The 56,819-nt window shown below is 71.7% G+C and carries 49 protein-coding genes and 2 pseudogenes (2 of these 51 cut by a window edge); 25 read left to right on the top strand and 26 right to left on the bottom strand.

Going from position 1 to position 56,819, the window contains the following annotated elements; all coding sequences use genetic code 11:
* Positions 1-514: the 5' portion of an ABC transporter ATP-binding protein gene (locus ACWGJ5_RS11160; RefSeq protein WP_453309451.1), read on the bottom strand. Its footprint begins 185 nt before the window's first position; the window shows 514 of its 699 coding nt (coding positions 1-514); the start codon lies at positions 512-514; its stop codon lies off the left edge, out of view.
* Positions 515-549: 35 nt separating this feature from the next.
* A pseudogene (locus ACWGJ5_RS11165) lies at positions 550-2,001 on the bottom strand (ABC transporter permease).
* A 200-nt stretch (positions 2,002-2,201) separates the two neighbouring features.
* On the opposite strand from ACWGJ5_RS11165, the gene ACWGJ5_RS11170 reads away from it, so the two are divergent.
* A complete protein-coding gene (locus ACWGJ5_RS11170) occupies positions 2,202-3,440 on the top strand; it encodes a D-alanyl-D-alanine carboxypeptidase family protein (RefSeq protein WP_453309452.1) in 1,239 nt (412 codons plus the stop codon).
* Between the two features lie 220 nt (positions 3,441-3,660).
* Here the strand turns inward: ACWGJ5_RS11170 and ACWGJ5_RS11175 are convergent, their stop codons facing one another.
* Complete coding sequence (locus ACWGJ5_RS11175; protein ID WP_453309453.1) at positions 3,661-4,419, bottom strand: SDR family oxidoreductase; 759 nt, start codon at positions 4,417-4,419, stop codon at positions 3,661-3,663.
* A 477-nt stretch (positions 4,420-4,896) separates the two neighbouring features.
* Here ACWGJ5_RS11175 and ACWGJ5_RS11180 point away from each other — a divergent pair, with 477 nt between their 5' ends.
* The 5 genes from ACWGJ5_RS11180 (at position 4,897) to ACWGJ5_RS11200 (ending at position 9,878) form a co-directional block, all read left to right on the top strand.
* Entirely contained in the window at positions 4,897-6,201 is a 1,305-nt protein-coding gene (locus ACWGJ5_RS11180) for a multidrug effflux MFS transporter (protein ID WP_453309454.1), read from the top strand.
* Entirely contained in the window at positions 6,159-7,322 is a 1,164-nt protein-coding gene (locus tag ACWGJ5_RS11185) for a serine hydrolase domain-containing protein (protein WP_453309455.1), read from the top strand. The genes ACWGJ5_RS11180 and ACWGJ5_RS11185 overlap by 43 nt, the downstream gene beginning before the upstream one ends.
* Before the next feature lie 105 nt (positions 7,323-7,427).
* A complete protein-coding gene (locus tag ACWGJ5_RS11190; RefSeq protein WP_453309456.1) occupies positions 7,428-8,435 on the top strand; it encodes a small ribosomal subunit Rsm22 family protein in 1,008 nt (335 codons plus the stop codon).
* 26 nt (positions 8,436-8,461) lie between these two features.
* Entirely contained in the window at positions 8,462-9,106 is a 645-nt protein-coding gene (locus ACWGJ5_RS11195; RefSeq protein WP_453309457.1) for a TetR/AcrR family transcriptional regulator, read from the top strand.
* Between the two features lie 49 nt (positions 9,107-9,155).
* The gene (locus ACWGJ5_RS11200; RefSeq protein ID WP_453309458.1) at positions 9,156-9,878 is read left to right on the top strand and encodes a bifunctional DNA primase/polymerase; all 723 of its coding nucleotides are present in this window, start codon (positions 9,156-9,158) and stop codon (positions 9,876-9,878) included.
* 10 nt (positions 9,879-9,888) lie between these two features.
* On the opposite strand, the gene ACWGJ5_RS11205 is transcribed toward ACWGJ5_RS11200, so the two are convergent.
* Positions 9,889-10,881 (bottom strand): hypothetical protein, encoded by a 993-nt coding sequence (locus tag ACWGJ5_RS11205; RefSeq protein WP_453309459.1) that lies wholly within the window; start codon positions 10,879-10,881, stop codon positions 9,889-9,891.
* Positions 10,841-11,693: pseudogene (efeU, locus tag ACWGJ5_RS11210) on the bottom strand (iron uptake transporter permease EfeU). Before efeU ends, ACWGJ5_RS11205 begins: the two are co-directional and overlap by 41 nt.
* Positions 11,694-12,053: 360 nt before the next feature.
* Between efeU and ACWGJ5_RS11215 the strand changes: the two are divergent.
* Positions 12,054-12,704: a hypothetical protein gene (locus ACWGJ5_RS11215; protein WP_453309460.1), complete on the top strand. Its 651-nt coding sequence runs from the start codon at positions 12,054-12,056 to the stop codon at positions 12,702-12,704.
* Entirely contained in the window at positions 12,697-13,341 is a 645-nt protein-coding gene (locus tag ACWGJ5_RS11220) for a PhzF family phenazine biosynthesis protein (RefSeq protein WP_453309461.1), read from the top strand. Before ACWGJ5_RS11215 ends, ACWGJ5_RS11220 begins: the two co-directional genes overlap by 8 nt.
* A gap of 12 nt (positions 13,342-13,353) precedes the next feature.
* Here ACWGJ5_RS11220 and ACWGJ5_RS11225 read toward each other — a convergent pair whose 3' ends face one another.
* On the bottom strand, positions 13,354-14,001 hold the full coding sequence (locus ACWGJ5_RS11225) for a biliverdin-producing heme oxygenase (protein ID WP_453309462.1): 648 nt from the start codon (positions 13,999-14,001) through the stop codon (positions 13,354-13,356).
* Positions 14,002-14,105: 104 nt separating this feature from the next.
* Positions 14,106-14,963, bottom strand: coding sequence for a type I methionyl aminopeptidase (gene map, locus ACWGJ5_RS11230; protein ID WP_453309463.1), 858 nt, complete (start codon positions 14,961-14,963; stop codon positions 14,106-14,108).
* A 58-nt stretch (positions 14,964-15,021) separates the two neighbouring features.
* Between map and ACWGJ5_RS11235 the strand changes: the two genes are divergently transcribed.
* Entirely contained in the window at positions 15,022-15,258 is a 237-nt protein-coding gene (locus ACWGJ5_RS11235; protein ID WP_453309464.1) for a hypothetical protein, read from the top strand.
* On the opposite strand, the gene ACWGJ5_RS11240 is transcribed toward ACWGJ5_RS11235, so the two are convergent.
* Entirely contained in the window at positions 15,259-16,536 is a 1,278-nt protein-coding gene (locus ACWGJ5_RS11240) for an MFS transporter (RefSeq protein WP_453309465.1), read from the bottom strand.
* Between the two features lie 81 nt (positions 16,537-16,617).
* A complete protein-coding gene (locus tag ACWGJ5_RS11245; RefSeq protein WP_453309466.1) occupies positions 16,618-17,220 on the bottom strand; it encodes a hypothetical protein in 603 nt (200 codons plus the stop codon).
* 116 nt (positions 17,221-17,336) lie between these two features.
* Here ACWGJ5_RS11245 and ACWGJ5_RS11250 point away from each other — a divergent pair, with 116 nt between their 5' ends.
* From ACWGJ5_RS11250 to ACWGJ5_RS11260, 3 genes are all read left to right on the top strand, one after another.
* A complete protein-coding gene (locus tag ACWGJ5_RS11250; RefSeq protein WP_453309467.1) occupies positions 17,337-18,458 on the top strand; it encodes a sialidase family protein in 1,122 nt (373 codons plus the stop codon).
* Positions 18,455-19,177, top strand: coding sequence for an NADPH-dependent F420 reductase (gene npdG / locus ACWGJ5_RS11255; protein ID WP_453309468.1), 723 nt, complete (start codon positions 18,455-18,457; stop codon positions 19,175-19,177). Before ACWGJ5_RS11250 ends, npdG begins: the two co-directional genes overlap by 4 nt.
* Before the next feature lie 65 nt (positions 19,178-19,242).
* Positions 19,243-19,461, top strand: a complete 219-nt coding sequence (locus ACWGJ5_RS11260; protein ID WP_453309469.1) for a hypothetical protein — start codon at positions 19,243-19,245, stop codon at positions 19,459-19,461.
* On the opposite strand, the gene ACWGJ5_RS11265 is transcribed toward ACWGJ5_RS11260, so the two are convergent.
* Positions 19,451-20,251, bottom strand: a complete 801-nt coding sequence (locus tag ACWGJ5_RS11265; RefSeq protein ID WP_453309470.1) for a site-2 protease family protein — start codon at positions 20,249-20,251, stop codon at positions 19,451-19,453. The genes ACWGJ5_RS11260 and ACWGJ5_RS11265 overlap by 11 nt on opposite strands.
* Positions 20,252-20,358: 107 nt before the next feature.
* Here ACWGJ5_RS11265 and ACWGJ5_RS11270 point away from each other — a divergent pair, with 107 nt between their 5' ends.
* The gene (locus ACWGJ5_RS11270; RefSeq protein ID WP_453309471.1) at positions 20,359-20,859 is read left to right on the top strand and encodes a DUF6578 domain-containing protein; all 501 of its coding nucleotides are present in this window, start codon (positions 20,359-20,361) and stop codon (positions 20,857-20,859) included.
* Between the two features lie 14 nt (positions 20,860-20,873).
* The gene (locus ACWGJ5_RS11275) at positions 20,874-24,137 is read left to right on the top strand and encodes a BTAD domain-containing putative transcriptional regulator (protein WP_453309556.1); all 3,264 of its coding nucleotides are present in this window, start codon (positions 20,874-20,876) and stop codon (positions 24,135-24,137) included.
* 26 nt (positions 24,138-24,163) lie between these two features.
* On the opposite strand, the gene ACWGJ5_RS11280 is transcribed toward ACWGJ5_RS11275, so the two are convergent.
* The 6 genes from ACWGJ5_RS11280 to ACWGJ5_RS11305 form a co-directional block, all read right to left on the bottom strand.
* Positions 24,164-25,033, bottom strand: coding sequence for an ABC transporter permease (locus ACWGJ5_RS11280; protein ID WP_453309472.1), 870 nt, complete (start codon positions 25,031-25,033; stop codon positions 24,164-24,166).
* On the bottom strand, positions 25,030-26,055 hold the full coding sequence (locus tag ACWGJ5_RS11285) for an ATP-binding cassette domain-containing protein (protein ID WP_453309473.1): 1,026 nt from the start codon (positions 26,053-26,055) through the stop codon (positions 25,030-25,032). The genes ACWGJ5_RS11280 and ACWGJ5_RS11285 overlap by 4 nt, the downstream gene beginning before the upstream one ends.
* A gap of 71 nt (positions 26,056-26,126) precedes the next feature.
* Positions 26,127-27,350 (bottom strand): MFS transporter, encoded by a 1,224-nt coding sequence (locus tag ACWGJ5_RS11290; protein ID WP_453309474.1) that lies wholly within the window; start codon positions 27,348-27,350, stop codon positions 26,127-26,129.
* Between the two features lie 106 nt (positions 27,351-27,456).
* Positions 27,457-28,506, bottom strand: a complete 1,050-nt coding sequence (locus ACWGJ5_RS11295) for an endonuclease/exonuclease/phosphatase family protein (protein ID WP_453309475.1) — start codon at positions 28,504-28,506, stop codon at positions 27,457-27,459.
* 187 nt (positions 28,507-28,693) lie between these two features.
* Positions 28,694-29,323, bottom strand: a complete 630-nt coding sequence (locus tag ACWGJ5_RS11300; RefSeq protein ID WP_453309476.1) for a TetR/AcrR family transcriptional regulator — start codon at positions 29,321-29,323, stop codon at positions 28,694-28,696.
* A 97-nt stretch (positions 29,324-29,420) separates the two neighbouring features.
* On the bottom strand, positions 29,421-31,007 hold the full coding sequence (locus ACWGJ5_RS11305) for an MFS transporter (RefSeq protein ID WP_453309477.1): 1,587 nt from the start codon (positions 31,005-31,007) through the stop codon (positions 29,421-29,423).
* Between the two features lie 224 nt (positions 31,008-31,231).
* Between ACWGJ5_RS11305 and panB the strand changes: the two genes are divergently transcribed.
* Entirely contained in the window at positions 31,232-32,098 is an 867-nt protein-coding gene (gene panB / locus ACWGJ5_RS11310) for a 3-methyl-2-oxobutanoate hydroxymethyltransferase (RefSeq protein ID WP_453309478.1), read from the top strand.
* Between the two features lie 191 nt (positions 32,099-32,289).
* On the opposite strand, the gene ACWGJ5_RS11315 is transcribed toward panB, so the two are convergent.
* The 3 genes from ACWGJ5_RS11315 to ACWGJ5_RS11325 all read right to left on the bottom strand — a co-directional run bounded on the left by ACWGJ5_RS11315 (position 32,290) and on the right by ACWGJ5_RS11325 (position 35,835).
* Entirely contained in the window at positions 32,290-34,230 is a 1,941-nt protein-coding gene (locus ACWGJ5_RS11315) for a S53 family peptidase (protein WP_453309479.1), read from the bottom strand.
* Between the two features lie 298 nt (positions 34,231-34,528).
* The gene (locus ACWGJ5_RS11320) at positions 34,529-35,164 is read right to left on the bottom strand and encodes a DUF305 domain-containing protein (RefSeq protein WP_453309480.1); all 636 of its coding nucleotides are present in this window, start codon (positions 35,162-35,164) and stop codon (positions 34,529-34,531) included.
* A complete protein-coding gene (locus tag ACWGJ5_RS11325) occupies positions 35,164-35,835 on the bottom strand; it encodes a DUF3105 domain-containing protein (RefSeq protein WP_453309481.1) in 672 nt (223 codons plus the stop codon). Before ACWGJ5_RS11325 ends, ACWGJ5_RS11320 begins: the two co-directional genes overlap by 1 nt.
* A gap of 151 nt (positions 35,836-35,986) precedes the next feature.
* On the opposite strand from ACWGJ5_RS11325, the gene ACWGJ5_RS11330 reads away from it, so the two are divergent.
* Together ACWGJ5_RS11330 and ACWGJ5_RS11335 are read left to right on the top strand one after the other, a co-directional pair.
* Positions 35,987-36,439 (top strand): RrF2 family transcriptional regulator, encoded by a 453-nt coding sequence (locus ACWGJ5_RS11330; protein WP_453309482.1) that lies wholly within the window; start codon positions 35,987-35,989, stop codon positions 36,437-36,439.
* Positions 36,440-36,488: 49 nt separating this feature from the next.
* The gene (locus ACWGJ5_RS11335) at positions 36,489-37,292 is read left to right on the top strand and encodes a hypothetical protein (protein WP_453309483.1); all 804 of its coding nucleotides are present in this window, start codon (positions 36,489-36,491) and stop codon (positions 37,290-37,292) included.
* Positions 37,293-37,298: 6 nt separating this feature from the next.
* On the opposite strand, the gene ACWGJ5_RS11340 is transcribed toward ACWGJ5_RS11335, so the two are convergent.
* Entirely contained in the window at positions 37,299-38,495 is a 1,197-nt protein-coding gene (locus tag ACWGJ5_RS11340; RefSeq protein WP_453309484.1) for a globin domain-containing protein, read from the bottom strand.
* 305 nt (positions 38,496-38,800) lie between these two features.
* Between ACWGJ5_RS11340 and glnA the strand changes: the two genes are divergently transcribed.
* Together glnA and ACWGJ5_RS11350 are read left to right on the top strand one after the other, a co-directional pair.
* The gene (glnA, locus tag ACWGJ5_RS11345; RefSeq protein ID WP_228619919.1) at positions 38,801-40,162 is read left to right on the top strand and encodes a type I glutamate--ammonia ligase; all 1,362 of its coding nucleotides are present in this window, start codon (positions 38,801-38,803) and stop codon (positions 40,160-40,162) included.
* 923 nt (positions 40,163-41,085) lie between these two features.
* Positions 41,086-41,373 (top strand): hypothetical protein, encoded by a 288-nt coding sequence (locus ACWGJ5_RS11350; RefSeq protein WP_453309485.1) that lies wholly within the window; start codon positions 41,086-41,088, stop codon positions 41,371-41,373.
* Between the two features lie 232 nt (positions 41,374-41,605).
* Here the strand turns inward: ACWGJ5_RS11350 and ACWGJ5_RS11355 are convergent, their stop codons facing one another.
* The 4 genes from ACWGJ5_RS11355 to ACWGJ5_RS11370 are packed head-to-tail and all read right to left on the bottom strand — an operon-like array spanning position 41,606 to position 45,104.
* On the bottom strand, positions 41,606-41,884 hold the full coding sequence (locus ACWGJ5_RS11355) for a hypothetical protein (RefSeq protein ID WP_453309486.1): 279 nt from the start codon (positions 41,882-41,884) through the stop codon (positions 41,606-41,608).
* 55 nt (positions 41,885-41,939) lie between these two features.
* Positions 41,940-42,959 (bottom strand): TolB family protein, encoded by a 1,020-nt coding sequence (locus tag ACWGJ5_RS11360; protein ID WP_453309487.1) that lies wholly within the window; start codon positions 42,957-42,959, stop codon positions 41,940-41,942.
* Complete coding sequence (locus tag ACWGJ5_RS11365) at positions 42,956-44,215, bottom strand: MFS transporter (RefSeq protein WP_453309488.1); 1,260 nt, start codon at positions 44,213-44,215, stop codon at positions 42,956-42,958. The genes ACWGJ5_RS11360 and ACWGJ5_RS11365 overlap by 4 nt, the downstream gene beginning before the upstream one ends.
* A gap of 1 nt (position 44,216) precedes the next feature.
* A complete protein-coding gene (locus ACWGJ5_RS11370; RefSeq protein ID WP_453309489.1) occupies positions 44,217-45,104 on the bottom strand; it encodes an alkaline phosphatase family protein in 888 nt (295 codons plus the stop codon).
* A 736-nt stretch (positions 45,105-45,840) separates the two neighbouring features.
* On the opposite strand from ACWGJ5_RS11370, the gene ACWGJ5_RS11375 reads away from it, so the two are divergent.
* Positions 45,841-48,840 carry a bifunctional [glutamine synthetase] adenylyltransferase/[glutamine synthetase]-adenylyl-L-tyrosine phosphorylase gene (locus ACWGJ5_RS11375; RefSeq protein WP_453309490.1) on the top strand — a complete coding sequence of 1,000 codons (3,000 nt, stop codon included), beginning with the start codon at positions 45,841-45,843 and terminating at the stop codon, positions 48,838-48,840.
* Between the two features lie 13 nt (positions 48,841-48,853).
* Here ACWGJ5_RS11375 and ACWGJ5_RS11380 read toward each other — a convergent pair whose 3' ends face one another.
* Positions 48,854-49,729, bottom strand: coding sequence for a phosphatase PAP2 family protein (locus tag ACWGJ5_RS11380; protein WP_453309491.1), 876 nt, complete (start codon positions 49,727-49,729; stop codon positions 48,854-48,856).
* A gap of 68 nt (positions 49,730-49,797) precedes the next feature.
* A complete protein-coding gene (locus tag ACWGJ5_RS11385; protein WP_453309492.1) occupies positions 49,798-50,832 on the bottom strand; it encodes a LacI family DNA-binding transcriptional regulator in 1,035 nt (344 codons plus the stop codon).
* A gap of 382 nt (positions 50,833-51,214) precedes the next feature.
* On the opposite strand from ACWGJ5_RS11385, the gene ACWGJ5_RS11390 reads away from it, so the two are divergent.
* The 5 genes from ACWGJ5_RS11390 to ACWGJ5_RS11410 all read left to right on the top strand — a co-directional run.
* On the top strand, positions 51,215-52,489 hold the full coding sequence (locus tag ACWGJ5_RS11390; protein ID WP_453309493.1) for an extracellular solute-binding protein: 1,275 nt from the start codon (positions 51,215-51,217) through the stop codon (positions 52,487-52,489).
* Between the two features lie 101 nt (positions 52,490-52,590).
* Positions 52,591-53,595: a carbohydrate ABC transporter permease gene (locus tag ACWGJ5_RS11395; protein ID WP_385311719.1), complete on the top strand. Its 1,005-nt coding sequence runs from the start codon at positions 52,591-52,593 to the stop codon at positions 53,593-53,595.
* A gap of 19 nt (positions 53,596-53,614) precedes the next feature.
* A complete protein-coding gene (locus ACWGJ5_RS11400) occupies positions 53,615-54,520 on the top strand; it encodes a sugar ABC transporter permease (RefSeq protein ID WP_453309494.1) in 906 nt (301 codons plus the stop codon).
* 169 nt (positions 54,521-54,689) lie between these two features.
* On the top strand, positions 54,690-56,375 hold the full coding sequence (locus ACWGJ5_RS11405; protein ID WP_453309495.1) for a glycoside hydrolase family 13 protein: 1,686 nt from the start codon (positions 54,690-54,692) through the stop codon (positions 56,373-56,375).
* Positions 56,376-56,544: 169 nt separating this feature from the next.
* Positions 56,545-56,819, top strand: partial view of an alpha-amylase gene (locus ACWGJ5_RS11410; RefSeq protein ID WP_453309557.1) — the start only. 1,102 nt of this gene lie beyond the right edge of the window; 275 of the gene's 1,377 nt are visible here — the first part of the coding sequence; the start codon lies at positions 56,545-56,547; its stop codon lies beyond the right edge, outside the window.

The raw sequence follows: 56,819 nt of genomic DNA on the forward strand, positions 1-56,819 counted from the left end.
GGTTGCCGGTGGGTTCGTCGGCCAGCAGCACCTTGGGGTCCTTCACCAGCGCGCGGGCGATCGCGACCCGCTGCTGCTGCCCGCCGGACATCTCCGAGGGGACGTGGGTCAGGCGTTCGCCGAGGCCGACCGAGCGCAGGGCCTCCGCCGCCCGTTCGCGGCGCTCGGCGGGCTTGACGCCGAGCGGGACCAGGGCCGTCTCGACGTTCTCCTGGGCGGTGAGCGTCGGAATCAGGTTGAAGGACTGGAAGATGATGCCGATCCTCTCGGCGCGCAGCCGGGTCAGCCGGGCCTCGCCGATGGTCGCCAGGTCGACGCCGTCCAGTTCCACGCTGCCGGAGGACGGGCGGTCCAGGCCGCCGATCATCTGCAGCAGGGTGGACTTGCCGCCGCCCGTCGGGCCCTGGATGACGATTTGGTCGCCGTCGGCGATGGTGAGGTCGATGCCGTGCAGCGCGTCCACCGTCTCCTTGCCCCGCGTGTAGCGCTTGGTGACGCCGGTGAGTCTGTACATGGGTGCTCCAAGGTGAGGAAGGCAGGGGTGGGGAGTTACGCGACGCTGCGCAGGGCGTCGGCCGGGCGCATCCGGGAGGCGCGCCAGCCGCCCATGGCGCCGGCGATCAGGCCGCCGGCCACCGCCAGGCCGACGGCGAGCGCGATGGTCGTCGGGGAGACGGGCGCGGAGAGCGCGATCTCCAGGGTGTTCTTCGCCGACTGCTGCCCGGGACCGCCGCCGGGACCGCCGGCCGGGCCGCCGCCCGTCCCGCCGCCCGTGCCGCCGAGCTGCGCGGTGAGCTTCGGGCTGACCGCCGTGACGGTGTAGGCGGCCGCGAGACCGAGGGCGATGCCGAGGCCGCCGCCGATCAGGCCGTTGACGACGGACTCGCCGACCACCTGCCGGGTCACCCTGCGGCTCGGCCGGCCGAGCGCCTTCAGCGTGCCGAACTCGCGCACCCGCCGGGAGACGGCGGCGGAGGTGAGCAGCGCGGCCACCAGGAACGCGGCGGCGAGCACGGCGACGGACAGCCACTTGCCGACGCTGGTGGCGAGGTCGGAGGCGGTGGACAGGGAGCCGGAGACCGTGGCGGCGAGGTCGGAGGAGGTGGTGACCGTCGTACCGGAGATGTTCGCCTGGATGCGCTTCTTCACCGCCGCGATCTGCTTCGAGTCGGCCGCCTTGACGTAGATCGTGGTGACCTCGTTCTTGGCGTCGCCGAGCGACTGGGCCTGCTTCAGCGGCAGATAGACGTCGGTGGTGGACTCGCCGCTGTCGGGCGTCGCGATGCCGGTGACGGTGTAGGTGGTGCCGGAGATCTTGAAGGTCGAGCCGACCTTGTACTTCTTCTCCTAGGCGTACGACTTGGCGACCACCGCGACCTTCGCGTCCGTCTGCGCCGAGGTGAAGGTCTTCCCGGAGGTGATCTCCATCGTGGCCGGCGGGCCGAGGGCCTGGTTCGTGACGTCGACACCGGCGACGGAGTAGCTGTTGACGTTGAAGCCGGCGTCGCCGCCCTGCACCTGCGGCCGGCCACCGCCGCTTCCACCGGGCCCGCCCTGCTGCCCGCCGCTGCCGGACGACTGGGCCTTGCCCTGGGTGAAGGAGCCGTCGACCTTGGTCACGTTCAGGGACAGGGCCCCGACCGCCGAGGCCACGCCCTGCTGCGCGGCGACCCGCTGGACCAGCGAGGACTTCAGGGCCTGGCCACCCTGCGTCATCACCCGGTCCGAGCTCTGGCTGGTCTTGCTGCTCGACTTCGCGTCGAACTGGAATCGCGGCCCCTGCGAGCTGCCCGCCGTGGGCGCCGACCGGGCCTTGGTGACGGTCATGTCGGTGCCGAGGCCGTAGAGCGATTTCAGGACCTTGTCCTGCGCCTGCGTCATGCCGGCCGACACCGAGTTGACGGTGATGACCAGCGCGATACCGAGCGCCAGACCCATCGCGATGACCAGAGCGGCCTTCCTGCGGCGGCTCAGCTCGCGCTTGAGACAGATGCCAAACATCCCGTTCCTCGAAGGTCCTTGGCGCCCGCCGTGGGCGCGGCCACAAGTTAGGGAGGAACCTTTGAGCCACCCTGGGCGAGGGGTGTGCAAGGGCTGAGAAAACCGGGTGACTCATCGGATTTTCATAACGTGGCAAATTCCACGGCCGTGACGGGCCCGCGCTGCCGAATCCGCTGCTGGGCGCGGTGTACCGTCCCCGAGTGCGCGAATGTTCCCGGCTCAGCCGACGTGCCGTCCTCGGACTGACGGCCGCCGCCCTTCCCCTGTCCGCGACCACCCCGGCCTCCGCCGCGACCGTGATCGGCGGCGAGCAACTGGCCCGTACGGGCGTCCAGGTACGCGGAGCCTCCGGACTGCCCGAGAAGCTCTCCGCCCTCTCCTGGTTGATCGCCGACTGCGCGAGCGGCGAGGTTCTCGCCGCGTTCAACGCGCACCGGCGGCTCCCGCCCGCGTCCACGCTGAAGATGCTGTTCGCGGACACCGTGCTGAAGAAGTTCGACCGCACCGAGCGGTACACGGTGCAGGACTCCGACCTGGCCGACGTCCCGGCCGGCTCCAGCCTGGTCGGCATCAAGCCCGGCATCACCTACAGCGTCGAGCAGTTGTGGCAGGGCGTGTTCCTGCGCTCCGGCAACGACGCCGTGCACGTGCTCGCCCACATGAACGGCGGCATCGCCAGGACGGTCGCCGAGATGCAGGCCAGGGCGGAGGACCTGCAGGCCCTGGACACCCATGTGGTCAGCCCCGACGGCTTCGACCACCCGGGCCAGATCTCCTCGGCGTACGACCTCACGCTGTTCGCCCGTCACGGTCTGAAGGACGCCGACTTCCGCGGCTACTGCGGCACGCGGACCGCGGACTTCCCGGCGGGCGGCAAGAAGACCTTCCAGATCCAGAACACCGACCGCCTGCTGACCGGGGCGTGGGGACTGAGGACGTACGACGGCCTGATCGGCGTCAAGAACGGTTACACCAGCCACGCCGGCAACACCTTCACCGGTGCGGCCACCCGGGGCGGCCGCACCCTGCTGGTGACGGTCATGCATCCCGCCGAGGGCAGCAACGCCGTCTACGAGCAGACCGCCGCGCTGCTCGACTGGGGCTTCGGGCGCGGGCGTTCGGCGCGGGCCGTGGGCGCGCTGGTCGATCCGCTCAGCGAGGGCGGGGCGAAGGCGAGTGCGGCGCCCGTGCGGAACGCGGCACAGGCGGCGGCCGGCGCGCCCTCCTCGGGCTCCGGCGGCCCGTCCGCCGGACGGCTGGTGGAGGGCGCGGCCGGTACGGCGCTGCTGCTGGCGGCGGCCGGGGCGATGGTGGTCAAGCGGCGGCGCAGGGCGGTCTCGGCGGCCCAAGTGTCCGAGGAGGCCGAGAGGTCCAAGGGGGCCGAGAGGTCCGACGGGGCCGTGGGCGACCCGGAGCCCGGGGGCCGGCACCGGCGCTGAACAGTGCGACGGCCGTTCCACCGACCGGCGTGCACCTCGCGTCCCGTCGCGAGGTCCACCCCCAACTCCGGCCCGGTGGAACGGCCGTCGCATCCCCCCTTGGCGATGGCTGCGGAATCCACGTGCTCCAACTGTGAAGCTCTCGTGAAGGAAAGTTGAGCATATAGGCTCGACATGCCGCAATACCGCGGATGTTCGAATTCCGTTTGCGGTGGTGGGTTCAGCCCCGCCCGATGTACGGCATCGCCGTCGCCAGCACCGTCGTGAACTGCACGTTCGCCTCCAGCGGCAGCTCGGCCATGTGCCGCACGGTCCGCGCCACGTCGGCCACGTCCATCACCGGCTCCGGGACCATCTCGCCGTTCGCCTGCAGCGCGCCGGTCTGCATCCGGGCCGTCATGTCGGTCGCCGCGTTGCCGATGTCGATCTGCCCGACGGCGATGCGGTACGGCCGTCCGTCCAGCGACAGGGACTTGGTGAGGCCGGTCAGCGCGTGCTTGGTCGCCGTGTAGGCGACGGAGAGCGGACGGGGTGTATGGGCGGAAATGGACCCGTTGTTGATGATCCGGCCGCCCTGCGGATCCTGCTCCTTCATCCGCCGGTACGCCGCCTGGGCGCACAGGAACGCCCCGTTGAGGTTGGTGTCCACCACGTGCCGCCAGGCGTCGTACGACAGCTCCTCGACCGGCACCCCGCCGGGCCCGAAGGTCCCCGCGTTGTTGAACAGCAGGTCCACCCGCCCGAACCGGTCCACCGTGGCCGTGAACAGCGCGTCCACGTCCTCGGGCCGGGACACGTCGGTGCGTACCGCGAGGGGGGCGCCCTCCGGCACCAGCGCCGCGGTCTCCGCCAGCGTCTCGGTGCGCCGGCCGGCCAGCGCCACCGACCAGCCGGCCCGCAGCAGCTCCACGGCGACGGCCCGCCCGATGCCGGACCCGGCACCGGTCACCACCGCGATCTTCGATTCCCTGTCAGTCATGGCACCGCAGCGTAGGCGGCAAGTCCGCCATGCGGAATACCGTGTCCGTCATGCGGTTACCGGGGAATGGCGGCCACCTCACGACGGCGGCCGGGTGCCCACCGCCGCGGACGACGGCCACCGCGCGACGGCCCGTCGGCCGGGTGGGCGGCGACGTGCACGACATCGATGTCCGGGTCCGTCGCCGACGACTCCCCGTCGCCGCACGCCCGCGCCGCCCCGCCCCCCAGGCTCGGCTGTGCTCACGCCGGGGGGACCCCGATGGCGCACGCCTCCGCCGACTCCGGCCGCCGCGAGGCCACCGCCGCGATCCCGCCCGTCGCGAGAATCCCCCGGCGCACGTTCTGCTCCACCCTCGCCCCACCCATCGGTCATGTGTGCCCCGGCAGTGTGTACGAGCTGAGAGCATGGGTGCCGGTCGTTTTCGGCAGGCGGCCGTTTCACCAAGGCGGCCGTTTCACCAAAGGGAGGGGACAGATGCCCGAGCGCGCGGCGGCACCGACACCGGACACCCACCGGTCGCCCACCCCGGCCCGGACATCCGCCGCCACCCGCCGCACCGGCCTGCTCGTCACCCTCGTCCTCGGCGGCCTCACCGCGACACCCCCGCTCGCCATGGACATGTACCTCCCGTCCCTGCCGGCGGTCACCGGATCCCTGCACGCGCCCGCCGCCACCGTCCAGCTCACCCTCACCGCCTGCCTGCTGGGCATGGCCCTCGGGCAGCTGGTCGTCGGCCCGATGAGCGACCGCTGGGGCCGCCGCCGTCCGCTGCTCGCCGGACTCGCCGTCTACCTCCTCGCCACCGCCCTGTGCGCCCTCGCGCCGAACGTCGAGACGCTGGTCGCCTTCCGCCTCGCCCAGGGCCTCGCGGGCGCCGCCGGGATCGTCATCGCGCGGGCCGTCGTACGCGACCTGTACGACGGCGTGGCCATGGCCCGCTTCTTCTCCACCCTGATGCTGATCTCCGGGGTCGCTCCGGTCGTGGCGCCGCTGATCGGCGGGCAGATCCTGCGGGTGACGGACTGGCGGGGCGTGTTCGTCGTCCTCACGGCCGTCGGCGTGCTGCTGGCCGCGCTCGTCTGGCTGCGGCTGCCCGAGACCCTGCCGCCCGCGGAACGGCACGACGGGGGAGTCGGGGCGGCCCTGCGTGCGATGCGCGGCCTGCTCGCCGACCTGCCCTTCACGGGCTACATGCTGGCCGGCGGTTTCGCCTTCGCCGCGCTGTTCGCGTACATATCCGCCTCCCCATACGTCGTCCAGGAGATCTACGGCGCCTCCCCGCAGACCTTCAGCCTGCTGTTCGGCCTCAACTCGGTCGGACTGGTGGCCGCCGGGCAGGTCAACGGCAGGCTGCTGGTCGGCCGGGTCGCCCTGGAGAAGGTGCTGGCCTGCGGTCTTACGGTGATCGTGCTCGCCGCGGCCGCCCTGCTGCTGATGTCCACCGGCGTCCTCGGCGAGGTCGGTCTGCCGCCGATCGCAGCCGCGTTGTTCGTCCTCATGTCCGCCATGGGCATCACACTCCCCAACGCCCAGTCCCTCGCCCTGCTGCGCACCCGGCACGCCGCCGGCTCCGCCTCCGCCCTGCTCGGCACCTCCTCCTTCCTCGTCGGAGCGGTGGCCTCACCACTCGTCGGCGTCGCCGGAGAGCACACCGCCGTACCCATGGCGGTGGTCCAACTGGCGGGAGCACTGGTCGCGGCGGCCTGCTTCATGGGAATGTGCCGTCCCTGGAACACGTGTGGGAACACTCGTGCGGGGTCGGAGGGAGACGAGAACTGAGCGCACCGAGACTGCGCGTCGACACACCGGAACGGGCCGGGCTCGACCCTGCCGAACTCGGGCACCTGGTCGGCGAGGTGCACGCCCTCACCGCCGGAGACCGCCCCTGGGCGGCCGGCGCCGTCGTGCTGGCCGGACGCGGACCCGTGATCGCCGTGGCCGAGGCCACGGGCTGGGCCGTCCGCTACTCCGGCTACGATCCCGAGACCGACAACGGTGTCGAACTGCCGCCGACCGCACGGGTCCTGGCCACCGTCGACACCCCCTTCGACCTGGCCTCCCTCACCAAGCTGTTCACCTCCGTCGCCGCCGTGCAGCAGATCGAGCGCGGCACCCTCGGCATGAACGCCCGGGTCGGCGACTACCTGCCCGACTTCCACGCCGCGGCCGCCCACGGCATCACCGTGCGGCAGCTGCTCACCCACACCTCCGGGCTGCGCGCCGAGCTGCCGCTGTACGACTGCCCGGACGACGCCACCCGGCTCGCCCTGCTGCGCGCCGAGGCCCCGACCGGCGAGCCCGGCCGGTACCTGTACTCCGACCTGAACATGCTCCTGCTCCAGTCCGTGCTGGAACGCATCACCGGCCGTGGCCTCGACGTCCTCGTCCAGGACGGCATCGCCCGCCCGCTCGGCATGACGGCGACCGGCTTCGGGCCGTGCCCCGGCGCGGCCGCCACCGAGGACCAGCGGCGGCCCTGGGCCAAGGCGGACCGCGGGATGCTGCGAGGAGTGGTCCACGACGAGAACGCCTGGGCGCTGGGCGGGGTCGCCGGACATGCCGGGCTCTTCTCCACCGCCCGCGACCTGGCCGTCTTCTGCCGCGCCCTGCTCGCCGGCGGCTCCTACGGCCCCGCACGCATCCTCGGCCCCGACTTCGTCGAGCTGCTGCTCACCCCGCCGGGGCTGGGCTTCGCCGTCGACCAGCCGTGGTTCATGGGCGAACTCGCGGGCCACGGGGCGGCGGGACACACGGGCTTCACGGGTACGTCGCTCGTCCTCGACCCGAGGACGGACACGTTCCTGATCCTGCTGGCCAACACGGTGCATCCGCGGCGCAGGCCCGCGGACAGCGGGCCGAGGGCGAGACTGGCGACCCGTCTGGCGAGGGCGGTGGTCTGAGTCCGGCCCTCCGGCCGACGGTTCCGGGTCGGCTGGGAAACGGGGGTCTGGGGGCGGAGCCCCCGGCAGGGTCCGCGCCGGTGCAGGGCGCCATAGAATCTCCGGGTGAACGCCCCCGTACCACCGGCGGAAGCCCTCCGCAGAAGCCTCGCCGACCTGCTCGACGGACTCCCGCCCACCCAAGCCGCGGGCGCCGTCGACAGGCTCATCGCCAACTACCGGGGCGACACCCCCACCCACGCCCCGATCCTCCGCGACCGCGCCGACGTGGCCGCCTACGCCGCCTACCGCATGCCCGCCACCTTCGAAGCGGTCCACTCGGCGCTGGAGGCGTTCGCACAGGCCGCCCCCGGCTGGACGCCCGGCAGCCATGTCGACGTCGGCGGCGGCACCGGCGCCGCCACCTGGGCCGTCACCGCGACCTGGCCCGGCGAGCGCAGCGTCACCGTGCTGGACTGGGCCGAGCCCGCCCTCGCCCTCGGCCGGGAGATCGCCGCCGCCAACCCGGTCCTGCGCGGCGCCCGCTGGCAGCGCGCCCGGATCGGCGCCGACCTCGCCCTGGACGCCACCGACCTCGTCACGGTGTCGTACGTCCTCAACGAGCTCTCCGAGCCCGACCGCGCCGCCCTCGTCGACGCCGCCGCGTCCGCCGCGCAGGCCGTGGTGATCGTGGAGGCCGGCACCCCGGCCGGCTACGCCCGCGTCATCGAGGCCCGCGACCGGCTGATCCGCGCCGGACTGCACGTCGTCGCCCCCTGTCCGCACAGCGCCGCCTGCCCCATCGAGCCCGGCCGGGACTGGTGCCACTTCTCCGCCCGGGTCGCCCGCTCCTCGCTGCACCGCCAGGTCAAGGGCGGCACCCTGCCCTACGAGGACGAGAAGTTCTCGTACGTCGCCGCCACCCGCCTGGCCGCCGTGCCGGCCCCCTCCCGCGTGGTCCGGCGCCCGCAGATCCGCAAGGGCCAGGTGCTGCTGGACCTGTGCGAGGCCGGCGAACGGCTGGCCCGTACGACGGTCACCAAACGCCACGGCCATCTGTACAAGGCGGCCCGGGACGCCGAGTGGGGAGACCCGTGGCCGCCGGAGGACTCGCCCGAGGAGCCGTCCGCGTAGCCGCCGCGGCTTGTTAGCGTCGCCCCATGGTCAACAAGCCGGCTCCCGACGCCACCCGCCGCAGCGAGAAGTCCCGCAGAGCGATCTACGCCGCCGCCCTCGCCCTGGTCGGCGAGGTCGGCTACCCGAAGACCACCGTCGAGGCGATCGCCGCGCGGGCCGGGGTGGGCAAGCAGACGATCTACCGCTGGTGGTCGTCCAAGGCGGACGTCCTGCTGGAGGCGTTCCTCGACCTCTCCACGCAGGCGGCCGAGGAAGCGGGGCAGGTGCCGTACACCATCCCGGACACCGGCGACCTCGCCGCCGACCTCAAGGCGGTGCTGCGGATCACGGTGGACCAGATGCTCGACCCGCGCTTCGAGGTACCGGCCCGGGCCCTGGCCGCCGAGGGCCTGGTCAACGAGCCGCTCGGCCGCGAGGTCGTCGCGGGCCTCCTCGAACCCCAGCTCCAGCTGTACGTCCACCGGCTGCGCGCCGCGCAGGACGCCGGCGCGGTACGGGCCGACGTCGACCCCCGCATCGCCCTGGAACTGTTCGTCTCGCCGCTCGCGCAACGCTGGCTGCAACGGACCGGGCCGATCTCCCACGACTACACGGACACGCTGGTCGACTACGCCCTGCACGGAATCGGAACCCCAGACACCCCCAAGCGCACGAAGATGGGACGATAAGGCACACTGTCCGCACACCAGCGAGGCGACGACCAGACTGAGGGGATAGATGAGCGCGACGTTCGGCGGCCGGTCCGGCCGGCAGGGCAAACTCTCCCAGTGGCTGCTTGGACGCCGACCGAAGGAAGCCGCCGACGACGGCGGCCGTGAGGCCCTGCTGCTGGGCGCCGCCGCGGCGGGCCTGCCGCTCGCCCCCGCCGCGCACCCCGCCCCCGGCTACGGCTGCTCCTGCGACCGCGTCGGCTGTCCCACCCCGGCCCGGCACCCGGTGTCGTTCGCCTGGCAGACGCAGTCCACCACCGACCGCGCCCAGATCGAACGCTGGGCCCGGCACCAGCCGCAGGCCAACTTCATCACCGCGACCGGCATGACGCACGACGTCCTGGACGTGCCCCTGGAGGCCGGCCGGGAGGCGCTGGAGCGGCTGCTCGGCTCCGGCGTCGAGGTGGGGCCCGTCGCCGAGAGCGACGACGGCCGCATGCTGTTCTTCACCCTCACCCGCGGCACCCCCGAGGACGAGGACGAGTGGTGGCCGTGCGAGCTGGACTGCCGCCCCGAGACCATGGACGAGCATCCGGGCCTGCGCTGGCACTGCCGGGGGTCGTACGTCCTCGTACCGCCCGCCCGGCTCCCCGGTGACGATCAGCAGGTGCGCTGGGTGCGGGGGCCGGAGCATGCGCTGCCGGATCCGTTGAGCCTGCTGGAAGCGCTCACCGATGCCTGTGCGCGGCATGCGGGCGCCGACCGTGCGCCCTGGCCGCTGCGGCATTAGCCAGCGCGTTTCACTCGCCCTGCGCCGATGTGAGACCCGGCACCCGCCCCAGCACCGAAACCTTGCCGCTCCCCGCCGGGTCCAAGGCCACCTCTGCGGACATGAACTGCAGCGTCAGGGACTGTTTCACCTCGCCCGTCGTCAGTGCCTGTACGTCCTTGTTCGTGACCGGCACGGTGGTTCCGGTGGCGGCGGTCTGCTTCTCGTAGTGGTGGGTGGTGAAGAACACCAGCGCCCCGCCGTCCGCCGTGCGCAGCGCCAGCGGCGCGTAGGTCCCGTTCGTCAGCGGGCCGTCGATGAACTGGGTGACCAGGCCCGGCTTGCGGGCCCGCTTGGCCCGGTCGGCGCGTTCGACGCTGGTGTACCTGCCGTCGGCGAAGTCCTGGCCGCCCTTCTTCAGGTACGTCGCGTACTCCTGGCTCAGCTTCCCGGGCGCGACGGCGAGCTGCCGGGAGCCGGCCGGTACCGCCTCGGCCCAGCCGTCCTTGTCCGTCTTGAACGCCGGTACCGAGCCCGGCGCCACGAGGGTGACGTACGCCACCCGCCAGCGCTCGCCGAGGTCGCCCCGGGTGAACACCATCAGCCAGCGCAGGTCGCCGGTCTTGTTGCCCTTCGCATCGGCGACGAACCAGCGCGGCCAGCCGGCCTTCTCGGGGATCGTGACCTTCACGTCCGACAGCTTCAGCGGCAAGTGGTTCGGGTTGCCGGAGGGGCTGTTGGCGTGCCCGGCCTTCAGCCGCGCGGCGGTGATGTCGCCGAACGGGCCGGTGAGGTAGGGCGCGTCCAGGGAGTTGTCGTAGGCCTTGTCGGCCTTGTTGTACGCGGTCGTGAACGCGTTGAGCGCCTTGGCGGCCTCGGCGCGGGTGGCGGCGGGGAGCACCTCGCGCTCCCCGTGCACCACCACGCATCCGCTCACCGTCAGCGACAAAGCGGTCAACGAGGCCGCTATGAGTGCGTTACGGTCACGCCTGCGGAGCCTGCGCGGGTTGCGATCCCTGCTCATCGGGTCCCTTCACCTTCCCCTTTCCGGAGGCGAACCCTACCGGGGCGAGGAAGATCGCGAGTGCCGGGATCAGGTACAGCAGCCACACCGTGACCTGGAGGGCGGTCGGGTCGGGCTGGAAGCTGAACACCCCCTTCAGCAGCGTGCCGTACCAGCTGTCCGGCGGGACGGTGTCGCTGATGTCGAAGGCCAGGTGGGTCAGGCCGGGCAGCCAGTTCGCCTCCTGCAGGTCGTGGAAGCCGTAGGCGAGGACGCCCGCCGCGACCACGACCAGCATGCCGCCGGTCCAGGTGAAGAACTTGGCCAGGTTGATCCTCAGAGCGCCCGGTAGAACAGCCACCCGAGGAGCACGGCGGTGGCGAGGCCCAGCGCCACGCCGATCAGGGGTGCGGGGTGCCGTCGGACGCCGCGTGCACCGACGCCCACACGAACAGCGCGGTCTCCAGGCCCTCCCGGCCGACGGCGAGGAAGGCGGTGGCGACCAGCGCGCCGTTTCCCATGGCGAGGGCCGCGTCCAGCCTGCCGTGCAGCTCCGACCGCAGGTGCCGGGCGGTGCGCCGCATCCAGCACACCATCCACGTCACCAGGCCGACGGCGACCACCGACAGCGAGCCGCCGAGTGCCTCCTGCGCCTCGAACGTCAGCTCCTGGGAGCCGAATTCGAGGGCGCAGCCGAAGCCCATCGCGATGGCGATCGCGATGCCGATGCCGATCCAGATCGGCTGCAGGGCGTCCCGGCGGCCGGTCTTGACGAGGTAGGCGATCAGGATGCAGACGACGAGCGACGTCTCCAGACCCTCGCGCAGGCCGATCGGTGGCGATGCCGGCCTGGTGGGCGCCGTGGAACTCCACCGGGCCGCCCGCGTCGTCGGCGGCCGGGTCGATGTCGTCGCCCGCCCTCGCCATCGCCACCGCGCCCCCGGGGTGGGAGGGTGACCGCCATGGGGAGCGTGCGCAGGGAACTGGTGGCGGACGAGGGCGTTGTGCTGGACGTGCGGGACCGGCCGGGCCCGCCCCCTTTGCGGTTCGAGGTGGCCGACGGCGGCCGGATGGTGCTGCGGCAGGGCGACCGGATCGTGCTGCTCGGCCGCGTGGAGGCGTGGAACCAGGGGGTGCACCTGCACCGGTACGAGGGCTGCCGCCCGCCCCTGACGCCGATTCGCTCGGCGGCGATGCGAGGTTCCGTCAACTGGGTGCACGCGTACGCGCGGTGGCTGGACGAGGCGGAGGAAGGCCCCCTGCACGACTCGCGCTGGCACCTGCGGGTGCGCAACGAGTTCCCGCCGTACGTCTGGCACGCGGAGGACTTCGTCCGGGACTGGCCCGCCTGCCATCTCGACTGGTCCGCCAAGGGCTGGCACGGTGTCGTACCCCTGCGCCCGCTCTCGCCGCCGGACGCCGGGCGGGTGAAGGCCTACCGCAAGCACGCCCGTGACGGCACTCTGGCGCCGGTTCTGCTGTGGTGGGTCACCGCCCTCGACGGCTGGCTGCTCCTGGACGGACACGACCGGGCGGTCGCGGCGCTCGCGGAGGGGCGGACCCCGCCCTGCGTGGTGCTGACCCGCCTGCCGGACGACGAGGACTGGCGCCGGACGGCCGAGGAGGTGACCGACGGGCACGAGACCAGGCTGGCGCGGCTCGCCGGCCGTCCCGACACCCCCGGCGCCGAGCGGCAGCGGGAGGCCATGCTGCGGGCCTACGGTGACACCCTGTCCTCGCTGCCCCTCGAAACGGCCCGCACCTACTCCTGGCCCCTGACCGGCGGCGCCCCCGCCTGGGACGCGCTCGCGGCCGCCGCGATGTTTCAATTCCCCCGTGACTGACTACGACGTACTCCGCGTCTTCTGCGGACCGAACGGCGGCTACGGCAACGAGCTCGGCGTCGTCCGCGACGGTTCGGGGCTGCCCGAGCGGAGCGACCGGCAGGAGCTGGCGGCCAAACTCGGCTTCAGCGAGACCGTGTTCGTGGACGACCCCGAGCGCGGTGTGATCGACATCTACACGCCCACCCTGCGCCTGCCCTTCGCCGGTCACCCCTGCGTCGGCACCGCCTGGCTGCTCGACGTGCCCGAACTGGTCACGCCCGCCGGCGTCGTCGGTGCCCGGCTGGACGGCGAGTTCAGCTGGATCGAGGCGCGCGCGGAGTGGGTGCCGCCGCGCACCCTGCGCCAGTACGGCACGGCGGCCGAGGTCGACGCCCTCGACGTGCCCCCGCCCGGCGCGTGGGTGTACGCCTGGGCCTGGGAGGACGAGGCGGCCGGCCGGATCCGCGCCCGCGCCTTCCCCGGCCGCGACGACGGCATCGACGAGGACGAGGCCACCGGCGCCGCCGCCCTGCTGCTCACGGACCAACTGGGCCGCGCCCTGAACATCACCCAGGGCAAGGGCTCCCAGATCCTGACCGCACCCCAGCCGGAGGGGTGGGTGGAGGTCGGGGGCCGGGTGTTCCTGGAGCGCTAGTCGCCCCGAGTGTCAGGCGCTCAGCGGGAACTCGTCCCCGAGCGCCCTGAACACCGCGGTGTTCAGGGCGAAAGCCTGCTTGCACTCACCGACGACCCGCTGCTTCTCCAGGTCGTCCACCCGTATCCCGTCCAGCAGCTGCCGGTAACTCCGCTTGAACGCAGCCGGGTTGGGGACGCCTTCGAAGACGTAGAAGCGGACCCCGTCGCCTTTCCGCCTGAACCCCCAGGTCTTCTCCGCCCGGTCGCGGATGATCTGGCCGCCGGACAGGTCGCCCAGGTAGCGGGTGTAGTGGTGGGCGACATAGCCGCCGGGCCAGCGCTCGGCGCACTCGCTGACCCGGGCCGCGTACTCCCGCGTGGCGGGCAGGGCACTCAGGCCCGTCCGCCACCCCGGCCCCCGCAGATGCGCCAGGTCCCGCTCCAGCGCGGCCAGCCGGAACAGCTCGGGCCGGACGAACGGCCCCGCCACCGGATTCGCCGCCAGCCGCCCGGTGCCGCGCTCCAGTGCCTCGTACACGAACCACAGTTGCTCGGTGTAGCGCGCGTAGGCGGCCACGCCCAGCCGGCCGCCGAGCAGGTCGCTCATGAACGCCGACGTCTCCGCCTCCACGTGTGCCTCGTGGGACGCGGCGCGGATGAGGGTCGAGAAGGAGTCCATGAGGCCGTCCCATCTTGCCGACATCCTGTCGGTAAAAGTCTACAGGAGAAAGCCCGCCCTCGCAGAGGGCGGGCCGTGCGGTCGTGGCAGAAGCGAACGCGGCGCTACGGCAGGGTCAGGATGTCCGCGCCGGTCTCCGTCACCACCAGCGTGTGCTCGAACTGGGCCGTCCGCCTGCGGTCCTTCGTCACGACCGTCCAGCCGTCGTCCCACATGTCGTACTCGTGGGTGCCCAGCGTCAGCATCGGCTCGATCGTGAACGTCATGCCCTGCTGCATGACCGTCGTCGCGTGCGGGCTGTCGTAGTGCGGGATGATCAGGCCCGAGTGGAACGAGGAGCTGATGCCGTGGCCGGTGAAGTCGCGGACGACTCCGTAGCCGAAACGCTTGGCGTAGGACTCGATGACCCGGCCGATGACATTGATCTGCCGGCCCGGCCTGACCGACTTGATCGCGCGGTTCAGGGCCTCCCGGGTTCGCTCCACCAGCAGCCGGGACTCCTCGTCCACCTCCCCGACCAGGTAGGTGGCGTTGTTGTCGCCGTGCACCCCGCCGATGTACGCCGTCACGTCCAGGTTGACGATGTCGCCGTCCCTGAGGACCGTCGAGTCCGGGATGCCGTGGCAGATCACCTCGTTGACCGAGGTGCACAGCGACTTCGGGAAGCCGCGGTAGCCGAGCGTGGAGGGGTAGGCGCCGTGGTCGCACATGTACTCGTGGGCGACCTTGTCCAGCTGGTCCGTGGTGATCCCCGGCGCGATGATCCTCGCGGCCTCCTCCATCGCCTGCGCGGCGATACGGCCGGCGATCCGCATCGCCTCGATGGTCTCCGGACTCTGCACCTCCGGACCGGTGTACGGCGCCGGCGCGGGCTTGCCGACGTACTCGGGGCGGCGGATGTTTCCGGGGACAGAACGGGTGGGGGACAGCTCCCCCGGTACGAGAAGCGACTGGCCAGACATGGCAGCGAGTCTATCGAGCGGAGTTGGGGGATCATGTCGTTGGCGAGAGGAGCTGTTCATGCCCCTGTTCAAGAAGCGCACCGTCGGCAAGCCGGGCGAGTGGTACTACTGCCTGGAGCACAAGAAGGTCGAGGAGGGCCCGGAGTGCCCGGGCAAGGACCGCTTCGGGCCGTACGCCTCGCCGGAGGAGGCCCGGCACGCGATGGAGACCGCCGCCGAGCGCAACCTCCAGTGGGAGAACGACCCGCGCTGGCACGACGCGCCGGCCGGCGGGAGCGGCGAGGAGGAGGACTGATCAGGCCTGTACGGCCGTGCGCTGCTCGCGCATCCGTACCGCGTGCTCGTTGGTGCGGGCGTCGTACGTCATGAGCCCCGGCAGGCACAGCGCGAGCAGTCCCATGGCACCGGCGCAGGCCAGCCCGCCGGAGACGACGGAGCTCCGTACGCCCGCCCAGGCTGCCAAGCCGCCCGCCCGGACCTGACCGAGCTGCGGGCCGACCGAGTAGGACAGCAGCTCGATCCCGGCGAGCCGGCCGCGCAGCTCGTCCGGGATCGTCTGGTTCCACATGGCCGACCGGAAGAGCCCGCTGACCATGTCGAAGCCGCCGCCGACGGTCAGGAGGACGAGGACCAGCCACACGTTCCCGCACACCCCGGCCGCCGCGACCGCCAGACCCCAGCCGCTGGCCGACAGCAGCACCATCAGTCCGTGCCGGTGGATCCGGGAGGCCCAGCCACTGGTCAGGCTCACCAGCAGCGCGCCGGCCGGGACTGCGGCGTACATCAGGCCGAGCGCCCAGTCGGCGTGCAGCTCGTCGGCGAGGAACGGCAGCACCGCGAACGGCATGGCCAGGAACATCGCCGCGAGGTCGACGGCGTAGGTGCCGAGGAGTTCCTTGCGGTTCCAGGCGTACCGGGCGCCTTCCAGGACGGCGTTCAGGGAGGGCTTCGAGGCCTCGTGGGAGGCGGGGGAGGGGGCGATCCGGATGATGTACGCCAGCGAGACGACGAAGGTCAGCAGGTCGGCGGCGTACGCCCAGCCGAGGCCCGCGTAGGCGACGACCACGCCCGCGAGGGCCGGGCCCGCGACGCCGCCGACGGTCCAGCGCAGGGAGTTCAGCGAGGCCGCGGCGGGCATGTCGTCGTGGGCGACGATCCGGGGCCACAGGGAGTCCAGGGCCGGGCGCTGCACGGAGACCAGGGCGGAGGAGAGGGCGGCGACCGCGTACAGCGGCCAGAGCGCGGGGTGCGGGGCCAGGGCGTTGAGCAGCAGGACAGCACTCAGCACGCCCTGCCCGGCCTCCGTCCGCACGATGAGCTTCCGCTTGTCGAGCGCGTCGGCGAGGGCACCGCCGTACAGACCGCAGAGAATGAGCGGCAGCAGCTCCACGGCACCGATCGCGCCCACCGCCGCGGTCGACTCCGTCAGGTCCTTCAGCTGGACCGGGAGCGCGACGAAGGTGAGAAAGCTGCCGAAGTTGCTGATCAGCCCCGACTTCCAGAGCCGGCGAAAGTCGGCGGAGGTCTTCCAGGGGGCGAGGTCGGGGAGCAGGGCGCGGATCACTTGAGGCATGTTCGGCCGACCGGGATCACCGGGCAACTGTTTTTCCCGGTGCCCACCGGGGGCTCCGCCCCCCAGGCCGGTGGGCAGCACTCACCACGGGGCGGGTGGCGGGGCCGTCAGGATCTCCGCCAGCCTCGACAGACGGTCCCGCAAGCTCCGCCGAACCCTCGGTGAGACACCGCCCCCGTTCTCCCCGGCCGCGGCGCTGACCAGGTGCTGGACGGTGTCCAGGTCCAGTTCCGCCCCCTGCGGTACGGCCAGCGTGTCGTGCGCCATCGCGGCGAGGTCGCCGCCACCCGCGCCCAGCGCCAGCACCGTCACCCCGGCCCGGCGGGCGTCGTGCACGCGCTCCAGCAGCGGCGCGGGCTCCTGGGGGGCCACGACCAGCAGGGTCTCACCCCGCCGCGCCGCCCCGATCCGGCCGGGCCCCACGGCCAGGTGAGGCGGGTCCGAGGGGCGTGCGTGATGCCGTACCAGGGTCGGCGCCAGCTCGGGCGTCCCGGACCACGCGGCCTCGTCCACCAGATGCGCCGCCAGATGCCACGGCTCGTACTCCGGCGTGCCCACCAGCAGCAGCCCGCCCCCGTGCGCCACCACCGACCCGCGCAGCACCCCCGCGAATCTCCGGGTGGCCCCCAGCCACTCGGTCCCGGCGAGCACTTCCCGCAGCAGTGCGACCCGTACGGCGTCCATGCGCCCGCATCCTGCCGCAAACCGGTCACTCGTGACCCGGAGTTCACCCGGAATTCGCCCGCCCCGGGGACGTACAACGCCTCGTCCGTACCGCAGGCGTCCCCAGGAGCCGCCCGATGACCGACGTCACCGTCCCCTTCCGCGCCGGACGCGAGGGCTATGCCAGCTACCGGATACCGGCCGTCGTCGCCACCCGCGCCGGCACGCTGCTCGCCTTCTGCGAGGGCCGCGCCGGCTCCGCCGCCGACCACGGGCACATCGACATCGTGCTCAAGCGGTCCACGGACGGCGGCCGCACCTGGGGCCCGCTCCAGGTCGCCGCGAGCAACGGGCACGACCTCGCCGGAAACCCCGCCCCCGTCGTCCTCGACACCGGCCGCATCCTGCTCGTGCACATCCGGTCCGCCGCCACCGCCACCGAGGCCGCCATCCTGCGCGGCCGGGTGCCGGACGCCTGCGGTCGGCGGGTGTGGGTGCGGCACAGTGACGACGAGGGGGCGACCTGGTCCGTGCCCCGGGAGATCACCGCGCAGGTGAAGAAGCCCGGCTGGCGCTGGTACGCCACCACCCCCGGCCACGCCCTCCAGCTGAGCACCGGCCGCGTCCTCGTCCCCGCCAACCACACCCTGCCGCCCAGCGGCACAGACCCCGACACCGGCGCCGAACCGCGGTACAACAGCGGCCACTGCCTGCTCAGCGACGACCGGGGGGAGACCTGGTACCTCGGGTATCTCGCCGAGAACACCGACGAGTACATCAACGTCAACGAGACCACCGCCGCCGAACTCCCCGACGGCCGCGTCTACTTCAACACCCGCACCGACTCGGCCTCGCCCGGCAACCGCGCCGACGCCCACTCGGCGGACGGCGGCAGGACACTCGTCAGACCCTTCCGCCCGCAGGCGGGACTCTCCGCGCCCGTCTGCCAGGCCTCCGTCCTCCAGCTCCGGTGCCCCGACCTGCTCCTCTACTCCGGCCCGGCCGACCCCGCCTTCCGCGCCCTGATGACGATCCGCGCCTCCACCGACGGCGGCACCACCTGGCGCACGGCGTGCACCGTCGACGGGCTGCCCGCCGCCTACTCCGACCTGGTCCGCGTCGACCCGGACACCGTCGGACTCCTCTACGAGACCGGCGACTTCAGCGCCTACGAGACCATCACCTTCCGCCGGCTTCCGGTGGCGCGGCTCGGGTGGGCCGGTGCCGTACCCCTCCCCGACGTAGAGTCGCACCCATGACCTCTACGACCTCCACCGACAGCGCACAGACCCCGGCCAAGGCTCCCGCCAAGGACCCCTGGGACCTGCCCGACGTCTCCGGGTACGTCGTCGGCGTGCTCGGCGGCACCGGACCGCAGGGCAAGGGCCTCGCCTACCGGCTCGCCAGGGCCGGCCAGAAGGTGATCATCGGCTCCAGGTCCGCCGACCGCGCCCAGGCCGCCGCCCGGGAATGCGGCCACGGCGTCGAGGGCGCCGACAACGCCGAGGCCGCGCGCCGCAGCGACATCGTGATCGTCGCCGTACCGTGGGACGGCCACGGCGACACGCTGAAGGCCCTGCGCGACGAACTGGCCGGCAAGCTCGTCGTGGACTGCGTCAACCCGCTCGGCTTCGACAAGAAGGGTGCGTACGCCCTCAGGCCCGAGGAGGGCAGCGCCGCCGAGCAGGCCGCCGCCCTGCTGCCGGACTCCCGCGTCGCCGCCGCCTTCCACCACCTGTCCGCCGTCCTGCTCCAGGACCCGGAGATCGAGCAGATCGACACCGATGTGATGGTGCTCGGTGAGGAGCGGGCCGACGTCGAGATCGTGCAGGCCCTCGCCGGACGCATCCCCGGCATGCGCGGTGTCTTCGCCGGGCGGCTGCGCAACGCCCACCAGGTCGAGTCGCTGGTCGCGAACCTGATCTCCGTCAACCGCCGCTACAAGGCACACGCCGGGCTCCGCATCACCGACGTGTGAGCGGATGGGGGACACTGGTCGGCGAAGCAGTACCGAGCAGTGTCCCCCGACAGGAGTCTCCCGTCATGCCCCTTCTGCCCCCGCCCACCCGGACCCGGCGACTCGCCCTCTACACCCTCGCCGTCTGCGTCCTCGCCGTGGCCGCCGCCGTCGTCTCCTTCCTCCGGGGCAGCTGGCTGGGAATCGTCTGGGTGCTGCTGGCGGGCCTGACGTCCAACATGACCTGGTACTACGTCAAGCGCGACCGGGCCGGTGCCGGGCAGGGCAAGTCCGTCACGGGCTGACCAGGCAGCCGTCTGGCGTGCCCTGCCAGAAGCGGTACAGCGCCTCGCCGCAGTAGCGCTGGTCGACCGTGATCCCCAGGCCGTCGAGGATGTCGTAGATCCAGGTGAAGAACGCGTGGTTCAGCGACGGTACCCACAGCAGCGCGAACACGAACAGCAGGCCGAACGGCGCGAACGGCTCCACCTGCCGCTTGACCTTGTACGACAGCCAGGGCTCGATCACGCCGTAGCCGTCCAGGCCCGGCACCGGCAGGAAGTTCAGGATCGCCGCCGTCACCTGGAGCAGGGCCAGGAACGCCAGCGCGTACTGGAAGCCGGCGGGCACGCCGTCCAGCGCGTGCAGCCAGAAAGGCGCCGTACACACCGCCGCGAACAGCACGTTCGTCAGCGGGCCCGCCGCCGAGACCAGGCTGTGCCGCCAGCGGCCCCGGATCCGGCCGCGCTCGATGAACACCGCACCGCCGGGCAGACCGATCCCGCCCATGATCACGAAGAGCACCGGGAGCACGATGCTCAGCAGCGCGTGCGTGTACTTCAGCGGGTTCAGCGTCAGGTAGCCCTTCGCGCCGATCGTGATGTCGCCGCTGTGCAGGGCCGTGCGCGCGTGCGCGTACTCGTGCAGGCACAGGGAGACGATCCAGGCCGCCGTCACGAACAGGAACACCGCGACGCCCGGCCGTGCCGCATACCCCGTCCAGGTGGCCCAGCCCGTCACCGCCGTCACGGCCAGGATCCCGATGAACACGGGACTGACCCGGCGGTCGCCGCGGCGGGTGGTGGCGGTGGTCATCGGCGGGCTCCTGTGCGGTGGGGACGGTGCGGAGTGCGACCGTACCGGCCGCGCCCCCGCGGGGGAAACGTCTCGCGCTCGCCGTCCGGTTCCTGGACCCTGGGGGGATGCCACGGATGAGGGTGTTCTACGAGGACTGGCAGATGGAATGCTGCGGCACACCGTTCGCGGTGGGCGACGAGGTGTCCTGGCCGCTGGTCGCCTACGACGCCGAAGGCGTCCGGGAGGGCCACGGGTACGGCGCCGGGGCGTGGGTGGAGAACCACGGCGACCCGGACCGGCCCGCCGTCGGCCGGGTCCACGCCGTCGACCTGGTCCACGAGGAGTACAGCTTCCGGCTGCCCGACCCGGAGCCCGGACCCGTGAAGCCGCAGGGTGGAGTCGTGCTCCGGGGCACGGGACGCGGCCTCGAACCGGTGCCCGGCACCGTCACGCCGGAGCCCTCCGCCGGCTGCCCGAAGTGGTTCGAGGAGGTGGACCGCGGCACGGTGGACGGCCGCGGAAGGGTGCGCCGCACCCGCGGCGCCCTCGTCACCCTGGAGCTCTGCGACGGCACGGCCCTGGAGCTCCCGGACGGCACGCCGCCGCAACCCGGTGACCACCGGTGACCGCTCCGGCGACAATGGACCCCGTGCGCTTTTCGCTGCTCGGCACCACGCAGGTACTCCGCCCCGACGGTACGGCCGTCCCGGTCGGCGGGGCGCGGCTGCGCGCCCTGCTGGGCGTGCTCGCGCTCCGGGCCGGGCGGACCGTGCCCGCGGGCGTGCTGATCGACGAGGTCTGGGGCGCCGACCCGCCCGCCGACGCCGCCGGGGCGCTCCAGGCGCTGGTCGGCCGGCTGCGCCGCACCCTCGGCGCGGACGCCGTCGCCTCCGCCGAGGGCGGCTACCGGCTCACCGCCGCGCCCGACGACGTCGACCTCACCCGCTTCGAGCGGCTGACCGGCGACGGCCTGCGGGCCCTCGCCGACCGCGACCCGGCCAAGGCCGCCGCCGTCCTGGACGACGCGCTCGCCCTGTGGCGCGGCCCCGCCCTCGCCGACCTGCCCGACCACCACGCCGAGGCGGCCCGCTGGGAGACCCGCCGGCTCGACGCCCTGCGCGCCCGGCACACCGCCGCCCTCGCCCTCGGCCACGCCGAGCAGGTGCTGCCCGAGCTGGCCGCCCTGTGCGACGACCACCCGCTGGACGAGCCGCTCCAGGCGCTGCGGCTGCGCGCCCTGCGCGACGCGGGCCGCCCGGCCCAGGCGCTCGCCGCCTACGAGGACGTACGACGGCTGCTGGCGGACCGGCTCGGCTCCGATCCCGGGCCCGAACTGCGCGCCCTGCACACCGAGCTGCTGACCGCCGAGGAAACCCCGGCGCCGAGGCCCGTGCCGGCGGCTCCGGGTAATCTGCCCGCCCGGCTCACCTCCTTCGTCGGCCGGGAGACCGACATCGAGGCCATCGGCGCCGACCTGACCGCCGCCCGCCTGGTCACCCTGCTCGGTCCGGGCGGCGCCGGAAAGACCCGGCTGTCCCAGGAGGCCGCCGAGGCGGTACGGCACACCGCCCGCGACGGGGTGTGGCTGGCCGAACTGGCGCCCGTGGACGACCCCGAGGCCGTGCCGCAGGCCGTGCTCACCGCGATCGGCGCCCGCGACACCGTGCTGCACGGCGCCGGCGCCGAGAGCATCCGCGCGGTCACCGACCGGTACGACGACCCTCTCGAACGGATCGTGGAGCACTGCGCCCGGCGCCGGATGCTGATCATCCTCGACAACTGCGAGCACGTGATCGAGGCCGCCGCCCACCTCACCGAGCGCCTGCTGGCCCGCTGCCCGCAGCTGACCGTCCTCGCCACCAGCCGCGAACCCCTCGGCGTCCCCGGGGAGTTGGTACGCCCGGTCGAGCCGCTGCCCGAGCCGGTCGCGCTGCGGCTGCTCGCCGACCGTGGTGCGGCGGCCCGGCCCGGATTCCGTATCGAGGACGACCCCGAGGCCTGCGCGGAGATCTGCCGGCGGCTCGACGGACTCCCGCTCGCGATCGAGCTGGCGGCCGCCCGGCTGCGGATGCTGACTTCCCGTCAGATAGCCGACCGGCTCGACGACCGCTTCCGGCTGCTCACCTCCGGCAGCCGCACCGTCCTGCCCCGCCAGCAGACCCTGCGGGCCGTCGTGGACTGGTCCTGGGAGCTGCTCGACGCGGACGAACGGGACGTCCTCGCCCGGCTGTCCGTCTTCGCGGGCGGCTGCGACCTGGCCGCAGCCGAGGCCGTGTGCGGGCCCGTCGCCCTGGACGCGCTCGGCTCCCTGGTCGACAAGTCCCTGGTGGTGGCCGCCCCTTCGGCGGAGGGCGGGATGCGTTACCGGCTCCTGGAGACCGTCGCCGAGTACGCGGGCGAGCGGCTGGACGAGACCGGGTGCCGCGCCGACGCCGAGCGCGCCCATCTGACGTACTACCGCGAACTCGCCCGTACCACCGACCCGTTGCTGCGCGGCCCCGAACAGCGCACCGCCATCGACCGGTTCCAGCTGGAGTACGAGAACCTGCGCACCGCCCTCAGGCACGCCGTCGCCGCGGGTGACGAGCAGGAGGGGCTGTGCCTGGTGCTGTCCCTGGTGTGGTTCTGGCAGATGCGCGACCTGCGCATCGAGACCCGCAACTGGTGCCAGGAGGTCATGGCGCTCGGCCCCGACCCCTTCGCCGGACCCGCACGGCCCGCCGAGCCGGTGTGGCAGCGCTGCACCGACGCCCCGCCCCCGTACACCGGTGAGATCCTCGCCGAGGCCCGGCGCGGCGTCCACCTCGCCCACCTCGCCTGCATGGACCATGACCTGGAGAGCTGGCAGACCCCCGCCGCCCAGGCCAAGCTGCACGCCATCACCCGGGTCTACCACCCCGGGCTGCCGCAGGCCTGCCGCGCGCCCGGCATGCTGTGGTTCTTCGCCGTGATGCTGACCGGCGGTGTGGACCGGATGCGGGAGGTCATCGACGCCTGTGTGCGGACCTGCCGCGAGACCCCCGGCTTCGAGTGGGAGCTGGCCGGCGCCCTGCAGATGCGCGCCAACCTCCTCGCCAATCGCGCCGCCTGGGCGGGCAACGCCACCCGGGACGCCGAGGAGGCCCTGGAGCTCTTCCGTCGCCTCGGTGACGGCTGGGGCACCGCCGAGGCGCTGTCCGCCCGTGGCGAGGCCCATGAGCGCCAGGGCGCCAACCGCGAGGCCGCCGCCGACTACCGGGCGGCCATCGAACACGCCGAACGCCTCGGCGCCCGCGGCCAGATGGCCATCCTCCGCGCGCGCCTCGGCAGCGTGCTCATGGAGGCGGGGGACACGGAGCGCGGCGAGCAACTGCTCCGGGACGTCATCGCGAGCAGGGACGGCTCCCTCAACGAGGCCATGCCCGCCGCCCGGCTGTTCCTCGCCTGCTGGCTCGGCCTGACCGGCCGTACCGCCGAGGCCCGTGAGCAACTGCACCTGCTGCGCGAGGAGTTCAAGATCGCGCACTTCGTCGTCTTCGACTCCATGATCCTCACCCAGGAGGCCTGGCTGGACGCCCTCGACGGCCGTGCCGAGGACGCCCTGGGCCAGGTCAGGCGCGCCATGCGCCTCGCTCAGGACCCGCTGGCCCGGGCCATCGCCCCGCACCTGGACTCCGTCTGCCTCTACACCGCGGCGATGGCCCTCGCCCGCGTCGACGGCGGCAGCCGCGCCGTCGACGCCGCCCGCTGCCTGGGCGCCGCCCACGCCCTCCTGCCGTCCGGGCACATCCTCTCCGGGGTCGAGCGCCGGTGCCACGACATGGCCGAGGACCGCATCCGGGGCACCCTGGACGAGCCCGCCTACCGGGCCGCGTACGCCGAGGGCGGTGGCCTCTCCCTCGCGGAGGCCACCGCCCTGCTCTGAGACGTCCTGCTCCGGGTGGGCGAACGTCAGGTCTTGGTGCGGAACTTGTGGATCGCGACCGGTGCCATGACCGCCGTGATCGCCACCGACCAGGCCACGGTCACCCACAGGTCGTGCGCCACCGGGCCGCCGACCATCAGGCCGCGGGCCGCGTCCGCGAGCGTGGACAGCGGGTTGTAGTCGGTGAAGGCCTGCAGCCAGCCAGGCATCGACTTGGTCGGCGCGAAGATCGACGAGCCGAACTGCAGCGGGAACAGCACCAGGAAGCCCATCGCCTGCACGGACTGCGCGTTCTTCAGGATCACGCCGAGGGTGAGGAACACCCACATGATCGAGGAGGCGAACAGCGCGGACAGACCCACCGCCGCGAACAGGCCCGCCCAGTGGGTGATGTGGAAGCCGACCAGGACGGAGACGACCATCAGCACGGCCGTCGCGAACAGCATCCGCCCCAGCTCGACGGCGATCTTCGCGAACAGCACGGACCCGCGGCCGATCGGCAGTGACCGGAACCGGTCCATGACGCCGCTGTTGAAGTCCTGGCTGAACCCGGTGCCGACACCCTGGGACAGCGTCATGCTCATCATCGCGATCATGCCCGGGATGACGTACTGCACGTACTTCCCCTGGCCGCCGCCCAGCGCCTGCCCGATCGAGCCGCCGAAGACGTACACGAACAGCAGGGTGAAGACGACCGGCATCAGCAGCGCGTCGAACATCGACTCCGGGTCCTGGCGGATCCAGAGCAGATTGCGGCGGATGAGCGCGCCGGTGTGCCGCAGATGCCCGCGCAGCGGGATCCGGACGTCGGCGTCGGCGGGGGCGATGGTGGTGATTGAAGGGGCGGCGCGAAGCGTCTCGTTCAGGGTGGTGGTGGACGACGGGTGGGCGCTCATACGGCGACCTCCTCGCGGGAGTCGGCGGGCGTGGTGTCCTGCGGGGCAGTGGCGCGGTGGCCGGTGAGGGACAGGAACACCTCGTCCAGGCTGGGCAGTTCGGTGGTGATGGAGGAGATCGTGATGCCGCGCGCGGAGACGGCGCCGACCACGGCGGTCAGCTGCTCGTCGCTGAGGATCGGCACCAGCAGGGTTCCGGACTCGGTGTCCACGGTGGTGGTCGCGAGACCCGTGATGCCGAGTTCGTCCAGCATCGCGGCGAGCGGGCGCAGCTGCAGCGGGTCGACCGGCCGGATCCGGAGGGTGCGTCCGCCGACGCGGGCCTTCAGCTCCTCGATCCCGCCGTTGGCGATGACCTTGCCGCGGTCGACCACGGTCAGCTCGGAGGCGAGCTGCTCGGCCTCCTCCATGTACTGGGTGGTCAGCAGCACGGTGACGCCGTCGCCGACCATCGCCTTCACCTCGTCCCACACCTCGTTGCGGGTACGGGGGTCGAGTCCGGTGGTCGGCTCGTCGAGGTACAGCACGGCCGGCCGCCCGATCATCGAGGCGGCGAGATCGAGCCGCCGCCGCATACCGCCGGAGTACGTGCTCGCCGGCCGCCTGGCCGCCTCCGTCAGGGAGAACCGCTCCAGCAGCTCGTCGGCGCGGGCGCGGGCGTCCTTGCGGGGCAGGTCCAGCAGCCGGCCGATCATGTACAGGTTCTCCCAGCCGGGCAGCTTCTCGTCCACGGAGGCGTACTGCCCGGTGAGCCCTATCACCCGGCGCAGCTGTCGGGGCTGCCGTACGACGTCGTACCCGGCCACGGTGGCCCGGCCGGCGTCCGGGGTGATCAAGGTGGACAGGATCCGCACGAGGGTGGTCTTGCCGGCGCCGTTCGGACCGAGCACACCCATCACGGTGCCCTCGCGCACGTCCAGGTCGACACCGTCCAGCGCCTTGGTCTCGCCGTAGTGCTTGACCAGCCCCCGCACCGTCACGGCGTGGCCTCCGCCGACGGGGTTGTCATCGATTCGCGTCATGGGGAAGACGGTGCCAGGGCCCGCCGACAAACCACCGACAGCCGACCGACAGCACGCCGACACGCCCGGGGTCAGTGCTGCAGCGCCCCCGACCCCTCCGGCACGTGGGAGGCGACCAGCCTCTCCCGCCCCGCCGACGGAGTCACCCGGCGCCGGTCCACCGCGTACGCCACGCTCGCCACGCCCACCCCCAGCACCGCCAGCATGGCGCCGGCCAGCGCGGGGGACGTCGTACCGAAGCCCGCCGCCAGTGCCAGGCCGCCGATCCAGGCGCCGCCGGCGTTCGACAGGTTGAAGGCCGCCTGGTTGGCCGAGGAGGCCAGCGAGGGAGCCGCGGCCGCCTTCTCCATCACCATCAGCTGCAGCGGCGAACCCGTGATGAACGCCGCCATGCCCAGCAGGGTCACCGCGAGCGCCGCGCTCCACTCCGCCCGCATGAGGAGGGGGAACAGCAGGAGCACGAGCCCCAGCGAGGCCAGGCCGCCGAACAGCGTGCCCCGCAGCGAGTGGTCCGCCAGGCGGCCGCCCAGCAGGTTGCCCGCCGTGGCGCCCACCCCGAACAGGGCCAGGAGCAGTGTCACGTCGCCCTCCGCGAACCCGGCCGACCCGGTCAGCATCGGGGTCACGTAGCTGTAGGCCGCGAAGAGCGCGCCGAAGCCCGCCACCGTCGTCCCCAGGGCCAGCCAGACCGGGAGGGACTTCAGCGCGGCCAGTTCGCCGCGCAGGCCGCTCGAGGAGGCGGCGTGTCCGCGGTCGTGCGGGATCAGCAGCGCCAGCGAGGCGATCGCCGCGAGGCCGATCGCGCTCACACCCAGGAAGGCGGCCCGCCAGCCCAGGTGCTGGCCCATCAGCGTGGCCGCCGGTACGCCCGCGATGTTGGCGACGGTCAGGCCGAGGAACATCAGGGACACCGAGCGGGCCTTGCGCTCCGGCGGGACCATGGTCGTGGCGACGACCGCTCCCACGCCGAAGAAGGCGCCGTGCGGCAGGCCGCTGAGGAAGCGGGCGGCCAGGAGGGAGTCGTTTCCGGGGGCGAACGCCGAGAGGGCGTTGCCCGCCACGAACAGGGCCATCAGGGCGATCAGGACCGTGCGGCGGGACATGCGGGCCGTGAGCGCGGCCAGCAGCGGGGCGCCGATCACCACGCCCAACGCGTACGCCGAGACCAGGTGACCGGCGGCGGGGATCGAGATGTGCAGGTCGTCCGCGACGTCGGGCAGCAGGCCCATCATCACGAACTCGGTCGTACCTATGCCGAAAGCGCCGACGGCCAGAGCGAGCAGGGCCAGGGGCATGAAGGGCCTGTGCCTTTCGAAGTCAGAGAGGAGTTGGAGAGCGGAGTTCCGTACATCTTATGTTCAGTTGCGGAACAAAGCCTCTCAGGCCCAGTATTCCAAGGGGTTACGCCGACGTGTCCAGCTTCACACGGGCAGCCACCGGAAGGTGGTCGCTGCCGGTGCGCGGCAGTGTCCAGGAACTCTCCGGAGCCATGCCCCTGACCATGATCTGGTCGATCCGCGCCATCGGGAACGACGCCGGCCAGCTGAACCCGAAGCCGCTGCCCGCCGCGCCCTGCGTGGAGCGCATCTGGGAGGTGACGGCGTTGAGCGAACGGTCGTTCATGGTGCCGTTCAGGTCGCCGAGCAGCACCACCCGCTTCAGCGGCTCGTCGGCGATGGCCTCGCCGAGCGCGTCGGCGCTCTTGTCGCGCTGCCGTGCGGTGAACCCGGCCTCCACCTTCACCCGCACCGAGGGCATATGGGCGACGTACACCGCGATGGGGCCCTTCGGCGTGGTCACGGTGGCGCGCATCGCGCGCTTCCAGCCGAGCTTGATGTCCACCGCCCGCGCGTCGCTCATCGGGTACTTGCTCCACAGACCGACCGTGCCCTCGATGCCGTGGTACCTGTACGTCGGCGCGAGCGCCTCCTCGTAGGTGGACACGGCCGTCCCCGGGACTTCCTCCAGAGCCACCACGTCGGCGCCGGAGGCGGCCACCTCACGGGCCGTCGCGGCGGGGTCGGGGTTCTCGGCGTTGACGTTGTGCGACGCCACCATCAGGTCGCCGCCCGAGCCCGTCTTGTCGGTGAGCAGCCCGCCGAAGAGGTTCAGCCACACGACGGCCGGAAGGAGTACGGCGATCAGCGCGGTCGCCGACCTCCGCAGCAGCCCGAGGAGCAGCAGTACCGGGACGGCGAGGCCGAGCCACGGCAGAAACGTCTCGGTGAGGCTGCCGAGGTTGCCCACCTGGTTCGGGATGCGCGAGTGCAGCAGCATCACCAGGGCGAGCAGGAGGGCGAGGAGCGCGAGGACGATGCCCCGGCGCCAGATGCGCGGGTCGCCGCGCCAGCCGGCCAGCAGGCGGTGCACCAGGCGCCGAAGCCGGGATCCGGGTCGCTCGGGCCCCGAGCCGCCGTTGTCCGTCTCCGTCATGTACGCCTGCTGCGCCATACCGTCTGCCTCACTGCCTGCCGTGCACACCGTCGTTCCCCCGTGTTCTTCCGACCCTAGGGGATGATCGGCTCCGCTCCCGCCGTCCCATGACGGCCGTACGGAAGACGAGGACGATCGAGGCGGGGCAGGGAGTTCCGGTTACCCCCGAAACCGTGGGGTCTGTGACAGAACGCGCACATGAGCGCTACGAGGCTGTCGAGCTGACGGGCCGTAGGCCTTCCAGAACGGAGTCGACGATCTGCTCGGCCAGGCCCTCGGGCAGTGCGCCGTCGCGGCGCAGGACGGAGCGCACGAGCATGGGGCCGACGAACATGTCGTTGGCCAGCTCCAGGTCGACGTCCGCGCGCAGTTCGCCGTTGCGCTGTCCGCGGCGCAGCACTTCGAGACCGAGGGCGCGCCGGGGCTCGACGACCGCGGCGTGGTACGCCGACCAGATCCTGGGGCTGGACTTCATCTGGGCGTAGACGTTGTGCAGGATCGCGGAGGAGCGGCTGACCAGGCCGCGTTGGCGCAGCGACTCCAGCAGGGCGACCAGGTCGTCGCGCATGGAGGTGCCGGGGAGTACCGGGTCGGGGGGTTCGGCGGCGCGCATGACGTCGACGAACAGTTCCTCCTTGCCGCTCCAGCGGCGGTAGATGGTGGCCTTGCCGACCCCGGCCGTGCGCGCGACGCGCTCGATGGAGAGTTCGGCGAGCGGTACGCCGTCCTCCAGGAGCTTCATCACGCCTTCCAGAATGGCCCGTTCCACGGCCTCGCTGCGGGGTCGCCCCCGCACGGGCCCGTCCGGTCGCGGCCGGCTCTCGGCAAGGCTCACGTCGTCCGTCCTCTCACTGTGCTGCGGGAATTGTCCCGCAGCGGCCTCCTTCCCCCGTGTACGACTGCGTACGACCGTTGTACGACCGCGGTCCGCGTCAGTCCGCGGCCGCGACCAACTCCGCTTCCTGCTCGCCCGCTTGAGCGGCCGGCGGCCTGCCGGGCAGGAACAGGGCCGTCACCACGGCGCCGATCAGCGCCACGCCCACTCCGCACAGGGCGGTGACGTGCATGGCGTGCAGGAACGCGTCGTTGGCCGGGGTGACCAGGGCCTTGCCCCGCGGGCCGAGCTTGCCGGCGATGCCGAGGGTGGCCTCGATGGACTCGGCCGCCTTGTCGCGCAGGGCGGGCGGCAGCATGCCGAGCCTGTCCTCGATGCCGTTGCGGTAGGACGCGGCGAGCACCGAGCCGAGTACGGCGATGCCGAGGGCGCCGCCCACCTGGCGGAAGGTGTTGCTGAGCGCGGAGGCGGAGCCGGCCTTCTCGCGCGGCAGGGCCTGCATGATGACGACCGAGGTCGGGGTCATGATGTGCGCCATGCCGGTGCCCATGAGGAAGAAGACGACCTCGAGGACCCAGATCGGGGTGTCGGCCTCGAACGTGGCGAACGCGGCCAGGGTGGCGGCGATCAGCACCATTCCGGCGGTGGTGGTGGCCTTGTTGCCGAACCGGTCGACCAGCAGCCGGGCGCGCGGCGCGAAGATCAGCTGGGCGCAGGCGAGCGGCAGCATCAGCACACCGGACTCCAGCGGCGAGTAGCCGCGCACGCTCTGGGTGTAGAAGACGCCGAAGAACGTGACGCCCATCAGCGCGAAGAAGACCAGCGCGATGGCGGTCATGGCGGCCGAGAAGACCTTGTTCTTGAAGTAGGTGATGTCGAGCGACGGGTGGTCGCTGCGCTTCTCGAAGACGACGAAGCCGGCCAGCACGACGAGACCGGCGACGATGGTCGCCAGCACCTTGGCGTCGGTGAAGTCGGCGAGTTCGCCGCCCTTGATGATGCCGTAGACCAGCAGGACCAGGCCGACGACGGACAGGACGACGCCGACGGGGTCGAGGCGGCCGGGCCTGGGATCACGGGAGTCGGGCACCAGCCAGGTCATCAGGACCAGTGCGACGATCACGATCGGTACGTTGACGAAGAAGACCGAGCCCCACCAGAAGTGGTCGAGGAGCGCGCCGCCGGTGATCGGCCCGATGGCGATCGCGAGGCCGACGCCGCCCGCCCAGATGCCGATGGCCTTGGGCTGCTCCTCGCGCTCGAAGACGTTCATCAGGACGGCGAGGGTGGCGGGCATGACGAAGGCGGCACCGAGGGCCATCAGTGCGCGGTAGGCGATCAGCTGGCCCGGCGAGCCGGACTCGGCGGCCAGCATCGAGCCGATGCCGAACACGGCGATGCCGCCGAGCAGCACCTTCTTGCGGCCGAGGCGGTCGCCGATGAGGCCGGCGGTGAACAGCAGGCCGGCGAAGACGAGGGTGTAGGCGTTGATCGCCCACTCGATCTGGCCCTGGGTGGCGCCGAGGCCGGTCGGCGCGGGGCTGGAGATGGTCTTGATGGCGACGTTCAGGATCGAGTTGTCGAGCACCACGATCAGCAGGCTCAGCATCAACACGCCGAGGATCGCCCAACGGCGCCGGTGCACCGCTTCCGGTATCCGGGAGGCAGGGACGGGACTTGTCATGTGTTCGAGCCTAAGGCCATTTCGATACGGAACGGTCTCGTATCTAACTTCTTTACCAAGGCCTTACACGGCTCGTTCATGGCTCGCGTCCGGCAGGGGCGCGGATCGGCCATGGGTGGGGATCACAGCCGACCCCCCTGGCCCTGACTGGCACGAGGTGCCACCATGGAAGCGATCCGGGGACGCCGTCAGGGCGCCTCGAGATGACTGAAGGAGCCGTTGCCATGACGCAGCTTTCGGCTGCCCAGCACAAGCCTTCCGACGGCAGCAAGGCGCTGTACGGGGGGAAGGGCACCCGCCGCATCACCGTCCGCGACATCACCCTCGCCAAGGAACGCGGCGAGAAGTGGCCCATGCTCACCGCCTACGACGCGATGACCGCGTCCGTCTTCGACGAGGCCGGGATCCCGGTGATCCTGGTCGGCGACTCGGCGGGCAACTGCCACCTCGGGTACGAGACGACCGTGCCCGTCACCCTCGACGAGATGACCATGCTGTCGGCGGCCGTCGTACGCGGCACGCAGCGCGCCATGATCGTCGGCGACCTCCCCTTCGGCTCCTACCAGGAGGGCCCGGTGCAGGCGCTGCGCTCGGCGACCCGGCTGGTGAAGGAGGCGGGCGTCGGCGCGGTCAAGCTGGAGGGCGGCGAGCGCTCGCACGAGCAGATCCGGCTCCTGGTCGAGTCCGGCATCCCGGTCATGGCCCACATCGGCCTGACCCCGCAGTCCGTGAACGCGATGGGCTACCGCGTGCAGGGGCGCGGCGAGGAGGCGGCACAGCAGCTGCTGCGCGACGCCAAGGCCGTACAGGACGCCGGCGCCTTCGCCGTCGTCCTCGAACTCGTCCCGGCGGAGCTGGCGGCCGAGGTGACGCGGGTGCTGCACATCCCGACGGTCGGGATCGGCGCCGGTCCCGAGACGGACGCGCAGGTCCTGGTCTGGACGGACATGCTCGGGCTGACCTCCGGCCGGGTGCCGAAGTTCGTGAAGAAGTACGCCGATCTGCGTGAGGTCATGGGGAACGCGGTGAAGTCGTTCGCCGAGGACGTCGTCTCCGGGACCTTCCCGCTGGAGGAACACTCCGTCCACTGAGCCATTGCGGCAACACCCCGGCAGCCCGCCGATCTTCCCCCGTCGGCGGGCTGCCGCTTTGCGGGGCCCGGAGGACGGGGGCGAACACGGTCGGGCGAACCGGGCCCGCACCCCACCGCCTGCGTAACGCAAAGGGGGCGTGAGGTCACCAGGACCCCACGCCCCCCGCCCCTCAGCGGAGCGTCAGCACATCAGTGCTTCTTCGCGTACGACTGCACGTAGCCGTTCGCCGGCGAACCGACGCCCGTCACGTCGTCGTAGCCCTTCACGGCCTTCAGCGAGCTGTCCTTGCCGAGGCTGCGGACCGAGTACAGCAGCCCGCCCGACGCGTCGAAGCCGTTGGCGAAGTCCACGCGGGCGACCGCCAGGCCGGAGCCGGTCGGGTTGTCCGTGACGTCGTGGAAGACGCCCTTGCCGTACTTGGCGTAGATCGACGGGTTGGCGAAGCCGATCGCCTTGCCGCCGCGCGCCTCCTGGGCCAGGGCCTGGACCGCCGCGATGACCGGAGCGGCGAGCGAGGTGCCGCCGATGCGGTACTCGCTGTACTGCTGCGAGCCGTCCGAGAAGGTCTGGGTCTGGCCGACCAGGAAGCCGGTGTTCGGGTCGGCGATGGCCGCGATGTCCGGGACGACGCGGTTGCCGTCGGCGCTGTTGGCCTTGGCGAGCGAGTCCGGGACGACGCCCTTCTGGTAGTACGGCTCGGCGACCGTCTTGCTGATGCCGCCGCCCGCGCCCGAGGTGAAGGCGCCGGGGAAGTTGGTCCAGCTCTTGCCGTCGGCCGACAGGGTCGCCTTCTCGGTGCCCCAGCCGGTCTCCCACTCGTACGTGTTGCCCTTGCCGACGGCCAGGGACGTACCGCCGACCGCCGTGACCCACGCCGAGTTGGCCGGGGTGTCGACCTGCTTCGTACCGGTGTTGGCGACCTCGTCGCCGTTGTCACCGGAGGAGAAGTAGAAGCCGATGCCCTGCACCGCGCCCAGCTGGAAGACCTGGTCGTAGGCGGCCGCGAGATCCGGGGTCTGGCTGGCCTCGACGTCGCCCCAGGAGTTGGAGACGATGTCGGCCAGGTGGTTGTCGACGACCTTGCTCAGCGAGTCGAGCAGGTCGTTGTCGTAGCAGGACGCGGCGCCCACGTACGTGACGTCGGCGTCCGGCGCGACCGCGTGCACGGCCTCGACGTCGAGGGTCTCCTCGCCGTACCAGCCTGCGGCCTTGCATTCCTTGATCTTGGTGTAGTTCTTCGGCAGCGCCTGGTGCAGCTGGCCGGTCTTCCAGGCCGCGTCACCGTGCTTGACCGCGTACGTGCCCGCGTCGTAGGCGATCGTCGGGGAGGCGTAGGCGTCGGTGATGGCGACGCGGACGCCCTTGCCGGTGTAGTCGCCCGCGCCGTAGGCGGCGCGCAGCTGCTTGCCGGTGTAACCCTTGATCGCGTACGGGATCTTGCCGCCGTACGCGTCCGGCAGGGTCGTCGCGATGTTCGAGCCGTAGTACGAGGAGAACGGCCCGGAGTTCTTGAACACGGCGTCCGGCGGCGGAAGCTGGTCGTCGTGGTTGGCCTTGTGCGGGGCGTTGTCCAGGCCGGTGACGGTCAGGACGGCGCCCTTCAGGCCCTCCGGCACGGTGGCCGCCTGCGCCGGGGCGTGGTAAGTCGCCGAGCCCTTGGCGTAGTTGTGCAGCTGGGTGCCGAAGGCCTTCTCGGCGGCGGCCACGTCACCGGAGACGGCGACGTAGTGCTGGGTGACCTCGGTGACCTTCAGGCCGGCCGACGTCAGCCAGGACTTGACCGCGGCCACCTGGGCCTTGGTGGCCCCGAACTGGGCCTGCGCCTTCTTGGCGTTCAGGTACTTGCCGTACAGCGGCGAGCTGGGGTCGGACACGGCCTTGGCGTAGGCGGCGAGGCCCGCCGCGTCCTTGCCGGCCAGGTAGACCCGGGCGTTCACCTGGGCGCTGTTCGATGTAGCGCCCTTGTCCGCCTTGGGCGTGGCCCACAGCGGCTTGGTGCCTTTGAGTGCGGAACGAGCGGGGCTGTCCGTGGCGTGTGCCGCGGGTATGCCCAGCGCCAGCGCGCCGGCGACCATGGGCAGTGTCGCTGCCATGCTCACGGCGCGCAGCTTGGCGCGGTTGGATCTCATAGAACCCCCTGCGATGCGGTTCGCATGCATGTAGTGGTCGATGCGTCATGCGTCCGCGTGCCGGCCCGCGGCGGTTCGGTCGGCCGTATGGATCACACGATGGGGGTCACTCTTTCGATGAACGGTTCATGCCAGGGGAACGGAAAGGTCAAGAGAAGCTCAAGTAGCCGTCACGTGGGGCGAATTGCACCTTTCGTGCCTCACGGTTGTGTAACGGAAGTGTGTGGCCGCTGTTCACGAACCACCCGTTCACCGTTCACCGATCGCCGGTACGAACCGCCGGTCACGAACCCGCCGGTCACGAACGTGGCGCGACGCCCCGCTCCTTGAGCATCTGAGCCATCACCTGGAGCTCGGACTGCTGCGCGTCGACCATGCCCTGCGCGAGCCGCTTCTCCACGCCGACGGTGCACTTGGCGACACAGCCCTCCGCCATGTGGATCCCGCCCTTATGATGGTCCGTCATCAGCTGCAGGTACAGGATCTCGGCCTGCTTGCCGCTCAGCGACTGGAGCTTCCTCAGCTCCGTGTTCGTCGCCATGCCCGGCATCAGCGAGCCGTCCCCGCGCTCGGGCATGTCGCCCATGCCCATCCAGGCCATGGGCGGCTTCTCCGACACCTTCGGCAGTTCCCACAGATCCAGCCAGCCGAGCAGCATGCCGCGCTGGTTGGCCTGCGTCTGCGCGATGTCGTAGGCGAGCCGCCGCACTTCCTCGTTCTTCGTGCGGTCCCGGACGATGTACGACATCTCGACGGCCTGCTGGTGGTGCACGGCCATGTCCCGCGCGAACCCGGCGTCCGCCGACTCGGCGGCCGGCGTCTGCACGGCCGGCCCGCCGCTCGTGTTCTCGGCGACCGCGTACGTGACCGCGCCGGCCGCGACGAGCACCGCCGCCGCGGCCCCGGCGATCCAGCCGACGTGCCGACGCCTCACTACATCGCCCCGCTGGTGCAGGCGGCGCCCGGCTCCGGGGTCTGCGGGCCCTGGACGTAGGCCTTGAAGAACTTGTTCACCTCGGGGTCGTCCGCGCTCTTGACGGCCACCTGGTGGCCCCAGGCCGACAGGATCAGCGGCGCCGCCTGGTTCTCGTACGGGCTCATCAGCGAGAACGACGTCTTCTTCACCTTCGCCGCCAGCGCGTCGACGTCGGCCTTCTTCGCCTTGCTGGTGTACGTCACCCAGACCGCGCCGTGCTCCAGCGAGTGCACGGCGTTCTCGTCCTGCAGCGGCTTGGTGTAGACGGTGCCGTCGCAGGTCGCCCAGATCGGGTTGTGGTTGCCGCCGACCGGCGGGTGCATCGGGTACGACACCTTGGCCGTCACGTGCGTCCGCGGCAGCTTGCCGCTCCAGGTCTGCACGCCGTCCTTGCCGGTGGTCCAGTGCCCGGAGTCACCGGAGGAGGTCTTGGAGTCGTTCGCGCTGTTCTTCTTGTTGTCGGACTGGGAGTTCACGAGGACCACACCGCCGACCACGAGGCCGGCGACGACCACCACGCTCGCGGCGATGGTGAGCGCGCGGTTGCGGCGCTCGCGCGCCCGCTCGGCACGGCGCATCTCCTCTATGCGCGCCTTGCGCGCCGCGCTGCTGTTCTTGGCGGAACCCATGAGGTGTCCTTCTGGGGAAAGGGCCGGCAACGGGAAGGGTGGGGCCCGCCGATCGTAATGGGGAGGGGGCGGGCTTCCGTAGAGAGGGCCCGGCTAAGAGCTGACCGACGGATAATTTGAACCGCGGATGCGCATTACCTACGCTCGTGGTATGCGGCTCCTGCGTTCCACCGACCTGGCCCTGCGCGTCCTGATGCGACTGGCCGTGGCGGCCGACGCCACGCCCACCACACGCCAGGTCGCGGCGGACATGGACGTGCCCTACACGCACGCCGCGAAGGTCGTCGCCGAACTCCAGCACCTGGGCCTCGTGGACGCCCGGCGCGGCCGGGGCGGCGGCCTCGCCCTCGCCGCCGAGGGCCGTACCGCCTCGGTCGGCGCGGTGGTGCGCACCTTCGAGGGCGACGGGGACGTGGTCGACTGCGAGGGTACGGCGGGTACGGCCCCCTGCCCGCTGAACACCGGCTGCCGCCTGCGCGGTGCCCTGCGCCGGGCCCAGGAGGCGTTCTACGCGGCGCTGGACCCGGTCACGGTCGCCGAGCTGGTCGCCGAGCCGACGGGCCCGCTGCTGCTGGGGATCTCCCGTGGGCCGCAAGGCGGTTGACGGTTCTCGACGCGGCGCGTTCACCAGTGGGCGTTAAGGTGCGCGCGTGATGGAGGGGAACCAGGGGACGGACGACGAACGGTGGAACGAGTTCGTCAGGGAGTTCGAGAAGAGCGGGGGGACCCGCGGCACGGGGATGTGCGAGCCGGGCGCGGCTGAGCGCGGGACCGAGGCCGAGGCCGCCGCGAAGCGTCCGCGGCGCCGGAGGCTCCTGGCGGCGACGGCCGTCGCCGGTGCCGTCACGGTGGTGGCCGGGGTGGGATTCGGGCTGAGCGCGGGGCACGGGACGCGGCACGAGACGGCGGCCAGGGCGGCGGGACACCCGCCCAGCCGGAAGACCGCCCCCGCGGAGGCGTCCACGGCGTCGATGCCGATGCTCACCGAGGACCAGGCGTTCCCTGCCCACGTCGACGGCTATGCCAAGGTCATGCAGACGGGCGGCCCGAACTGCACGAGCGCGATCGGCCCGAACCTGGCCCGGCTGATCCGCGAGAGCAAAGGCTGTCAGGGTGTGATCGGGGCCCTGTACAAGGACGGGTCGGACAACCAGTACACGATCGTCGCGTTCGGCATGAAGGACCGGGCCGACGTCGTCCGCCTCACCACGATCCTGACCATGAACGACACGGATTACGAGGTGCCGGTGCTGAGGCCGCCCGCCGGATCCGGTCTGAAGACGTTGCCGGCGGACAGCGGGGTGGCGCAGGCCTTCGCCGGCGACGACAGGCTGCTGGTGGTCGGCATGGCCCAGTGGTCGGACGGCCGCGCCGCCGACTTCGGGGGCCTGGCCGACGAGCTCCGGCCCCTCATGGAAAGGGTGAGGAAGGAAGCCGGCGCGCACGACCGCGGCTGAGCGGGGTCAGGCGGCCTGCCGGGCCAGCCACAGGTCCGGGCCGAACACCTCGTAGTGGATGTCGGCCGGTGCCACACCCTTCTCGATCAGCTGGGTGCGCACCACGCGCATGAACGGCAGCGGGCCGCACAGGTACGCGCGCGTGCCGGCCGGTACCGCGATGCCGGCGAGGTCGACCAGGCCGGTGCGGGTGCCCGGCTCGGCGTCCCGCTCGTAGAAGAAGTGCACGGACGCGCCCGCGAGCTTGCCGGCGTACATCTCGTGGTCGGTGCGCAGGGCGTGGTCGGCGGGGGAGCGGTCGCCGTGGACGACGGTGACCGGGCCGCCGTGGCCGCCTGCCGCGAGGTCGGCCAGCATCGCGATCATCGGGGTCACACCGATGCCGGCGGAGGCGAGCAGCAGGGGGGTCCCGGCGCCGTCGGCGTCCAGGACGAGGTCGCCGTACGGCTCGGACAGGTGGACGACGTCGCCGACCCGCACGCGCGCGTGGAGGTGGTTCGAGACCTCGCCGTCGGGCGCCGCGTCGTCGCCGCTCACGCGCTTGACGCTGAACTGGCGGAGGGTGTCGCCGGGCGCGCCGGACAGGCTGTACTGCCGTATCTGCCGGGCGCCGTCGGGCAGTTCGACCTGGGCGGAGACGTACTGGCCGGCGCGGAAGCCGCGCACCGGGCCGCCGTCGGCGGGCCGCAGCCGGAAGGTGACGACGTCCGCCGTCTCCTCGATGCGCTCCACGACCTCCCAGGGCCGGCGCTCGCTGCTGCCGCTCTCCTCGTACAGCCGCTTCTCGATGGCGATGAGCGCGTTCGCCATCAGCCAGTAGACCTCGGTCCAGGCGGCGGCCACCTCGGGGGTGACGGCCTCGCCGAGGATGTCGGCGATGGCGGCGAAGAGGTGCTCGTGCACGATCGGGTAGTGCTCGGGGGCCACGCCGAGGGAGGCGTGCTTGTGGGCGATGCGGCCGAGCATCGCGTCCGGCCGCTGGTCCGGGTGCTCCACCAGGTGGGTGGCGAAGGCGGCGATGGATCCGGCGAGGGCCTGCTTCTGGGCGCCGGAGGCCTGGTTGCCGCGGTTGAACAGGTCCCGCAGCAGTTCGGGGTGGGCGGTGAAGAGGCGGGCGTAGAAGCGCTCGGTGATCTCGCCGATGGCCGCGCCGACGGCGGGGAGAGTGGCGCGGACGGTGGCTGCGGACTGTTCGGACAGCATCGGAACTCCAATCGGCTCAACTGATCAGAACCCTAGGAAAAGTTGCATCTGAGATGCAAATTAAGCGGTCGTGGCATCGGTCACGCCTTCGGCGAATCGGCCATTACGGATATCGGTCCGAGCAGGCAAGATGGGCGACACGGCAGTACACCTGCCGTACGAGAGGCGTTCAGGCCGAGGATGCATCCGCGATCAAGGTCCGCAACGCGCATGAAATGGTGTTGTGGTGGGATGCTCAGGTGCCCGACCGCCTCCCGCGGGACGGGGGACAGGCGGCCTGACCAGCAAGGATGGGGTAGCGGAAGATGGACAAGCAGCAGGAGTTCGTGCTCCGGACGTTGGAGGAGCGCGACATCCGGTTCGTACGCCTGTGGTTCACGGACGTGCTGGGCTTCCTGAAGTCCGTCGCCGTGGCCCCCGCCGAGCTGGAGCAGGCCTTCGACGAGGGCATCGGCTTCGACGGCTCGGCCATCGAGGGCTTCGCCCGTGTCTACGAGTCCGACATGATCGCCAAGCCGGACCCCTCCACCTTCCAGGTCCTGCCCTGGCGCGCGGAGACCCCCGGCACCGCCCGCATGTTCTGCGACATCCTCATGCCGGACGGCTCCCCGTCCTTCGCGGACCCCCGCTATGTGCTGAAGCGTGCCCTGGCCCGCACCTCCGACCTGGGCTTCACCTTCTACACCCACCCCGAGATCGAGTTCTTCCTGCTGAAGGACCGCCCGCTGGACGGCTCCCGCCCCACCCCGGCCGACAACTCGGGCTACTTCGACCACACCCCGACCAACGTCGGCATGGACTTCCGCCGCCAGGCGATCACCATGCTGGAGTCCATGGGCATCTCGGTGGAGTTCTCCCACCACGAGGGCGCGCCCGGCCAGCAGGAGATCGACCTGCGCTACGCCGACGCGCTCTCCACGGCCGACAACATCATGACGTTCCGCCTGGTCATGAAGCAGGTGGCGCTGGAGCAGGGGGTGCAGGCGACCTTCATGCCGAAGCCCTTCTCCGAGCACCCGGGCAGCGGCATGCACACGCACCTCTCCCTCTTCGAGGGAGACCGGAACGCGTTCTACGAGTCCGGCGCGGAATTCCAGCTCTCCAAGGTCGGCCGATCCTTCATCGCGGGCCTGCTCAAGCACGCGGCGGAGATCTCCGCGGTCACCAACCAGTGGGTGAACTCCTACAAGCGCATCTGGGGCGGCTCCGAGCGCACGGCCGGCGCCGGCGGCGAGGCCCCGTCCTACATCTGCTGGGGCCACAACAACCGCAGCGCCCTGGTCCGCGTCCCGATGTACAAGCCCGGCAAGACCGGCTCGGCCCGCGTGGAGGTCCGCTCCCTGGACTCGGGCGCCAACCCCTACCTGGCCTACGCCGTCCTCCTGGCCGCGGGCCTGAAGGGCATCGAGGAGGGCTACGAGCTCCCGCCGGGCGCCGAGGACGACGTCTGGGCCCTCTCCGACGCCGAGCGCCGCGCGATGGGTATCGAGCCCCTCCCGCAGAACCTCGGCGAGTCCCTGACCCTCATGGAACGCAGCGACCTGGTCGCCGAGACCCTCGGCGAACACGTCTTCGACTTCTTCCTGCGCAACAAGCGCCAGGAGTGGGAGGAGTACCGGTCCGAGGTCACGGCGTTCGAGCTGCGGAAGAACCTGCCGGTGCTGTAGGGGCAGGCGAGGGCGGGTTTCCGCCGAAACGATCCCTTGGGGCCGACGGTCGTGGACCGCCGGCCCCGGTGCGTCTGGCGAGCGCCGGGCCGCCTCTGGGCCGTCGGAACGGATGCTCACCGCGCCGTAGCCGCGCCTGTGCGGCCCTGGGAGTCGGCTCAGGGGTGGACCGGAGAACCCGCCGGCGTTGCCGGACCGAGGCCGGCCGCTTGCGACCCGGACTCTCCATCCGGTTTACCTGCAGACGGTGAATCAAGGGACGGGAATGACAGGATCACCGATTCCCGGGACGAGGGCGGCTCTTCCCGGGACGAGGGCGGCTCGGTGATTCGGCCGACGCGCTCCAGGCGGGCGATGACGCCGGAGGAGTCGCCGAAGTTCGGCAGCTCGGTGGTCAGGATCATCAGCCGGGTGGGCGGCTTGCCCGTCCACGGGTCGCGGAACTTGCGGCGGGGTCGCAGATGACGCGGATCTCGGACGCAGACCATCCCTTCGTGGTACAAGTTGGACATGACGGATGGGCGGCGGACGACCGGGCGGTCGCGGTCCCCGGAGGCACGCCGCTGGGTGAGGTTCGGTTTGGCGGTGCTTGGCTTCGGCGGCGCCGCTGTTGTCGTGCACGTCTGGCTGGGGCAGTCATGGCGCGATGTCCTGCTGATGGCCGCTTCGCTGGCGTTCGTGTGGGTGGCCGTCAGAGAGGCCCTGGAGGGCAGGCGCCGTGGGCGGACTGGGCGGCGGGACCGTTGAAGGCCGGCCGCGGAAACGGTTCCGCTTGAAGATCGCCTTGCGGACGTTGACCGTGGTTCCGCGGCCGTGGCCGCGCGTGTGAGGAACTCGGATCGGCCGTGCGGGCCCGGTGAACCTTCCGGGTCCGGCCCGCGTCTTCCCGCGCGACCGTCACCACACGCCCAGGAGAACAGACCGTGGCCGACACAGACGTTGAGCAGAGCGACGAGCGGGGTTACGACCAGGGGCCCTGGTGGGCGGGCCTCGGGACGTGGGGGGCGGTCGCACTGATCGTCTTCGGGGGCCTCGCGGCAGCGTGGGTCTTTCTCCGGCTGCCCGGCACCCCGCAGGAGCCGGCGTCCGGCTACTACCAGGCCGCCAGGGTCATCGCCATCGGCCTGGTGATCGCGGGAGGCACCTTGCTGGGCCGCCGTCGCACCCGGGCCGCAGCCACCGAGGAGACGAACGAGCCGGAACGCGCCTGACGCGACCGGCCGGCGAGCGGCGTCAGACGGCGGCAACTTGAATCCCGCAGGACCTTGCGAGTTACTGGCCGAACTCGCAGAACTCGGCTCCCACCGGGCCGTCTGTGGGCCGTCGACGGGTGGCCCACAACGACCGGCGAAGACCAACGATGACTGACTGACCACACGTCGGGGCAGGCTTCCGCGCCTGCCCGCAACGGGCGGCCCGCCCCCGGGGCGAGCCGCCGGCTTTTCACCGCCAGTCCGAGTCCGGGGCGGAGCCGGAGCGGGGCTGCTGGGACCGTTCGTGATGGACGTGCTCGCGGTTGTTGCAGGCGTCGTGCACCGAGCTGCCCGTCCACGGTGCGGTGAGCGGGACGAGCCCGAGGGCCGTCTCACAGAGTTTGTCCGGGGACAGGGGCCGGCCGGCGATGTTGATGCGGCCGCGGGTGCCGTCGCTGTCGGCGTGGGCGGGGGCGGCGAGCGTGAGACCGGCGGCGGTGAGCGCTGCGAGAGCGGTGATCTTCTTCACGCCCTGGTCAACGAGATCGAATCCGCCCAGGTCACGCGGGCTGGCGACGGTGCGGTTATCCGACGTACGCCGGTGACACCGCAGCCGTGGTGATCCGCCGCGCCGCCCCCGAGCCGTCCGCCGGAACCTCGTACAGATCGGCGCCGTAGTCACCGGGCAGCGCGTACACGACCGTACGGGCATCGCGCCACACCACCTGGTCGTCCACGCTCCTGCGCTCGGCCAGCGGAGTCTCCCGCATGGTGCGCAGGTCCAGGACGTACAGATGCCAGGGGGCGTCCTTGGGCAGGCCCTCGCCCCGCTTCTTGTAGGCGATCCGCGTGCCGTCGGGCGAGAGGGACGGGCACTCGACGTTCGCGTGCACGGTGGTGACCGTGCGGGCGCGCAGGTCGCCCCGGACCAGATACGTACTGCCCCCGGTCGCGAGCGTCGCGTAGAACGTGCGATCGTCCGCCGCGAACGTCACGCCCCAGAAGTTGGCGTCCGCCGCGTGGTACGTGCGCCCGTCCTTGACGATCCGGAAGGCCTCCAGGGACGGGATCAGCTCACCGCTCCTCGTGTCCACGATCGCCGCACGCGTGGAGAAGTTCGTCCCGGCGTACGAGTCACCGCCCACGAACGCCGTCCAGGCGGCGAAACGACCCGTCGGCGAGACCCGGGCGCGCGACGGGATGCCCGGGACGTCGTACCGATGCACGGTCCGCAACCGGGCGTCCAGGATCAGCGCGCGATACGTGTCCGACACCGGCCCGTGTACGGCCTGCAGACACACACCCGTCCCCGAAGCGGCATGAAAACGCAGGCACTTGACGCCGGACGCCGTCCGCGCCCCCGACGGATCGCCGGCCGGAACGCCGACGAGCTCGTCCCGGTGCGGCCCCCACGCCATGTTCCGCAACACCATCCGCCCGTGCCCGGTCAGCGTGACCGCCCCCGCCGTGACCCGAGGACCGCCCGCCTGCGCCTGGTCACGGCGGTCGGCCCGGGCCGAGGCGTGCAGCACGGACGCCACCCCCACCACCGCGAGCACGGCGACGGCGGCGACCAGGATCAGGACGCGGTTGCGTACGGTCATGCGGGCACCGTCCCCTTCGGGCGCAGGGTGAGGGAGAAGGCGGCACACGCGGCCAGCGCCACCGCCGCGCCCGCCAGCGCCGCCCGGTCGCCCCACACCGTCCAGGCCGCGCCGAACAGCAGACTGCAGGCGAACCGGGCTGCGGCCTGCCCGGTCTGCACGAGGGCCAGCCCCGACGAGCGCAGCGCCTCCGGCACCCCGTCCGAGGCCGCCGCCATCAGCACGCCGTCGGTGGCCGCGTAGAAGGCGCCGTGCAGGGCGAGGACGACGTACGGCAGGGCCGAGCCGTGCCACGCCGTGAGCAGCAAGGCGTACGCGACCAGCAGGGCACCGTGCCCGCCGACGAAGACCGCCCACCGGCCCACCCGGTCCGCGAGCCGCCCGAGCGGCACCGCCAGCAGCAGGAAGGAGGCGGCCGTACCGAGCGGCAGGAGCGCGAACCAGCGGTCCGGGACGCCGAGGCGGCGCTGCAGCAGCAGATAGACGAACGAGTCGCTGACCGTGGCCAGCCCCAGCAGCAGTGCGCACACCGCGATCCGCCGCAGTCCCCGCCGCCGCAACAGCCCCACCGCTCCCCGCAGGGTGGGCCGTTCGTCCGCGACCACGCCACCGCGCCCGCCGGGCACGAACAGAAGCAGGATCAGCACGCCCAGCACCGCGACACAGAAGCTGACGGTGAACACCGCGTCGTAGCCGTCCACCGTGGCTCGCAGGATCAGGAAGGCCACCAGCGGCCCGAGCAGCGCACCCGCCGTGTCCATGGCCCGGTGCACCCCGAAGGCCCGCCCCCGCGACTCCGCCGTACTGGACAGCGAGATGAGGGCGTCCCGAGGCGCCGTCCGCAGCCCCTTCCCCGTGCGGTCGGCGGCCAGGACGAGCCCGATCGGGGTCAGGGAGTGCGCGACCAGCAGCAACGGCTTGCACACGGCCGACACCGCGTACCCGAACCCGGCGACCCACTTGTGCCGCCCGCCGCCGCGATCGGCGAGATGCCCGCCCACCAGCCGTACGACCGCCGAGAAACCGTTGTACACACCGTCCAGCAGCCCGAAGCCCAACGGCGACAGACCCAGGCCGCTGACCAGGTACAACGGCAGCACGGCCGTGACCATCTCGGACGACACGTCGGTCACCAGACTGACCGTTCCGAGCGCGAGCACGGTGGGGGCGATCGCGGCACGGCGCCGCCCGGCCACTGGCCGGACGGCACCGTCCGCGGACGCCGGCGTGCTTGCGCGGCTGTCCGCTACGTACACGTCAGGACGCCCAGATGCCGGTGATGTCCTCGGCGGAGGCCGCGTTGCCCGCGTGCGAGGTCAGCCCCTGGCTGTCCTCGAGGGTGCGCAGCAGGTCGTAGTGGTTGTACGTGGTCGAGCTGGACGACCCGGCCGTCACCGGCTGCCCGTACAGCACGGTCGGAATCCGGTTCCCGCTCAGCCGGTTGTCCTCGTCAAAGGTGACGACGAGCAGGCTGTTGTGGGTCTTGGCCCAGGTCGCGTAGGCACCCAGGTTGTTCTTCAGCCAGGTGTCACCGGTGGACACCGAGCAGTCGTGCATGTCGCTGCACAGGTTGGGGACCACGTACGACAGCTGGGGGAGCTGGGTGTAGTCGGCCGGGAACTGGGCGAACGTCTTGGCGCTGGACGTCGGCACGTTGCTGAACCCGAACCACGGGTTGTGCTTCTGGGCGTAGTTGCCGCTGCTGCAGGTTGTCGAGCCCTGGCTCGGCAGGGACTCGTTGTAGCTGGCCCAGCTCCTTCCCGCCGCGATCACCTCCGAGGCCAGGTTGGGGGCCGAGGAGAACCCCGGCGTGACACAGCTGTCGTCGGTGATTCCCTGCGTCGAGCCGGAGAACATGGCGTAGTAGTTCGGCTGGCTCGGGTGGGTCTCGGCGTACGACTGCGTCAGGTTGGCACCTCCCGACTTCAGCGAGTTGATGTACGGGGCGTTGGAAGAGCCGATGACCTGGCTGTACGCGTGGTTCTCGAAGACCACGACGACCACGTGGTCCGGGCTCGGCACGGCGCCCGCGGCGTGCGCGGACTCTGCGCCGATCCCGGTCCACAGCCCGAACGCGGCCGCGGCGAGGGCCGCTGCGGATGCCACGACGGTACGGGTACGGCGGTACACGGAACTGCCGGACACATCAACCTCCGGTGTGGGGGTGGGACGGGGCTGGCGGTGCGGACAGAGCATGCACACGCCAACATTCCCGCGCCGCACGGCACCCAACCGAAAGGATGAAGAGCGGATGAACTACTGGCCGCAGCCGTGCACGGCACCGACGCACAGCCCACGGGGGCGCAACCCAAGCCACGACGCGCCAGCCCGGGCCGCCGCAGGCATTGCCCCCCACCCGCAGCGACCCAAGCACCCGCCCCCCGCCCGGCAGGGCCCACGCACCGGCAGGGGCTCACGCACCCGAACCTGCCCGGCAGGGCCCACGCACCGGCAGGGGCTCACGCACCCGCCCCCGCCCGGCAGGGCCCACGCACCGGCAGGGGCTCACGCACCCGAACCTGCCCGCAGGGTTCACGGCACGCGGCACGGCACCACGCACCCGAACCCGAACCCGCCCGGCAGGGCCCATGCACCCGCAGGGGCCCCGCACCCGAACCCCCTCCCGCCCCACAGGAGCCCCGAACCCCCTCCCACCCCGCAGGACCCCCGCACCCGAACCTGCCCCCGACCCGCAGGCCCCGCTCTCCAAGCCACCCCGCCCACTCCCCCGCAGGCCCCGCTCTCCAAGCCACTCCGTCCCCGCCCCGCAGGCGCCCGCCCCCAAGCCACCCCGCCCCCCTCCGGTTAGGCTCTGGCCAGGACGATTCCGATCCGAGACGCACGCAGCCGCACGCAGCCGCACCCAAGGGGAGGCACGGAGATGACGCCGGGGCGCAGAAGCAGTACCTTCACCCGCCTGCTCCGGCACGGCTTCACCGACCCCTCCGCCGCAGAGCGCCTCCTCGACGGCCCGGAACTCGCCGCCGTCCGCGACGACCCCGTCCTCCTGGAAGCCCTGGGCGCCACCGCCGACCCCGACCTCGCCCTGCACGGCCTGGTCCGCCTCCTGGAGGCCCAGGACGGCCAGACGGCCCACCGCGAACTGCTGGACACCCTCATCGCGGCCAAGCCGCTGCGCGACCGCCTCCTCGGTGTCCTCGGTGCCTCCGCCGCCCTCACCGACCACCTCGCCCGCCACCCGAGCGACTGGCACGCCCTGGTCACCTACGAGCCCCGCGACCTGCACCCCGGCGTCGAGGAGTTCGAGCGGGGCCTGGCCGAGGCCACCGACCCCGTCTCCCTCCGCGTCGCCTACCGCCGCTGTCTGCTCTCCATCGCCGCCCGCGACGTCTGCGGCACCACGGACGTCGCCGAAACCGCCGCCGAACTCGCCGACCTCGCCACCGCCACCCTCCGCGCCGCCCTGGCCATCGCGCGGGCGCACGCCCCCGGGGACGCCGCCGCCTGCAGCCTCGCGGTGATCGCGATGGGCAAGTGCGGCGGCCACGAACTGAACTACGTCTCCGACGTGGACGTGATCTTCGTGGCCGAAGCAGCCGATGGCACCACCGAGGCCAAGGCGCTCACCGCCGCCACCCGCCTCGCCTCCCACCTCATGCGGATCTGCTCGGAGACCACCGTGGAGGGCTCCATCTGGCCGGTGGACGCCAACCTCCGCCCCGAGGGCCGCAACGGCCCCCTGGTCCGCACCCTCTCCTCCCACCTCGCCTACTACCAACGCTGGGCGAAGACCTGGGAGTTCCAGGCCCTGCTCAAGGCCCGCCCGGTAGCGGGCGACGCGGACCTCGGCCAGGCGTACGTCGACGCACTCGAACCCCTGGTCTGGAAGGCGGCCGAGCGCGACAACTTCGTGACGGACGTCCAGAAGATGCGCCGCCGCGTGGTGGAGAACATCCCCGCGTCCGAGATCGAGCGAGAGCTCAAACTCGGCCCCGGCGGCCTCCGCGACGTCGAATTCGCCGTCCAGCTCCTGCAGTTGGTGCACGGCCGCACCGACCGGAGCCTGCGCAGCGGCACCACCCTGGACGCCCTGCAGGCCCTGGCCGCCGGAGGCTACGTCGGCCGTGAGGACGCCGCCCGCCTGGACGAGGCGTACCGCTTCCTGCGCTCGATGGAGCACCGCATCCAGCTCTACCGCCTGCGCCGCACCCACCTCGTCCCGGTCGCCGAGGAGGACCAGCGGCGCCTCGGCCGCTCCCTCGGCCTGCGCACCGACCCGGTGGCCGAGCTGATCCGGGAGTGGAAGCGGCACACCGGCGTCGTACGCAGGCTCCACGAGAAGCTCTTCTACCGCCCGCTGCTCGACGCGGTCGCCCAACTCGCCCCCGGCGAGGCCCGCCTGAGCCCCGAGGCGGCCCGCGAGCGCCTCGTCGCCCTCGGCTACGCCGACCCCGCCGCCGCCCTGCGCCACCTGGAGGCCCTGGCCTCCGGAGTGACCCGCAAGGCGGCGATCCAGCGCACCCTGCTCCCCGTCCTGCTCGGCTGGTTCGCCGACTCGGCGGACCCGGACGCGGGCCTGCTGAACTTCCGCAAGGTCTCCGACGCGCTCGGGAAGACCCCCTGGTACCTGCGCCTGCTCCGGGACGAAGGGGCGGCCGCGGAGAACCTGGCCCGCGTGCTGTCGGCGGGCCGCCTCGCCCCCGACCTCCTCATGCGCGCCCCCGAGGCGGTGGCCCTGCTGGGCGACGGCGACGGCGGCGGACTCGAACCCCGCGGGCGCGCCCACCTGGAGCAGGAGATCCTGGCCGCCGTGGGCCGCGCCGAGAACGCCGAGCAGGGCGTCACCGCGGCCCGCGGCGTGCGCCGCCGCGAGCTGTTCCGCACCGCCGCCGCCGACATCGTCGGCTCCTACGGCACGGAGACCAACCCCGCCGAGGCCGACCAGGGCGCCCTGGTGGACCGCGTCGGCGCGGCGGTCTCCGACCTGACCGCCGCCACCCTCGCGGGCACCCTGCGCGCGGTGGTCCGGGACGACTGGGGCGACACGCTGCCCACCCGGTTCGCGATCATAGGGATGGGCCGTTTCGGCGGGCACGAGCTGGGCTACGGCTCCGACGCGGACGTCGTCTTCGTGCACGAGCCGCAGGACGGCGTGGACGAGCACGAGGCGGGCGTGGCCGCGAACAAGGTCGTCGCCGAGATGCGCCGCCTGCTCCAGCTGCCCAGCGCCGACCCGCCGCTGCTCATCGACGCCGACCTGCGCCCGGAGGGCAAGTCGGGCCCGCTGGTGCGCACCCTGAAGTCGTACGAGGCGTACTACCGCCGCTGGTCCCTGGTCTGGGAGTCCCAGGCGCTGCTGCGGGCCGAGCCGGTAGCCGGGGACGAGGAGCTGGGCCGCCGCTTCACCGAGCTGATCGACCCCCTGCGCTACCCGGCCCACGGCCTCGAAGAGGACGCCGTACGCGAGATCCGCCGGCTGAAGGCCCGTATGGAGTCCGAGCGCCTGCCGCGCGGCGCCGACCCCAAGCTGCACACCAAGCTCGGCCCGGGCGGGCTGTCCGACGTCGAGTGGACCGTCCAGCTCTTCCAGCTCCGGCACGGCTGGGAACAGCCCGGTCTGCGCACCACCCGCACCCGGGACGCGCTGGCCGCCGCCCGCGGGGCCGGACTGCTGTCCGCCGAGGAGGCGGAGATCCTGGACGAGGCCTGGGTGCTGGCGACGCGGGTGCGCAACGCGGTGATGCTGGTGCGCGGCCGGGCCGGGGACACCTTCCCCACCGAGCCGCGCGAGCTGGCCGCCGTGGGCCGCTACCTGGGCTACGGCGCCGGGCACGCCGGCGACATGCTGGACGCCTACCGCCGTACCACCCGCAGGGCACGCGCAGTGGTCGAGGAGCTGTTCTACGGCAACGGAGGGTGACGGCCGGCCGGTGCTACGGCGCCTGAGCGGCCCGGACCGCCGCGGGCTCCGGCTCGCGCCTGCGGGCCGGGACCACCCGTGGCAGGGCGTACGGAAGCGCGCCGTACCACACCCGCGCCACCGTGAAGCCGAACGCCAGGCAGAGCACTCCGCCCACCGCGTCCAGCCAGAAATGGTTGGCCGTGGCAACGATGACCAGCAAGGTGGCCGCCGGGTAGAGCAGGCCCAGCACCCGCACCCACGGCACGGACGCCAGCGCGAAGATGGTCAGCCCGCACCACAGCGACCAGCCGATGTGCATCGACGGCATCGCCGCGTACTGGTTCGACATGTGCTTCAGATCGCCGGAGGCCATCGAGCCCCACGTGTGGTGCACCATCACGGTGTCCACGAAGTGCCCGCCGCGCATCAACCGGGGCGGCGCGAGCGGAAACAGATAGTAACCGAGCAGAGCCACACCCGTCGTCGCGAACAGCGCCAGCCGCGCCGCCGCGTAACGCCCCGGATGCCACCGGTACAACCACACCAGCACCCCGATCGTGACGATGAAGTGCAAGGTGGCGTAGTAGTAGTTCATCCCGATGATCAGCCAAGTCACCGAGTTCAGCGCATGGTTGAGGGACTGTTCGAGGGCGACGCCCAGATGGTGCTCGGCGCTCCAGATCCAGTCGGCGTTGCGCAGCGCCTTGCCCCGCTGCTCCGGGACGGCGTTGCGGATCAGTGAGTACGTCCAGTAACTCACCGCGATCAGAAGGATCTCGAACCAGAGCCGGGGCCGACGCGCGCGTCGCAACCGGCCCAGCGGAGTCCGCCCGTCCTCGCCCGTGACGGCCTGCGGAACGGCCACCTCCTCGCGACCTTCCGGCTGCGTCACGGTCCAGTCACTCATAGGCATCAAGTCTGCCAGAAAAGGCGTCTTCGACCGATCATCCCAAGGTCGGGTCCGGGACGCACCTTCTACGACATACGGACGACATTCGGTGCCGAAGCGGTCGAACCGCGCACCACCAGCTCCGGCATGAACACGAACTCGCTGTGCGGCGCGGGCGTCCCGCCGATCTCCTCCAGCAACGTGCGCACCGCGGCCTGTCCCATCGCCGGCACCGGCTTGCGGACGGTGGTCAGCGGCGGGTCGGTGAAGGCGATCAGCGGGGAGTCGTCGAAGCCGACCACCGACACGTCCCGGGGCACTTCCAGACCCCGCTGCCGGGCCGCCCGTATGGCACCGAGCGCCATCATGTCGCTCGCGCACACCACGGCCGTGCAGTCCCGCTCGATCAGTGCCGTCGCGGCGGCCTGACCACCCTCCAGGGTGTACAGCGAGTGCTGGATCAGCTCGGTCTCGACCACCTCGGCGGCGAGCCCCAACTGGTCCTGCACGGCCCGCACGAAACCCTCGATCTTGCGCTGCACCGGCACGAACCGCTTCGGCCCGAGCGCCAGCCCGATCCGGGTGTGGCCCAGCGACACCAGGTGGGTCACCGCGAGCGTCATCGCGGCCCGGTCGTCGGGGGAGATGAACGGCGCCTGCACTTTCGGCGAGAACCCGTCCACCAGCACGAACGGCACGCCCTGCGCCCGCAGCCGCTCATAGCGCTGCATGTCGGCGGTGGTGTCGGCGTGCAGCCCGGAGACATAGATGATCCCCGCGACGCCGCGGTCCACCAGCATCTCGGTCAGCTCGTCCTCGGTCGAGCCGCCGGGAGTCTGGGTGGCGAGCACCGGCGTGTAGCCCTGCCGGGTCAGCGCCTGGCCGATGACCTGGGCCAGGGCCGGGAATATCGGGTTCTCCAGCTCCGGCGTGATCAGCCCGACCAGCCCCTCGCTGCGCTGCCGCAGCCGGACCGGGCGCTCGTAGCCCAGGACGTCCAGCGCGGCCAGCACGGACTGGCGGGTGGTGGCGGCGACGCCCGGCTTGCCGTTGAGGACCCGGCTGACGGTCGCTTCGCTCACCCCCGCCTGCGCAGCGATGTCGGCAAGCCGTGTGGTCACGGCACCGGACTGTACCGGTCGTATGTCGCCTTGCCCACCGGCCGGACGCCGGGCACGGGCAGCCGAACGGCCCGCCGTGGGTTGCTGCCTCATCGCGCTCCCTCTGATTCATGGTGGCAAGAGCTTGCAGAGTCTTGCACAAGTGCCGTCGTCACCGCCCTACCGGCCCCAATACACGGTTGCGTCGGGGTCGAGTGCCGGTCACGAGCGGGTAACCATCGTGTTCCCTTGCACTTTTTTTCTGCAAGGTCTTTCGCAACGCTTACAACGCTGTTACGTTCCTGGTCGCCCGGCCGCCGCAACGGCGCTGTCGGCAAGACCGCAGGGACGGCGGACGGGACCGCCCCTGCCTCACTCGGGCTTAAACCCTCAAGGAGAACTCATGCGGCGTGGCATAGCGGCCTCCGCGCTGGTGGCGTCCCTCGCCCTCGCGGCGACGGCCTGCGGCGGCGGTAACAGCGACAGCGGCAAGGGCGACGGCCCGGTGACCATCACCTGGTGGGACACCTCCAACGCCACGAACGAGGCGCCGACGTACCAGGCCCTGATCAAGCAGTTCGAGGCCGCCAACAAGAACATCAAGGTCAAGTACGTCAACGTCCCCTTCGACCAGGCGCAGAACAAGTTCGACACCGCCGCCGGCTCCAAGGGCGCCCCGGACGTGCTGCGCTCCGAGGTCGGCTGGACCCCGGCCTTCGCCAAGAAGGGCTACTTCCTGCCGCTGGACGGCACCGAGGCCCTCGCCGACCAGGCCAAGTTCCGGCCCAACCTGATCCAGCAGGCCCAGTACCAGGGCAAGACCTACGGCGTGCCGCTGGTCACCGACACCCTCGCCCTCGTCTACAACAAGGCCCTGTTCAAGAAGGCCGGCATCGCCGAGGCGCCCAAGACCTGGGACGAGCTGAAGTCCGACGCCGCCAAGATCCAGGCCAAGACCGGACAGTTCGGCTACTGGGGCTCCACCCAGGCCTACTACGCGCAGACCTTCCTCTACGGCGAGGGCACCGACACCGTCGACGCCACGGCCAAGAAGATCACCGTCGACTCGGCCGCCGCCAAGAAGGCCTACGGCACCTGGCTGAGCACGTTCTCCGGCAAGGGCCTGCACAAGGCCGACACCACCGCCGACGCCTACGCCCACATCCAGGACGCGTTCGTCAACGGCAAGGTCGCCGCGATCATCCAGGGCCCCTGGGAGATCACGAACTTCTACAAGGGCAGCGCCTTCACGGACAAGTCCAACCTCGGCATCGCCACCGTCCCGGCCGGCTCCAGCGGCAAGGCGGGCGCCCCGACCGGCGGCCACAACCTCGCGGTCTACGCCGGCTCGGACAAGTCCCACCAGGACGCGGCGCTGAAGTTCGTGAAGTTCATGACCTCGGCGGCCTCCCAGGAGACCATCGCCCTGAAGAACTCCACGCTGCCCACCCGTGAGGACGCCTACACCGCGCAGGTCAAGGCCGACCCCGGCATCGCCGGCTTCCAGTCCGTCCTCCCCGCCGCCCAGCCCCGCCCGGCGCTGCCCGAGTACAGCTCCCTGTGGGGTCCGCTCGACACCGAGCTGCCGAAGGTCGCCGGCGGCAAGGAGCCGCTGGACAAGGGCCTGAGCAACGCCGAGGTCGCCATCGCCAAGCTGGTGCCCGACTTCAGCAAGTGACGCCCGGGTGGCCGTCGGATCCTCTCGTAAGGAGGGGAAGGATCCGGCGGCCACCGCCCTGTGCCCGGCCCAACCCCTGATCGTTTTGAAGGTGTCGAACCATGACAGTCGCCATCGACCGCGCGACCGGCAAGCGGCGCGGTGACCGCGCGCCTCGGCCCGGGCTGGGGCAGCGCATCAAGAACGGCTACCAGAAGTACTGGTACGCCTATGCGATGATCGCCCCGGTGGTCGTCGTGCTCGCCGTGATCGTGGGCTATCCGCTGCTGCGCGGTGTCTACCTCACGCTCACCGACGCCAACAGCCTCAACTCGGCGCGCACCATCGGCGTCAACCACATCCCTGCGACCTACAAGTTCATCGGGTTCGGCAACTACAAGGACATCCTGTTCGGCCCGCTGTCCTACGACCGGTTCTGGTCGCACTTCCTGTGGACGGTCGTCTGGACGGCCGCGTGCGTGGCCCTGCACTACACCATCGGCCTGTGCCTCGCGCTCATGCTCAACGAGAAGCTGCGCGGCCGCACCTTCTACCGGGTGCTGCTGGTCCTGCCCTGGGCCGTGCCGACCTTCGTCACCGTCTTCTCCTGGCGGATCATGCTCGCCGACTCCGGGGTGATCAACCAGATCCTGCACGCGCTCCACATGCCCCAGCCGCAGTGGCTGGAGGACACCTTCTGGCAGCGCTTCGCCGCGATCATGGTCAACACCTGGTGCGGTGTGCCGTTCATGATGCTCTCGCTGCTCGGCGGACTGCAGTCCATCGACTCCTCGCTCTACGAGGCCGCCGAGATGGACGGCGCGAGCGCCTGGCAGCGCTTCCGGCACGTCACCCTGCCGGGCCTGCGCTCGGTCAGCTCCACGGTCGTGCTCCTCGGCATCATCTGGACCTTCAACCAGTTCGCCATCATCTTCCTGCTGTTCGGCCCGACCAGCGCCCCGGACGCCCAGATCCTCGTCACCTGGGCCTACTTCCTGGGCTTCGGCCAGCAGCCGCGCGACTTCGCCCAGTCCGCCGCGTACGGCGTACTGCTGCTGTCGATCATCACCGTCTTCACCTCCTTCTACTTCCGCTGGCTGAAGCGCAATGACCAGCTCGCCGTCTGACGCCGCAGGAGCCACCACCATGAGCACCACGACCCTCGAAAAGACCGAGGCCGGGCCGACCCCCGCCGCGCAGCCCCCGAGCCGGACCCGCCGGCGAGGCGAACGCGGCCCGCTCGGCGCCGCCCTCCTGCACACCGGTCTCGTCCTCGCGAGCCTGATCGCACTCGCCCCGGTGGCCTGGCTGATCTTCCTGTCGCTCGGCCCCGAGAAGGACGACTACCTGCACCCGAGCAAGATCCTGGGCAAGCTCAGCTTCTCCAACTACAGCTTCGTGCTGGAGCACACCGGCTTCTTCGACTGGTTCAAGTCGACGATGATCGTGGCCGGCGGCACCACCCTGATCGGCGTCTTCGTCGCCGCCACCACCGGCTACGCGGTCTCCCGGATGCGCTTCCCCGGCTACAAGCAGCTGATGTGGGTCCTGCTGCTCACCCAGGCCTTCCCGATCGCCATCCTGATCGTGCCGATGTACGAGATCTTCAGCCAGCTCGATCTCATCGACACCTACTGGGCGCTGATCGTCATCAACTGCACCACCGCCGTGCCGTACAGCGCCTGGCTGCTCAAGGGGTACTTCGACACCATCCCCTTCGAGATCGACGAGGCCGGACGTGTCGACGGACTGAGCCCCTTCGGCACCTTCTTCCGGCTGATCCTGCCGCTGGCCCGCCCGGGCCTGGCCGTCGCCGCGTTCTACAACTTCATCACCGCCGTCGGCGAGGTCGCCTTCGCGACCACGTTCATGCTGGACGACTCCAAGTACACCTTCGCCGTCGGTCTGCAGACCTTCGTCAGCGAGCACGACGCCCAGTGGAACTACATGGCCGCCACCGCGGTGCTGATCGCGATACCCGTGTCGGTGTTCTTCTACCTCGTGCAGAAGAACCTCGTGACCGGCCTCACCGCCGGCGGCACCAAGGGCTGACGCCCGCCCCGGGACTCCCGCGCGCCTCACCGCGCGGGTAGGCGGCCGCGGTGTCCATCCGACCCCGCTGTCACCGCGGCCGCCTCGCACACCCCCCGGCCACCCGCATCCGCCGCCGTACCGCACCCACGCGCCCATGACCCGAACTCGTTTACCTCTCAAGGACGCCATGAGCCAGCAGCACCCTGCCGCACCGGCCCACCACTCCGCCGTCGCCGCCGTCGCCGACCGCCGCCGCGACTGGTGGCGGGACGCGGTCATCTACCAGGTCTACCCGCGCAGCTTCGCCGACAGCAACGGCGACGGCATGGGCGACCTGGAAGGCGTACGCTCCCGCCTGCCGTACCTGCGCGACCTCGGCGTCGACGCCGTGTGGCTCAGCCCCTTCTACGCCTCCCCGCAGGCCGACGCGGGCTACGACGTCGCCGACTACCGCGCCGTCGACCCGATGTTCGGCAACCTGCTCGACGCCGACGCGCTGATCCGCGACGCCCACGAGCTGGGACTGAGGATCATCGTCGACCTCGTGCCGAACCACTCCTCCGACCAGCACGAGTGGTTCAAGCGCGCCCTCGCCGAGGGCCCCGGTTCCCCGCTGCGCGAGCGCTACCACTTCCGCCCCGGCAAGGGGAAGAACGGCGAACTGCCGCCCAACGACTGGGAGTCCATCTTCGGCGGCCCCGCCTGGACGCGCGTGACCGAGCCGGACGGTACCCCCGGCGAGTGGTACCTGCACCTCTTCGCGCCCGAGCAGCCCGACTTCAACTGGGACCACCCGGCCCTCGGTGACGAGTTCCGCTCCATCCTGCGCTTCTGGCTGGACATGGGCGTGGACGGCTTCCGCATCGACGTGGCGCACGGCCTGGTCAAGGCCGACGGCCTGCCCGACCTCGGCTCCCACGACCAGCTCAAACTGCTGGGCAACGATGTCATGCCGTTCTTCGACCAGGACGGCGTCCACGCGATCTACCGCCAGTGGCGCCGCATCCTCGACGAATACGCCGGTGAGCGCATCTTCGTGGCGGAGGCCTGGACCCCGACCGTCGAGCGCACCGCCAACTACGTCCGCCCGGACGAGCTGCACCAGGCCTTCAACTTCCAGTACCTGAGCACGGAGTGGGACGCGGCCGAACTCCGTACGGTCATCGACCGCACCCTGGAGGCCATGCGCCCGGTCGGCGCACCCGCCACCTGGGTGCTGTCCAACCACGACGTCACCCGGCACGCCACCCGCTTCGCCAACCCGCCCGGCCTCGGCACCCAGATCCGCACGGCGGGCGACCGCGAACTGGGCCTGCGCCGCGCCCGCGCCGCCACCCTCCTCATGCTGGCGCTGCCCGGCTCGGCGTACATCTACCAGGGCGAGGAACTGGGCCTGCCGGACGTGGTCGACCTGCCCGACGAGGTGCGCCAGGACCCGGCGTACTTCCGAGGCGCCGGCCAGGACGGCTTCCGCGACGGCTGCCGGGTGCCGATCCCGTGGACCCGCGAGGGCTCGTCGTACGGCTTCGGCAGCAGCGGCAGCTGGCTCCCGCAGCCCGCGAGCTGGGGCGAGCTGAGCGTGGAGGCGCAGACGGGTGTCCCCGGCTCGACGCTGGAGCTGTACCGCACGGCCCTGACCGTCCGCCGGACCCAGCCCGACCTGGGCGCGGGCGACGCGGTCGAGTGGCTGCGGGCGCCCGAGGGCGTCCTGGCCTTCCGGCGCGGGGAGTTCGTCTGCGTCGCGAACACCACGGGGGAGTCGGTGGCGACCCCGGCGTACGGCCGCGTGCTGCTCGCCAGCGGTGAGGTGACCGAGGCCGACGACGAGACCAAGGTGCCCGCCGACACGACGGTGTGGTTCACGACGGCCTGACGGCCCGTCGACAAGTTCTTGCATCAACTTCACAACGGCCCGCTGCCTTTCAGGCAGCGGGCCTTTAACATCTGCGTCACCGCAAGTTTGCTGAAACATTGCAGCAAGCGCCTTCAGCGGTCTTTCCCAGCCTTCAAGGACGAAGGACCCCCACATGGCACGCAGACACATGGCACGCAGAACCCTCTCCGCGGTGGGCGCCCTCACGGCCGCCGCTCTGGTTGGCATGAACCCGACCACCGCCGACGCCTCCCCGCCCGGCACCAAGGACGTCACCGCCGTCCTCTTCGAGTGGAACTACGCCTCGGTGGCCCGCGAGTGCACCACCACCCTCGGCCCCGCCGGGTACGGCTACGTCCAGGTCTCCCCGCCCGCCGAGCACATACAGGGCTCGCAGTGGTGGACGTCGTACCAGCCGGTGTCGTACAGGATCGCGGGCCGGCT

The sequence above is a fragment of the Streptomyces sp. NPDC054783 genome (genome assembly GCF_053611725.1).

Coding starts and splice junctions, on each gene's coding strand:
- ACWGJ5_RS11360 (WP_453309487.1), bottom strand. CDS start 42,959: ATGACCGTACGCAACCGCGTCCTGATCCTGGTCGCCGCCGTCGCCGTG.
- ACWGJ5_RS11335 (WP_453309483.1), top strand. CDS start 36,489: ATGGAGGGGAACCAGGGGACGGACGACGAACGGTGGAACGAGTTCGTC.
- ACWGJ5_RS11325 (WP_453309481.1), bottom strand. CDS start 35,835: ATGGGTTCCGCCAAGAACAGCAGCGCGGCGCGCAAGGCGCGCATAGAG.
- ACWGJ5_RS11290 (WP_453309474.1), bottom strand. CDS start 27,350: ATGCCCCTGGCCCTGCTCGCTCTGGCCGTCGGCGCTTTCGGCATAGGT.
- ACWGJ5_RS11405 (WP_453309495.1), top strand. CDS start 54,690: ATGAGCCAGCAGCACCCTGCCGCACCGGCCCACCACTCCGCCGTCGCC.
- ACWGJ5_RS11225 (WP_453309462.1), bottom strand. CDS start 14,001: ATGGACTCCTTCTCGACCCTCATCCGCGCCGCGTCCCACGAGGCACAC.
- ACWGJ5_RS11240 (WP_453309465.1), bottom strand. CDS start 16,536: ATGCCTCAAGTGATCCGCGCCCTGCTCCCCGACCTCGCCCCCTGGAAG.
- ACWGJ5_RS11200 (WP_453309458.1), top strand. CDS start 9,156: ATGAGCGCGACGTTCGGCGGCCGGTCCGGCCGGCAGGGCAAACTCTCC.
- ACWGJ5_RS11265 (WP_453309470.1), bottom strand. CDS start 20,251: ATGACCACCGCCACCACCCGCCGCGGCGACCGCCGGGTCAGTCCCGTG.
- ACWGJ5_RS11285 (WP_453309473.1), bottom strand. CDS start 26,055: ATGACGCGAATCGATGACAACCCCGTCGGCGGAGGCCACGCCGTGACG.
- npdG (WP_453309468.1), top strand. CDS start 18,455: ATGACCTCTACGACCTCCACCGACAGCGCACAGACCCCGGCCAAGGCT.
- ACWGJ5_RS11235 (WP_453309464.1), top strand. CDS start 15,022: ATGCCCCTGTTCAAGAAGCGCACCGTCGGCAAGCCGGGCGAGTGGTAC.
- ACWGJ5_RS11375 (WP_453309490.1), top strand. CDS start 45,841: ATGACGCCGGGGCGCAGAAGCAGTACCTTCACCCGCCTGCTCCGGCAC.
- ACWGJ5_RS11340 (WP_453309484.1), bottom strand. CDS start 38,495: ATGCTGTCCGAACAGTCCGCAGCCACCGTCCGCGCCACTCTCCCCGCC.
- ACWGJ5_RS11390 (WP_453309493.1), top strand. CDS start 51,215: ATGCGGCGTGGCATAGCGGCCTCCGCGCTGGTGGCGTCCCTCGCCCTC.
- ACWGJ5_RS11245 (WP_453309466.1), bottom strand. CDS start 17,220: ATGGACGCCGTACGGGTCGCACTGCTGCGGGAAGTGCTCGCCGGGACC.
- ACWGJ5_RS11400 (WP_453309494.1), top strand. CDS start 53,615: ATGAGCACCACGACCCTCGAAAAGACCGAGGCCGGGCCGACCCCCGCC.
- ACWGJ5_RS11380 (WP_453309491.1), bottom strand. CDS start 49,729: ATGAGTGACTGGACCGTGACGCAGCCGGAAGGTCGCGAGGAGGTGGCC.
- ACWGJ5_RS11250 (WP_453309467.1), top strand. CDS start 17,337: ATGACCGACGTCACCGTCCCCTTCCGCGCCGGACGCGAGGGCTATGCC.
- ACWGJ5_RS11280 (WP_453309472.1), bottom strand. CDS start 25,033: ATGAGCGCCCACCCGTCGTCCACCACCACCCTGAACGAGACGCTTCGC.
- ACWGJ5_RS11260 (WP_453309469.1), top strand. CDS start 19,243: ATGCCCCTTCTGCCCCCGCCCACCCGGACCCGGCGACTCGCCCTCTAC.
- ACWGJ5_RS11180 (WP_453309454.1), top strand. CDS start 4,897: ATGCCCGAGCGCGCGGCGGCACCGACACCGGACACCCACCGGTCGCCC.
- ACWGJ5_RS11315 (WP_453309479.1), bottom strand. CDS start 34,230: ATGAGATCCAACCGCGCCAAGCTGCGCGCCGTGAGCATGGCAGCGACA.
- ACWGJ5_RS11195 (WP_453309457.1), top strand. CDS start 8,462: ATGGTCAACAAGCCGGCTCCCGACGCCACCCGCCGCAGCGAGAAGTCC.
- panB (WP_453309478.1), top strand. CDS start 31,232: ATGACGCAGCTTTCGGCTGCCCAGCACAAGCCTTCCGACGGCAGCAAG.
- ACWGJ5_RS11205 (WP_453309459.1), bottom strand. CDS start 10,881: ATGAGCAGGGATCGCAACCCGCGCAGGCTCCGCAGGCGTGACCGTAAC.
- ACWGJ5_RS11305 (WP_453309477.1), bottom strand. CDS start 31,007: ATGACAAGTCCCGTCCCTGCCTCCCGGATACCGGAAGCGGTGCACCGG.
- ACWGJ5_RS11395 (WP_385311719.1), top strand. CDS start 52,591: ATGACAGTCGCCATCGACCGCGCGACCGGCAAGCGGCGCGGTGACCGC.
- ACWGJ5_RS11275 (WP_453309556.1), top strand. CDS start 20,874: ATGGACCCCGTGCGCTTTTCGCTGCTCGGCACCACGCAGGTACTCCGC.
- ACWGJ5_RS11270 (WP_453309471.1), top strand. CDS start 20,359: ATGCCACGGATGAGGGTGTTCTACGAGGACTGGCAGATGGAATGCTGC.
- ACWGJ5_RS11215 (WP_453309460.1), top strand. CDS start 12,054: ATGCGAGGTTCCGTCAACTGGGTGCACGCGTACGCGCGGTGGCTGGAC.
- ACWGJ5_RS11175 (WP_453309453.1), bottom strand. CDS start 4,419: ATGACTGACAGGGAATCGAAGATCGCGGTGGTGACCGGTGCCGGGTCC.
- ACWGJ5_RS11295 (WP_453309475.1), bottom strand. CDS start 28,506: ATGGCGCAGCAGGCGTACATGACGGAGACGGACAACGGCGGCTCGGGG.
- map (WP_453309463.1), bottom strand. CDS start 14,963: ATGTCTGGCCAGTCGCTTCTCGTACCGGGGGAGCTGTCCCCCACCCGT.
- glnA (WP_228619919.1), top strand. CDS start 38,801: ATGGACAAGCAGCAGGAGTTCGTGCTCCGGACGTTGGAGGAGCGCGAC.
- ACWGJ5_RS11330 (WP_453309482.1), top strand. CDS start 35,987: ATGCGGCTCCTGCGTTCCACCGACCTGGCCCTGCGCGTCCTGATGCGA.